This is a genomic window from Nonomuraea sp. bgisy101, from assembly GCF_057708945.1.
On the sequence record NZ_JBYITD010000001.1, the window covers coordinates 1 to 56,813 of the forward strand.

General features: G+C 71.7%; 48 protein-coding genes (1 of these 48 running past the window's edge). 22 read left to right on the top strand and 26 right to left on the bottom strand.

The window, feature by feature from the left end; genetic code table 11:
* Positions 1–1,145, bottom strand: a 1,145-nt coding sequence (locus AC3EO4_RS00005) for a hypothetical protein (RefSeq protein ID WP_431892691.1), incomplete at its 3' end; no start/stop codon positions are given.
* A gap of 1 nt (position 1,146) precedes the next feature.
* A complete protein-coding gene (locus tag AC3EO4_RS00010; RefSeq protein WP_431892693.1) occupies positions 1,147–1,971 on the bottom strand; it encodes a hypothetical protein in 825 nt (274 codons plus the stop codon).
* 129 nt (positions 1,972–2,100) lie between these two features.
* On the opposite strand from AC3EO4_RS00010, the gene AC3EO4_RS00015 reads away from it, so the two are divergent.
* Together AC3EO4_RS00015 and AC3EO4_RS00020 are read left to right on the top strand one after the other, a co-directional pair.
* Positions 2,101–3,306, top strand: coding sequence for an MFS transporter (locus AC3EO4_RS00015; protein WP_431892695.1), 1,206 nt, complete (start codon positions 2,101–2,103; stop codon positions 3,304–3,306).
* Positions 3,303–4,073 (top strand): PIG-L deacetylase family protein, encoded by a 771-nt coding sequence (locus AC3EO4_RS00020; RefSeq protein WP_379580052.1) that lies wholly within the window; start codon positions 3,303–3,305, stop codon positions 4,071–4,073. The genes AC3EO4_RS00015 and AC3EO4_RS00020 overlap by 4 nt, the downstream gene beginning before the upstream one ends.
* Here AC3EO4_RS00020 and AC3EO4_RS00025 read toward each other — a convergent pair.
* The gene (locus AC3EO4_RS00025) at positions 4,060–6,903 is read right to left on the bottom strand and encodes an AfsR/SARP family transcriptional regulator (protein WP_431892698.1); all 2,844 of its coding nucleotides are present in this window, start codon (positions 6,901–6,903) and stop codon (positions 4,060–4,062) included. The two genes, AC3EO4_RS00020 and AC3EO4_RS00025, sit on opposite strands and share 14 nt — an antisense overlap.
* A 147-nt stretch (positions 6,904–7,050) precedes the next feature.
* On the opposite strand from AC3EO4_RS00025, the gene AC3EO4_RS00030 reads away from it, so the two are divergent.
* From AC3EO4_RS00030 to AC3EO4_RS00055, 6 genes are all read left to right on the top strand, one after another.
* On the top strand, positions 7,051–8,097 hold the full coding sequence (locus tag AC3EO4_RS00030; RefSeq protein ID WP_379580048.1) for a class I SAM-dependent methyltransferase: 1,047 nt from the start codon (positions 7,051–7,053) through the stop codon (positions 8,095–8,097).
* A gap of 167 nt (positions 8,098–8,264) precedes the next feature.
* The gene (locus tag AC3EO4_RS00035) at positions 8,265–9,761 is read left to right on the top strand and encodes an AAA family ATPase (RefSeq protein WP_379580047.1); all 1,497 of its coding nucleotides are present in this window, start codon (positions 8,265–8,267) and stop codon (positions 9,759–9,761) included.
* A 181-nt stretch (positions 9,762–9,942) separates the two neighbouring features.
* The gene (locus AC3EO4_RS00040) at positions 9,943–10,299 is read left to right on the top strand and encodes a hypothetical protein (protein ID WP_431892702.1); all 357 of its coding nucleotides are present in this window, start codon (positions 9,943–9,945) and stop codon (positions 10,297–10,299) included.
* A 131-nt stretch (positions 10,300–10,430) separates the two neighbouring features.
* A complete protein-coding gene (locus AC3EO4_RS00045; protein WP_379580044.1) occupies positions 10,431–10,727 on the top strand; it encodes a hypothetical protein in 297 nt (98 codons plus the stop codon).
* A complete protein-coding gene (locus tag AC3EO4_RS00050) occupies positions 10,724–11,497 on the top strand; it encodes a rod shape-determining protein (RefSeq protein WP_379580043.1) in 774 nt (257 codons plus the stop codon). Before AC3EO4_RS00045 ends, AC3EO4_RS00050 begins: the two co-directional genes overlap by 4 nt.
* A 34-nt stretch (positions 11,498–11,531) precedes the next feature.
* Entirely contained in the window at positions 11,532–11,870 is a 339-nt protein-coding gene (locus AC3EO4_RS00055; RefSeq protein WP_379580041.1) for a TraR/DksA family transcriptional regulator, read from the top strand.
* A 121-nt stretch (positions 11,871–11,991) separates the two neighbouring features.
* Here AC3EO4_RS00055 and AC3EO4_RS00060 read toward each other — a convergent pair whose 3' ends face one another.
* From AC3EO4_RS00060 to AC3EO4_RS00070, 3 genes are all read right to left on the bottom strand, one after another.
* Complete coding sequence (locus tag AC3EO4_RS00060; RefSeq protein WP_379580039.1) at positions 11,992–12,495, bottom strand: hypothetical protein; 504 nt, start codon at positions 12,493–12,495, stop codon at positions 11,992–11,994.
* Complete coding sequence (locus AC3EO4_RS00065; RefSeq protein ID WP_431892707.1) at positions 12,492–14,198, bottom strand: PHP domain-containing protein; 1,707 nt, start codon at positions 14,196–14,198, stop codon at positions 12,492–12,494. Before AC3EO4_RS00065 ends, AC3EO4_RS00060 begins: the two co-directional genes overlap by 4 nt.
* Positions 14,199–14,378: 180 nt before the next feature.
* Positions 14,379–15,278, bottom strand: coding sequence for an aminoglycoside phosphotransferase family protein (locus AC3EO4_RS00070; RefSeq protein WP_431892710.1), 900 nt, complete (start codon positions 15,276–15,278; stop codon positions 14,379–14,381).
* 302 nt (positions 15,279–15,580) lie between these two features.
* Here AC3EO4_RS00070 and AC3EO4_RS00075 point away from each other — a divergent pair, with 302 nt between their 5' ends.
* Positions 15,581–15,718 carry a hypothetical protein gene (locus AC3EO4_RS00075; RefSeq protein ID WP_379580033.1) on the top strand — a complete coding sequence of 46 codons (138 nt, stop codon included), beginning with the start codon at positions 15,581–15,583 and terminating at the stop codon, positions 15,716–15,718.
* 63 nt (positions 15,719–15,781) lie between these two features.
* Here AC3EO4_RS00075 and AC3EO4_RS00080 read toward each other — a convergent pair whose 3' ends face one another.
* The 8 genes from AC3EO4_RS00080 to AC3EO4_RS00115 all read right to left on the bottom strand — a co-directional run bounded on the left by AC3EO4_RS00080 (position 15,782) and on the right by AC3EO4_RS00115 (position 23,072).
* Positions 15,782–16,141 (bottom strand): hypothetical protein, encoded by a 360-nt coding sequence (locus AC3EO4_RS00080; RefSeq protein ID WP_379580031.1) that lies wholly within the window; start codon positions 16,139–16,141, stop codon positions 15,782–15,784.
* Between the two features lie 170 nt (positions 16,142–16,311).
* Entirely contained in the window at positions 16,312–17,580 is a 1,269-nt protein-coding gene (egtE, locus tag AC3EO4_RS00085; RefSeq protein WP_431892714.1) for an ergothioneine biosynthesis PLP-dependent enzyme EgtE, read from the bottom strand.
* A 23-nt stretch (positions 17,581–17,603) separates the two neighbouring features.
* Positions 17,604–18,584, bottom strand: a complete 981-nt coding sequence (egtD, locus tag AC3EO4_RS00090; protein WP_431892717.1) for an L-histidine N(alpha)-methyltransferase — start codon at positions 18,582–18,584, stop codon at positions 17,604–17,606.
* Between the two features lie 19 nt (positions 18,585–18,603).
* Positions 18,604–19,323 carry an ergothioneine biosynthesis protein EgtC gene (gene egtC, locus AC3EO4_RS00095; RefSeq protein ID WP_431892719.1) on the bottom strand — a complete coding sequence of 240 codons (720 nt, stop codon included), beginning with the start codon at positions 19,321–19,323 and terminating at the stop codon, positions 18,604–18,606.
* 1 nt (position 19,324) lies between these two features.
* The gene (gene egtB, locus AC3EO4_RS00100) at positions 19,325–20,617 is read right to left on the bottom strand and encodes an ergothioneine biosynthesis protein EgtB (protein WP_379580024.1); all 1,293 of its coding nucleotides are present in this window, start codon (positions 20,615–20,617) and stop codon (positions 19,325–19,327) included.
* 2 nt (positions 20,618–20,619) lie between these two features.
* Positions 20,620–21,843, bottom strand: a complete 1,224-nt coding sequence (gene egtA / locus AC3EO4_RS00105) for an ergothioneine biosynthesis glutamate--cysteine ligase EgtA (RefSeq protein WP_379580022.1) — start codon at positions 21,841–21,843, stop codon at positions 20,620–20,622.
* 279 nt (positions 21,844–22,122) lie between these two features.
* Positions 22,123–22,362, bottom strand: a complete 240-nt coding sequence (locus AC3EO4_RS00110) for an anti-sigma factor family protein (protein ID WP_379580020.1) — start codon at positions 22,360–22,362, stop codon at positions 22,123–22,125.
* An 80-nt stretch (positions 22,363–22,442) separates the two neighbouring features.
* Positions 22,443–23,072 carry an RNA polymerase sigma factor gene (locus AC3EO4_RS00115; protein WP_379580018.1) on the bottom strand — a complete coding sequence of 210 codons (630 nt, stop codon included), beginning with the start codon at positions 23,070–23,072 and terminating at the stop codon, positions 22,443–22,445.
* Between the two features lie 290 nt (positions 23,073–23,362).
* On the opposite strand from AC3EO4_RS00115, the gene AC3EO4_RS00120 reads away from it, so the two are divergent.
* Positions 23,363–23,896, top strand: a complete 534-nt coding sequence (locus AC3EO4_RS00120) for an NUDIX domain-containing protein (protein WP_379580016.1) — start codon at positions 23,363–23,365, stop codon at positions 23,894–23,896.
* Between the two features lie 204 nt (positions 23,897–24,100).
* Here the strand turns inward: AC3EO4_RS00120 and AC3EO4_RS00125 are convergent, their stop codons facing one another.
* On the bottom strand, positions 24,101–24,832 hold the full coding sequence (locus AC3EO4_RS00125; RefSeq protein ID WP_379580014.1) for an SRPBCC family protein: 732 nt from the start codon (positions 24,830–24,832) through the stop codon (positions 24,101–24,103).
* 200 nt (positions 24,833–25,032) lie between these two features.
* Here AC3EO4_RS00125 and AC3EO4_RS00130 point away from each other — a divergent pair, with 200 nt between their 5' ends.
* The 3 genes from AC3EO4_RS00130 to AC3EO4_RS00140 all read left to right on the top strand — a co-directional run bounded on the left by AC3EO4_RS00130 (position 25,033) and on the right by AC3EO4_RS00140 (position 26,510).
* Positions 25,033–25,500, top strand: a complete 468-nt coding sequence (locus AC3EO4_RS00130; protein WP_431892724.1) for a hypothetical protein — start codon at positions 25,033–25,035, stop codon at positions 25,498–25,500.
* A gap of 544 nt (positions 25,501–26,044) precedes the next feature.
* The gene (locus AC3EO4_RS00135) at positions 26,045–26,293 is read left to right on the top strand and encodes a DUF6400 family protein (RefSeq protein WP_431892727.1); all 249 of its coding nucleotides are present in this window, start codon (positions 26,045–26,047) and stop codon (positions 26,291–26,293) included.
* Positions 26,280–26,510 (top strand): hypothetical protein, encoded by a 231-nt coding sequence (locus AC3EO4_RS00140; protein ID WP_379580011.1) that lies wholly within the window; start codon positions 26,280–26,282, stop codon positions 26,508–26,510. Before AC3EO4_RS00135 ends, AC3EO4_RS00140 begins: the two co-directional genes overlap by 14 nt.
* Before the next feature lie 432 nt (positions 26,511–26,942).
* On the opposite strand, the gene cydB is transcribed toward AC3EO4_RS00140, so the two are convergent.
* From cydB to AC3EO4_RS00155, 3 genes are all read right to left on the bottom strand, one after another.
* The gene (gene cydB / locus AC3EO4_RS00145) at positions 26,943–27,944 is read right to left on the bottom strand and encodes a cytochrome d ubiquinol oxidase subunit II (protein WP_431892730.1); all 1,002 of its coding nucleotides are present in this window, start codon (positions 27,942–27,944) and stop codon (positions 26,943–26,945) included.
* A 12-nt stretch (positions 27,945–27,956) separates the two neighbouring features.
* Complete coding sequence (locus AC3EO4_RS00150) at positions 27,957–29,336, bottom strand: cytochrome ubiquinol oxidase subunit I (protein ID WP_431892733.1); 1,380 nt, start codon at positions 29,334–29,336, stop codon at positions 27,957–27,959.
* A gap of 185 nt (positions 29,337–29,521) precedes the next feature.
* Entirely contained in the window at positions 29,522–29,788 is a 267-nt protein-coding gene (locus AC3EO4_RS00155; RefSeq protein ID WP_431892736.1) for a hypothetical protein, read from the bottom strand.
* A 208-nt stretch (positions 29,789–29,996) separates the two neighbouring features.
* Between AC3EO4_RS00155 and AC3EO4_RS00160 the strand changes: the two genes are divergently transcribed.
* Entirely contained in the window at positions 29,997–31,826 is a 1,830-nt protein-coding gene (locus tag AC3EO4_RS00160; protein WP_431892738.1) for a glycoside hydrolase family 15 protein, read from the top strand.
* Positions 31,827–31,866: 40 nt separating this feature from the next.
* On the opposite strand, the gene AC3EO4_RS00165 is transcribed toward AC3EO4_RS00160, so the two are convergent.
* The 5 genes from AC3EO4_RS00165 to AC3EO4_RS00185 all read right to left on the bottom strand — a co-directional run bounded on the left by AC3EO4_RS00165 (position 31,867) and on the right by AC3EO4_RS00185 (position 39,240).
* Positions 31,867–34,641, bottom strand: a complete 2,775-nt coding sequence (locus AC3EO4_RS00165) for a sugar-binding protein (protein WP_431892741.1) — start codon at positions 34,639–34,641, stop codon at positions 31,867–31,869.
* 104 nt (positions 34,642–34,745) lie between these two features.
* Positions 34,746–35,573 (bottom strand): carbohydrate ABC transporter permease, encoded by an 828-nt coding sequence (locus AC3EO4_RS00170; protein WP_431892743.1) that lies wholly within the window; start codon positions 35,571–35,573, stop codon positions 34,746–34,748.
* A complete protein-coding gene (locus tag AC3EO4_RS00175; protein ID WP_431892746.1) occupies positions 35,570–36,472 on the bottom strand; it encodes a carbohydrate ABC transporter permease in 903 nt (300 codons plus the stop codon). Before AC3EO4_RS00175 ends, AC3EO4_RS00170 begins: the two co-directional genes overlap by 4 nt.
* 46 nt (positions 36,473–36,518) lie before the next feature.
* Positions 36,519–37,907 (bottom strand): extracellular solute-binding protein, encoded by a 1,389-nt coding sequence (locus tag AC3EO4_RS00180; RefSeq protein WP_431892749.1) that lies wholly within the window; start codon positions 37,905–37,907, stop codon positions 36,519–36,521.
* Between the two features lie 4 nt (positions 37,908–37,911).
* Positions 37,912–39,240 (bottom strand): PfkB family carbohydrate kinase, encoded by a 1,329-nt coding sequence (locus tag AC3EO4_RS00185; RefSeq protein WP_379579994.1) that lies wholly within the window; start codon positions 39,238–39,240, stop codon positions 37,912–37,914.
* Between the two features lie 131 nt (positions 39,241–39,371).
* Here AC3EO4_RS00185 and AC3EO4_RS00190 point away from each other — a divergent pair, with 131 nt between their 5' ends.
* From AC3EO4_RS00190 to AC3EO4_RS00205, 4 genes are all read left to right on the top strand, one after another.
* Positions 39,372–40,130 (top strand): DeoR/GlpR family DNA-binding transcription regulator, encoded by a 759-nt coding sequence (locus tag AC3EO4_RS00190; protein ID WP_379579992.1) that lies wholly within the window; start codon positions 39,372–39,374, stop codon positions 40,128–40,130.
* Between the two features lie 52 nt (positions 40,131–40,182).
* Positions 40,183–41,535, top strand: a complete 1,353-nt coding sequence (locus AC3EO4_RS00195; protein WP_431892753.1) for a 6-phospho-beta-glucosidase — start codon at positions 40,183–40,185, stop codon at positions 41,533–41,535.
* 153 nt (positions 41,536–41,688) lie between these two features.
* Positions 41,689–41,883 carry a DUF5999 family protein gene (locus tag AC3EO4_RS00200; RefSeq protein WP_379579988.1) on the top strand — a complete coding sequence of 65 codons (195 nt, stop codon included), beginning with the start codon at positions 41,689–41,691 and terminating at the stop codon, positions 41,881–41,883.
* The gene (locus AC3EO4_RS00205) at positions 41,880–42,314 is read left to right on the top strand and encodes an ATP-binding protein (protein ID WP_379579986.1); all 435 of its coding nucleotides are present in this window, start codon (positions 41,880–41,882) and stop codon (positions 42,312–42,314) included. Before AC3EO4_RS00200 ends, AC3EO4_RS00205 begins: the two co-directional genes overlap by 4 nt.
* A gap of 178 nt (positions 42,315–42,492) precedes the next feature.
* Here the strand turns inward: AC3EO4_RS00205 and AC3EO4_RS00210 are convergent, their stop codons facing one another.
* Positions 42,493–44,718, bottom strand: a complete 2,226-nt coding sequence (locus tag AC3EO4_RS00210) for an ATP-binding protein (protein WP_431892756.1) — start codon at positions 44,716–44,718, stop codon at positions 42,493–42,495.
* Between the two features lie 342 nt (positions 44,719–45,060).
* On the opposite strand from AC3EO4_RS00210, the gene AC3EO4_RS00215 reads away from it, so the two are divergent.
* Positions 45,061–47,406, top strand: coding sequence for an ATP-binding protein (locus AC3EO4_RS00215; protein ID WP_379579982.1), 2,346 nt, complete (start codon positions 45,061–45,063; stop codon positions 47,404–47,406).
* On the top strand, positions 47,403–49,484 hold the full coding sequence (locus AC3EO4_RS00220) for an ATP-binding protein (protein ID WP_431892758.1): 2,082 nt from the start codon (positions 47,403–47,405) through the stop codon (positions 49,482–49,484). The genes AC3EO4_RS00215 and AC3EO4_RS00220 overlap by 4 nt, the downstream gene beginning before the upstream one ends.
* 23 nt (positions 49,485–49,507) lie before the next feature.
* Here the strand turns inward: AC3EO4_RS00220 and AC3EO4_RS00225 are convergent, their stop codons facing one another.
* Together AC3EO4_RS00225 and AC3EO4_RS00230 are read right to left on the bottom strand one after the other, a co-directional pair.
* A complete protein-coding gene (locus tag AC3EO4_RS00225; RefSeq protein WP_431892760.1) occupies positions 49,508–50,302 on the bottom strand; it encodes a glycerophosphodiester phosphodiesterase family protein in 795 nt (264 codons plus the stop codon).
* Between the two features lie 146 nt (positions 50,303–50,448).
* Entirely contained in the window at positions 50,449–52,263 is a 1,815-nt protein-coding gene (locus AC3EO4_RS00230; RefSeq protein WP_431892763.1) for a DUF5107 domain-containing protein, read from the bottom strand.
* Between the two features lie 205 nt (positions 52,264–52,468).
* Between AC3EO4_RS00230 and AC3EO4_RS00235 the strand changes: the two genes are divergently transcribed.
* Both AC3EO4_RS00235 and AC3EO4_RS00240 read left to right on the top strand, forming a co-directional pair.
* Positions 52,469–55,612 (top strand): discoidin domain-containing protein, encoded by a 3,144-nt coding sequence (locus AC3EO4_RS00235; RefSeq protein WP_431892765.1) that lies wholly within the window; start codon positions 52,469–52,471, stop codon positions 55,610–55,612.
* A gap of 7 nt (positions 55,613–55,619) precedes the next feature.
* Positions 55,620–56,813 carry the 5' portion of an ABC transporter substrate-binding protein gene (locus AC3EO4_RS00240; RefSeq protein WP_379579972.1) on the top strand. The gene runs 159 nt beyond the window's last position, so the window shows 1,194 of its 1,353 coding nt (coding positions 1–1,194); the start codon lies at positions 55,620–55,622; its stop codon lies beyond the right edge, outside the window.

Consider the following 56,813-nt stretch of genomic DNA (forward strand, 5'->3'; position numbering starts at 1 on the left):
GGGCCGGCGAAGGGAAGCAGGCGCAGGCGGACGGTGTCGTTGTTGGGAACGACGAGGGTGCCACCGCCCCGCCAGACGCGCGGCCAGCCCGCGCCCCTCGGCCAGGCCGCCGGGATGAGGTAGAGGCGGCCGGCCGACTCGGTGAGCAGGCGTAGCCCTCGGTAACGGTAGGCGAACTTGTCGCCCTTCCTGGCCGGCAGGATGGCCTCTGTCACCCCGGGGAAGCCCTGGTCGAGGTAGAGGCGTTCGGTGGTGTCCAGGATGATCTCGGCCCTGTACGGCAGGTCGTTGACGGTGTCGGCGGCTCGGCTCCTGCCGTACGTCGCCGCGTAGCTGCCGCTCGCCCAGAACAGGGCGGCGACGGCGACCGACAGGACGGCCACCGCGGCCGCCCGTTCGGCGACGCGTGGCCTGTTCGTGCGGCGCCAGGTGATCAGCCACCTTCCGTACGCGGTCACCAGCACGCCCACGGCGAGCGCGAGCGGTGTCGTGCCCGGTGCCTCGTCGTAGGCGAGCTCGACGACGACCAGGCCCGCGACGCCGCGTCCCAGGACGAGCAGCCCGGCCACGAGGAGCACGGCCCCGCTCCAGGTCAGCGCGGTGCCCTTCGTGCCAGGGTCGGTACGGCTGCGCCGGATCAGCCGGCCAAGCTCGACATGGCCCCAGATGCCCAGCAGCGTCGCAAGGAACAGGGCCACCAGCGGAAGCCACAGCGCCTCGGACCCGTACAGCAGGACGGCCTGGGTGGACAGGTCCAGCATGTCCAGGTCGATGCCGAACTGGACGAAGCGGCGGCGGCTCGCGACGTAGCCGAAGTAGAAGAGCAGGCCGACCGCGATGCTGGGCGGGACCGCGCCCAGGCCGACGACCTGGGCGAACGTGGTGATCCTGCGCTCCAGCGGGCTCGGCTCCTGCTCGCCGGGCACGGCCGGAGGTTCGGTGTCGCTCCCGGTGTCGCTCCCGGTGTCGCTCCCGGTGTCGCTCCCGGTGTCGCTCCCGGTGTCGGGTTCGGTGTCGGGTTCGGTGTCGCTCCCGGTGTCGGGCTCGGGGTCGGTGAGGGCGTCGCTTCCGGTACCGTGCCGGGCGCCGTTCCCGCTGTCAGGAGAGCGGGGGCCTGGATCGGAGGGCGCGGGCTTCACCGCCATCTCACTCCTCCACCGTCGGGTCGGCTGTCGGCTCGGCGGTCGGCTCCACGGTCGGCTCGGCCGTGGGGGATGGGGTGGCCTCGTCCGTGGGCGGCTGGGCCGTGGGCGACTCGTCGGGATTGCCGATCCGCGGTGGGCCCTCACACTCCTTCTCCGTGACGTGCCCAGGCCCGAAGGTCGGCGGGCAGTAGCGCACGCCGAACGTGGACGGCCAGGCGACGGTGACGGGGCGGTCGGCCGAGGGCGTCACGGATCCGGGAAGCCGGCTGCAGGCGGGGGAGTCCCTGCCAGTGCACCGCTGCTCCAGATGGAGTACCACGCGTGCGCGGACCATGACGCCGCCCTGGCCCGAGATCCTGAACGCGCACGCCTTCCCGCCCGCCAGCACCGACCCCTCGCAGGGGAAGGCCGCAGGGGCGGTCGCGCAGTCCCACTCGACGAAGTCGAAGACACCGGATGCCGCGGGCTGGAAGCTCACGCGCGTCACCTTGACCTCCCCTTGCCCGCCACCGGAGACGGACAGGCACAGCGCGCCGTCGTCGTTCTGGCCGTGAGGTGCGCTGAAGTCGCTGTCGAGCGTCGGGCCGGAGTTCAGCGTGTAACGCCGTCCACCTGACTCGGGCGTGACCACGTCATCGTCGCCGCTTCCCGGCCCCGACCCCGACCCCGACCCGGACGCCGTCGTCTCGACCACCTGCCCCGGGCCGTCACCCTGCGCTCCCGCCTGCGGCCCCGTCTGCGGCAACTCCGCGCTGGAACAGCCGCCGGCCAGCACCAGAGCGAAGGCCACCGCCCGCACCCGCCACCCACCACGCCCCGCTCGCATGCCGTGATCATGACCCAGACTGTCCGTCCGGGCAATGAGTACCCCTCTACTCAAAAGCGTGACAGCGCCGCGTTAGTGGGCTGCGAGGCCGTGCGCCGACGATCGGACTGCCACGGAGGGGAGAGCGTGATGGACGACGACATGGCCGGCACCGCGGTGCTGGACCGGACGGTCCGCGTGCGGGACCGGGGCCGGCGCGGGTGGCCTTCCGTCGCGGCACTGGCGATCGGCGCGTTCGCGATCGGCACCGACATGTTCGTCGTGGCCGGGATACTCAACGGGATCGCGCACGACCTCGGCGTCACCGCCGGCACCGCGGGGCTGACGGTGACGGCGTTCGCGCTGACGTATGCGACGGGCGCGGTGCTGCTCAGCGCCCTCCTGGGGGCGCGGCCGCTGCGACACGTGCTGCTCGGCTCAGCGGTGCTGTTCGGGACGTTCAGCGTGCTGTCGGCGGTGGCGCCGACGCTTCCGGCGCTGCTGGCCGCCCGGGTGCTGGGAGCGCTCGCCGCGTCGGTCTACGTGCCGGCCGCCGGGGCCGCGGCCGTCGCCGCCGTGCCGGAGAGCCACCGCGGTCGCGCGCTGGGCGTGATCGTGGGCGGCGCGTCAGCGGCCCTGACGCTTGGCGCTCCGCTGGGCGTGCTGCTGGCGTCGAGGCTCTCGTGGCGCGCGGCGTTCGCGCTGGTCGCCGCGCTCGCGGCGGCCACCGTCATCGGCCTGCTGCTCACCCGCGCAGGCTCGGGCCCGCCGCTGCGCGCGACGGTGCGGGAACGGCTGCGCCCGATGCGTTGCCCTGCCGTCGTCGCGGCACTCGGCGTGACCGTCCTGGTGATGACCGCCTCGTACAGCATGTACACCTACCTTCCGTCGCTGCTGGCCGCCGCGGCCGGGCCGCTCGGGCTCGGGCTCTTCATCGGGGCGTTCGGAATCGGGGGCATGGTGGGGACCTGGTGGGGCGGGACCGTGGCCGACCGGAGCGGTCCTCGCCGTGTGGTGGTCCCTGCGGTGGCCGGGCTGGCCGCCGGCTTCGCGGCGCTGCCCCACATCGCGACGACGGTGGCCGGGTCGCTGGCGGTCATGGTCGGGTGGGGGATCGCGGCCTGGGGGTTCGTTCCCGCGCAGCAGCACCGCCTGATCGGCCTGAGGGCGGGGCCTGCGCCGTTGCTGCTCGCCCTGAACAGCTCCGCGATCCACCTCGGATCGGCGGCGGGCGCGTCGTTCGGTGGCCTCGTGGTCGACGCCGCAGGGGCCGGCCGGCTGTGGATGATCGCCGTCGCCTGCTGCGGCGCGGGGCTGGCCGTACACGGAACCCTTGTCAGGGAGGTACGCCAATGATCACCTCCACGTCCGGTGTCGCCGGGCTGGGCTCCATCCTGGGGATCTGGGCCCATCCGGACGACGAGGCCTACCTGTCCGGCGGTTTGATGGCGCTGGCTCGCGACCGTGGATCGCGGGTGGTGTGCGTGACCGCCACCCGCGGCGAGTGCGGCACGGCCCACCCGGCGGAGTGTCCGCCGCAGCGGCTGGCCACGGCACGCACCGGCGAGCTGGCGCGCTGCCTGGAGATCCTCGGAGTCCACGAGCATCACTGGCTCGACTACCGGGACGGGCGCTGCGCGGAGGTCCGCGTGTCCGACGCGGTGGCGAGGCTGTGCGAGGCCATCGATCGGGTACGGCCTGACACCGTGCTCACCTTCGGCCCGGACGGCATCACCGGTCACCCGGACCATCAGGCGGTCTCGGCCTGGACCACCGCCGCGTTCGACCGCGCCGCGCCGCCAGGGGCGCGGCTGCTGTACGCCACATTCGAGGAACGGCGGGCGTCGCGCTGGAGCGCTCTCCACGAGAGCCTGGGCATCTTCCCTCCGGGACACCCGATCGTGACACCCGCTCACCGGCTGGCGGTCGACCTCGCCTTGGACGCGGAGACGGCGGCCCGCAAGGTCCTCGCCCTGGCGGCGCAGGAGACGCAGACGCGCGAGCTCATCGCCGGGATGGGCGTCGACCGTTTCACGGCATGGGTCGGCGACGAGTCGTTCGTCGAGCGGCCGCGGCGTCCGGGGGCCGCCGAGCGGCCCTCACCGCCTGTCACGGCCTGGTGAGGTTCCGCGCGATCGCCTGCCTGGCCACCTCGAGGACGGCGACGCGTCCCAGGACCGGCGCCGCCGGAGCCGCGGGAGTGCCGGAGCGGCGGCCGTCGACGGCGGGCGCGTCGGGAGCCTGGGCGGCCGCGGCGTCGATCAGCGCCGCCGGCTCGTCGTCGCCGAGCGCGCGCAGCAGATCGGCGAGGTTACGCAGGGTGACCCACAGGTGAGTCCAGTTGCCGCTGCGGGCGAAGTACTCGATGACGTCGCGATATCCGCCCAGCGCCTCATGGACGCGGCCGGCGCCGGCGCGCACCGACAGCAGCCCCACAGTCGCGACGCCGACGAGAAAGGTCGCGCCCGAGGTGCGGGCCAGGTCGATGGCACGCACGTAATGCCGTTCAGCCGGCTCGCCGTTGTCGGCGCGGCTCTCGATCTCCCCGGCGACGTAGGCACAGAACGAGATCATCGAAGGTGACACCGCCCCGGTCCTTCCCCGGTCGTTCAGCCTTCGCGCCGCGTCCAGATCGCCCGCGTAGGCCCTCGCCAGGGCGGCGATGCCGAGGTTCTCCCGCTGCGGCCCGGCGAGAACGGCCGCGGCGAGGGAATGCTCGACCACGTCGTCGTAGGCGCCACGCGCCAGATCGGTCACCGACAGCGCCGACAGGCAGTGCCACGACCCGGCGTCACCGGTCGCCTTCTCCAGCCCGGTACGGGCCAGCCGGTCGGCCTTGTGGAAGTCGCCGCGGTGGTAGGCGGCTTCCGCCGCGGTTCCGAGCACGGCGCTCGCGTGCGGGCAGGCGTCGAGTGCCGGGTCGTCGGCCAGTTCCTCCGCCCAGTCGCGGATCTCGATGAGGTCCCGGTAAGCGACCGCGTTGTACAGCGCGACGACCATCGCCGCGGCATCGTCCAGCGCCCCCTGGTTGCGGGCCAGCCGCCACGCGGCGCGTAGGTTCGGCAGCTCGCGGCGCAGGACGGCGTCGGCCTCGGGCTCCCGCTCGGTGGCCATGGCGTCGCCGATCCAGGTGCTGAGCTCGACGGCCCAGCGCAGCATGCGCTCGGCCGCGGTCCTGTCCTCGCCGGCCGCCGTGAGCCGGTCCAGCCCGAACGCTCTCAGCGTCTCCAGCATGCGGTACCGGGTGGCCCCCTCGAAGGAGGCCTCGATCATGGAGGCGTCGACGAGCCGGGCCAGGGCGCTTCCTGGATCACTCGCCAGGCCGAGGCCGTCGGCGAGCCGCTCGGCGGTGTCGAGGTCGACGCCGTCGGCGAACACCGACAGCTGCCGGAACAGGCGCCGCTCGTCCTCCGTGAGGAGCCGGTACGACCATTCGATGGTCGCGCGCAGCGTCCGGTGCCGGGCGTCCACGCTCGGCGTGCCGCCGCCGAGCAGGTCGAGCGAGCGGTCCAGGCGTCCGCGCAGATCAGCGAGGGAGAACGTGGACAGCCGGCCGGCGGCGAGCTCGATGGCCAGCGGCATCCCGTCGAGGCGCTTCACGATGTCGGCGACCGTACGCAGGGCCTCCGGCGTCGGTGGGGGACCGGGGCGCACCCGGCGGGCGCGGTCCAGGAAGAGCGCCACGGACGGTGCCAGGGAGGGGTCCTGATCGGGGTGCGGCAGCGGCAGCGGCGCCAGCCGTGAGACGTGTTCGGCCGCCAGGCCGAGAGGTTCGCGGCTGGTCGCCAGCATGGAGATGCCAGGACACGAGGAGAGGATCACGTCGACCGTGTCCCGGAAACCGTCGAGCAGGTGCTCGCAGTTGTCGATCACCAACAGGCCGGGGTGGTCGGCCAGCAGGGCGACGCAGGCGGACAGAACGTCGCCGTGGTCGACCTTCAGGTTCAGGGCCGCCGCCAGCGCGTGCGGGATGGCGGCGGGATCGGTGACCGGTGCGGCCAGCAGTACCGTCGCCGTGCCTTTCTGCCGCGCGACCTCCAGGGCGACCCTGGTCTTGCCGACGCCGCCGGGCCCGACGAGCGTGACCAGGCGCTCGGCCGCCAGCAGCCCGTGCAGGGCGGAGACCTGCGACTCGCGGCCGATCAGCCGCGTGGTCGGCCGGGCAGGCACCTCGGGCCGGCCGGCCGCCGGGCCTGCGGCGCCCCCGACGATGTCGCGTTCGAGCTCGCCCAGGGCGGCTGATGGGTCCAGGCCGGTCTCGTCGACCAGCCTGCGGCGGTACTCGCGCCCGATGCGCAGCGCCTCCGGCGCCTGCCCGGTCGCCGCCAGCGCCCGCATGAGCAGGAGCACCGCGGGCTCCCGCAGGGGGTCGGCGACTGATGACGCGGCGGCCAGGCCCAGGATCTCCTCCGCCTGCCCTGCGGCGACGGCGCCGGCGATCAGCGCGTCGGTCATCTCGCGGCGCAGTTGCGCGTACTCCTCGACCGCGGTGGCGATGGGCACGATGTCGGTGAGGTCGGCGAGAACCGGCCCTCGCCACAGCCCGTGCGCCTCGCGCAGCAGAGAGAACGCGCCGGCCGGGTCCCGCGACGCCGTCGCACGCGCCTCCGCGAGCGACGCCCGCGCCTGTGCCACGTCCAGCTCGTCGCGCTCGAGCGCGAGCCGATAGCCGTCCTGCCGCGTCTCGAGCCTGGCCGCCGCGGGTCCGAGGTGCCCGCGCAGCCGGGACACGTGGTTGTGCAGGGCCTGACGCCCCGATTCGGGCACCTCCGACGGCCACAGCGCGTCCACGAGGTGATCGACCGTCACGGTCCGGCCCTCGGCGAGCGCGAGCAGCGCCAGCACCGCACGCCGCTTCGGACCTGCCACGTCCACGGCCACGCCGTCGACAAGCAGCCGCAGCGGTCCGAGCACCTCCACCCTGACCGACGGCGGCAGGCGCCCGACTGTCATGGCACCCCCCGTGTCCAGCATGCCCCTGACGAGGAAGAACTCAGCCTGTTAGGACGACGATAGCCCGTGAGAGGGCCGTGAAAGGCGGCGCGCCGACCCTTTCTGTTGTGACCGGCACGAGCCGGTCCCGCAGGAAGGAGACCAGTGATGGACCACGAGAAGGTGAACGAGTTCCTGGGCCGGTTCGTGAGCGACCTGGCGGCGACGGACGCCGCGGGCTCGGTCGTGATCGGCCACCGGCTCGGCCTCTACCGCGCGCTGGCGAAGGGTCCCGCGACGCCCGGGCAGTTCGCCGAGCGCACCGGGTGCCACCCGCGCTACCTCACCGAGTGGCTGCGCGGACAGGCCGCCGGCGGGTACGTCACCTACGATCCGGAGACCGGCCGGTTCGCGCTGACCGAGGAGCAGGCGTTCTGCCTGGCCGATCCCAACGGCCCCAACGTGCCGGCGGCGTTCCTCATCGCCCTGGGCATGCTGCGCGCCGAACCGCGCATCACCGAGGCGTTCCGTACCGGCGCCGGTGTCGGCTGGCACGAGCACGACGAGGACGTGTTCGTCGGGTGCGACGCGTTCTTCCGGCCCGGCTACGCGGCCGAGCTGATCCCGAGCTGGATCCCGGCGCTGGACGGGGTCGAGGCCAAGCTCACCAGAGGGGCTCGGGTCGCCGATGTGGGCTGTGGTCTCGGCTCCTCGTCGACGCTCCTGGCCGAGGCGTATCCGCGTACCACGGTCCTGGGCTCCGACTACCACGGCGACTCGATCACGCTGGCACGCAAACGGGCCGCGGAGGCCGGGCTCACCGACCGGGTCAGCTTCGAGGTGTCCACCGCGCAGACCTTCACAGGCACGGACTATGACCTGGTGACGATGTTCGACTGCCTGCACGATCTGGGCGACCCGCTCGGGGCCGCCCGGCGGGTGCGGGAAGCGCTGGCCCCTGACGGCACGTGGCTGCTGGTGGAGCCGTTCGCCTCCGACAAGGTCGAGGAGAACTTCACCCCGTTGGGGCGGCTGTACTACAGCGCCTCCACGTTCCTCTGCGTTCCCAACGGCCTGTCCCAGCCGGGCGGCCACGCGCTGGGCGCGCAGGCCGGTGAGGCGGCGATCCGCGAGGTGATCACGGGCGCGGGCTTCACCCGGTTCCGGCGGGCCGCCCAGACTCCGTTCAACGTGGTCTACGAGATCCGGCCGTGAGACGGCGGGCGGCGGCCGTGGTCTCTCCACGACCGCCGCCTTGACCGCCTCCTCGCAGGCGAGCGGCACCCGCGCGACCCGGCCGTCGGCCGTACCGGTCCCGCATGGCCGAGCGGTGCAGACTAATCAGCAGGAATGTCCGCATGAGTTCTGCCACTGTGAGGTCCATGGATCTCAGCGACGCCAGGGGGCTGGCGCGGGCTCTCGAAGGGCTCTTGAAGGACGCGCATCGTGAGATTGACCAGGCGAGGGAGACACCCGAACTGGTGGCACGGGTCACCGGCCACCTCGGGTGCGAGCTCAAGAACATCGTCAACGTGGTCGCGGGTTTTCCCGCATGGGAACACGTCAACCTCCAGCGCGGCGTGGACGCCTACCTGGAGGCGCACGGCCCGGAGGCCGAGTGGTTCGGCATCGCAGGGCAGGGCCGCGAGCACGAGGACTTCGTCAACATGCTGGCCAGCGCGGCGCGCGGCTGGGAGCGCTTCGAGCCAGGCGCGGTCGACTACGCCACGGCGGCGGTGGGGCCCGACGAGAGCACCGAGGTCATCTCGCTCGGCCTGATCCTCGCCCGCTCGCCCGAAGGCGCGCCGGTGGTGATCGGGCTGCGGGGCCCGCAGGAGCACATGTCCCCGCAGTGCACCGTCGTGGTGCTGGCCACGGACCGGTCGACCGCCACGCGCACCCGCGACGAGATCGAGCGGCGCATGCGCGAGCACGACGTCTACCGGGGGCAGGTCCTGTCGTTCGAGTGGAGCGAGCACCGCGGCAACGACCTGGTGTCGTTCCTGCCCCGGCCTGACCTGTCCGCCGACCAGGTCATCCTGCCGGACGGCGTGCTGGCGACGATCGAGCGGCACATCGTCGACATCGGGGAGCACGCCGTACGGCTGCGCGAGCACGGCCAGCACCTCAAGCGCGGCCTGCTGCTGCACGGCCCGCCCGGCACAGGAAAGACCCACACCGTCCGCTACCTGATGGGCCGGATGCGCGACTGCACCGTGATCGTGATGACCGGCTCGGCGATCAGGTACGTCTCCCAGGCGGCGGGCCTGGCCAGGCGGCTGCAACCGGCGATCGTCATCCTGGAGGACGTCGACCTCGTCGCGCGCGACCGCTCCTACACCGACGACGGCAACCCCCTGCTGTTCGCGCTGCTCGACGCGATGGACGGGGTGGGAGCCGACGCCGACGTCACGTTCGTGCTCACGACCAACCGCGCCGACGTGCTGGAGCGGGCCCTGGCCGACCGCCCAGGACGGGTGGACCTGGCCGTGCGGATCCCCAAGCCCGACGCGGCCGGCCGGGCCGCGCTGCTCCGCCTGTACGCGCGCGACATGCGGCTGGAGGCCGACCTGGAGCCGATCGTGGCCAGGACCGAGGGCGCGACCGCGTCGTTCTTCAAGGAACTGCTGCGCCGGGCGGTGCTCACCGCCCTCCACGACACCGAGTCGGTCACCGCGCTCACCGGCGAGCACCTCGGCCGGGCTCTGGACGGGATGCTCGACGAGCGGGAGGCGCTGACCAGGGCGTTGCTCGGCTCCGGAGAGCGGGTCCACGAGACGGAGGACGACGACGACCTGGCGATGTTCCCCGGACCCGTCCCCGGCATCGCGCCCGGCGGCTACGCCGGTACCGTGTCCGTCAGATTCGACGAACACTGAAAGGTCGCCCGGCAGACCCCGTGGAGCGGCATCCTCTCCTTCCGCAAGGACCTGAGGGACGTGGCGTCCGCCAGGCCGAGCGCCGCCTGGCGGTACTGACGGCGTCGCGGAGCGCGCCCTTGATCGGGGTCCCGGCATCGTGCCCGTGCCCTTGTCGCGAAAGTGGGCTATGGTCGGCCTCATGGTGACCTGGGGCAATCGAGGCTCCGCTGCCTTGACGGCCGCGGTGGGCCTGCTCCTGCTCGCCCTGGCCATGGTCGCCTGCACCCCCACATGGGCCGGAGACGTTCACGGCCGGCAGTCATCCGCCACCGACGTGGTGACCCCCGGCTCCGAGGTCTCGACGCTGTCCACCCTGCCGCCGCCGTCGGTCAGGATCCCCGAACACCTGCACCGCCTGTGGCCGGCCGGCCACAGGAGCGAGGCCGCTCCCGAGACGCCTGATCTCGCCTGGCCGCCGGCAGGCTCAGCCGCCATCATCGGGCCCCAGCAACCCGGGCATCGCACCGCGGGCTCGCGCAGCCCGCCCCTGGTCTAGACGATCTCTCCTTTCCCCTTGCCCTGAGAGGCGGTCCCGGCGCCGAGGCGCGCCCGGACACAGGGGACTTCTCGGCCTGCCCGCCTGCCGCGGGCGACCGCTGGATTCCTCATACCAGGAGCGATGCCGTCATGGCTTCAGTGCACACGTTCATGCAGGACTACAGCCGCCACCTCGCCCAGCTCGACGAGCTGCGCGAGGTGCTGGAGGAGCGTCTGGTCGCGGCCCGCGCCGAGCTCGGCCGCGCCGCGACCGCGGGTCCGGCCGCGCGGCGGGTCGCCGCCGTCGAGGCCGCCCTCGATCGGATGGACCGCGGCGCGTACGGCACCTGCCGCCGCTGCGGCGCCCTCATCCCGTTCGCCCGCCTGCTGCGGGACCCGCAGCAACAGTGGTGCAGCGGCTGCGAGCGCACGGGGAAGGCGGCATGACCATCAACGGCCGGGCTTCATGGCTGGAGGGGCATGCCGCCGTCGACCTCGGCACGGCCCGGATCAGGGCCGTGGCCCTCGGCCACCCCGTGATCATCGACCAGCCCGCCAGCGTGACGTCGCAGGACGAGACCCGCTGGCCGGTCAGGCACGGCATGGTGGCGGACACCGCGACCTGCGCCCGCCTGGTGCGCAGGGCGCTGCGCCCCGTGATGGTGGACGCCGAGCGGCCCCTTCGCAGGGTGCTGCTCGGCGTCCCGGTGAGCGCCTCGCCCGCGGAACGAGCCGCGGCGGCCGAGGCGGTACACCGGGCGGCAGGCTGCCCGGTGGCGGTGGTCGAGGAGCCGCTGGCCGCCGCCGTCGGCTGTGGACTGGACGTCACCGACCCGCGCCCGCAGCTCCTCCTGGACATCGGCGCGGGCATCATCGAGGTCGTGGTCATCCGCGACGCCGCGGTGGCCGACGCGGTCGCCCTGCAGGTACCCGCACAGACGCAGCCCGTCCTGCCACTGCACGTCCAGGACCGGGTCACGGCGATGACAGCCGAACTGCTGGCCAGGCTGCCGTCGGAGCAGCGGGCGAGCGCGCGAGAGCGTGGCCTGCTGCTCACCGGCGGCGGAGCCTGCCGGCCGCGGCTGGCCGCGCGACTCTGCTCCCGGCTCGGCCTCACGGTGAGCTCCGCGCCCGAACCGGCGCACGCCACGGTCAGGGGCCTGGCCCGCCTCTGCCTCTCGCCGCTCGCGGCGCTGGTGGCCCTGCCGACGGCGTGAGCGCCGTCCCACTCGACTCGTAGAAGGAACACATATGACTCAGTACGACGACGTCCGGCTCAGCGACGTCCAGGTCCAGGCCATCCATGAGGACCTCCAGGGGCAGCTCATGTGGCGCGCGTCCAGGCTCGACGAGCTCAGGGCGCTGGCGGAGAGCGTCGAGAACGGTGACGGCTCCCTGCAAGGGGTGCTCGCCGACCTGGCCGCGACCGAGCGGAGCATCACCGAGATCCACCTGTGCCTGGAGCGGCTGTCCGACCGGTCCTACGGCCGGTGCGCCGGCTGCGGTGAGGCCATCCCGTTCGAGCGACTGAAGATCCGGCCGCTGACCCGGCACTGCATGCCCTGCCGCCGCCTGCACGAGGCCCGCTGAGGCGCGTGCCCTGCCGTCGCCCGCACGAGGTTCGTTGACCGGCCGCGCCTGTGCCCGTCCCGCCGAAGGCAGGGGCACAGGCGCCGCCCTCCGCTTCTTCCGAGCCGTCGTGAGACGGTCGTCAGTGGTCAGCGCAGCAGGGGGTCGGGTCCGGCACCTCGAAGGGGGCCACACGCCCCCCTGCCACCGGCACCGTGACCAGCGTCAGCAGGCCGTCCTGCCAGAGCGGGCGAACGAAGTCGCGGGTCTCGAGCTCCGTGCCCGGCTCGGGTGGCGGGCCGCCGAGCAGGGTCACACGCTGGATGGCACTCACCGCGGTCACCTCGCCGACGGTCAGGGTGCCGGTCAGCCTCTCCACGCCCGGGAAGAACACCGCCCTGCCGGACCGGCGGGCGGCGTGCTCGGCGGCTGCGTGCCCGGCCGCGTCCCGCAGCTCCGGCGCCGGGGCAGGAAGGCCGGTCGGCGACCGTCCGGCGGCGGCCAGGCTGATCGCCACGTGCGGGTACGGCTCCTGCACCAGGTGCGTGCAGGCGATCAGGCCGGGGAGACCGAGCGGCCGCACGATCTCGCGCAGCCAGTGCTCGGCGTCCCGGTCGGTGGCGTGCCCGAGGCTGAGCCCGATCAACTCGGCAGGACCCAGATCGGGTTGGCGTAGAACCACAGGTCCTGCCATGGGTCGGCGGCGCCGGCGACATCCAGCGCCGGTCCTGCAGGGTCGACGCCGGCGCCCATCAGACCGGGCGCGCTGCGCTTGCCGTCCGTGCCGCGGATCCGGAAGTAGAACGGCTCGCCGACCGGCCCGAAGGAGTAGGTGAAGGAGACGCGCCCGGTGGCGCCGCCGACCTCGAACGACTTGGCCACGCGGGCGGTCGGGGCGGTGAAGGTGTCGGGGTCGGTGACCGGCCCTGTCACCATGCCGGTGATCACGTCGACCCTGGCCAGCGTCGGCACGAACTGTGACCAGTTCGGCGTCGTGGCCAGGTCGATGTCGATGGTCACCTCCACGCTCGTGCCGCGCTTCACCCGCATGACGCCGCCCAGCGGGGTGCCGGAGCGCCTGCGCCGGTCCCCGGCCTGCCTGGCGCGGACGTCGAGCCCGCTGATCAGGCCGCCGTGGTCGACCCAGACCCGGCCGGCCCGCAGCCCGTCCATCACCGCGCGGTAGCTGAACGCGTTCGCCCCGACGTGGGTGCGGCTGTACTGGCCAGGCCAGTAGTCGCCGGCCTCGGTGAGGAGCGGCCCGTACACCGGGTCGTTGTGCTTGCCGTTGAGGTCGAAGGCGCCGCCAGGGCCGCGCTGGGAGGTGTCCAGGTAGTTGACGTGCGAGTCGGAGTTGGCGCTGATCCACCACGCCTTGCCCTCGGCGAGGAGGCTGTCCCAGAGCCCGCCCACGGTGGCGGTCATCCAGTCGAAGCCTCCCCAGGTGCGGTAGCTCTCCAGCGGGTAGCCGGGAAACGACGCGGCGGACGGGTTGTTGTCGTAGTAGCCGCGGGCCCGACCTGCGCTCGCCCGTGGCAGGCCGGCGGCCTGGTGGCCGGGGGCGCCCTCCATACCGATCGCCACGGTGGGGTCGGCGTCGCGCCAGCCGCGCACCTCGTGCGGCGAGTCGATCCCACGCCGCGCCGGGTGGTTGGCCAGGAAGAGCGCGCCGTCGATGCGGCGTTTGCGCACCTGCTCGCCGAGGAACCTGATGCCGGCGACGGCGAGCGCCTCGTTGGCCGGCGTCGAGTCGCCGGCGCCCCTGACGGAGCCGTCGTAGGCGTTCTCGAACTCCTTGAGCACCGCCACCTCGTCGCGCCCGGGGTGGACGAAGACGGTGGCGTGCTCGGCGGCCGGGATGTTCCACTCCAGGCCCTGGTAGATCAGCAGGTCCTTGAGCTGCTCGCGGGCGGCGACGATGTCCGGGTTGACCTTCTCCACCCCGATCTTCGCGTGCGCGGCGCTGCCGTGGTCGGTGACGACCATCCAGTCCAGCCCATAGGCCTGCGCGTGCCTGGCCTGGTCCACGACCCGGTACTGGCCGTCCGAGCTGTACTGGGTGTGGATGTGGTGGTCGCCGGCGAGCCACAGGAACCCGCCCTTCTCGCCGCGGTCCCTGCCGCCGTCGCCACTCGATGTCCGCGCGTGCGCCGGATCCGGGGCCGACAGGACCGTCGCCGCGGCGCCGGCGCCGAGCAGGCCGGTACGGCGGAGGAATCCGCGGCGGGAGGAGTCGGCAGGGGACAGCTCGCTGTCCGGGACGGAAAGGTCGAGTGCCGGGGGAACGTCCGTACCGGTTCCACCCTGATCGGGGCCATGGTGGTGGTGGTGGGGGTGGCCGTGGCCCATGTGTGCTCCCTTTGAGCGATAGCCCATGTGTTGCTCCGTCTGAGAGACGGAGACGCCCGGACCAATCTCACGGAGCATGAGGAACGGCACGTTTTCGGATCGCGACGCCGCCGCGAACAGGAGATTTCGGGCGTGCGCGGGGCCGACGCGGCCGGACGGCGTGCGGGGCGGCCGCCCGTGTCAGGTGAGGAGCCCGGCCAGGTGCTCGGTCGCCATGACCACCCACTCGGGGTCACCGTGGAGGCGGCCCCAGTGAGCGGCCGTCACGGCGCGGGCCTGCGTCCAGCGGCGAGCCCGCTCGCGGTCCACCTCCGCGGCGTCGGCGAAGAGGTCCAGGCGGCGCAGTACGGCGACCCGCAGGTCGTCGGCCGCGAGCAGGTCCTCGAAGCGGCCGCGCAGCAAGGTGATGGCATCGTAGGCGGGGTCGCCGACGTACCCCTTCGCGTCGATGGCCAGCCAGGGTTCGCGATCGGCCTGGAGCACGTTCGCGTAGTGCAGATCGCCGTGGACGAGGGTGTCGGGCTGGTCGCGGCCGAGGTCACGGACCGTCGCGATCGCGGCGTCCAGCACATGTGCCGGTAGGGGCCGCCCCAGCAGTTCGGCGTCCTTGCGCAGCTCCTCCTCCCATTCCCCGGCCCGCTCGCTCAACCGCGGCAGCCCGGGCGGTGCCGGTACGGCCAGCCGCCTGGCCAGCCGCCCGGCGGCGGTGACGGCCGCGTCGACGTCGTCGAGATCGGCCAGGGTTCGCCGTCCGGCCCGCTCCAGCAGCATGGCGAAGACCGCGTCGTCCCGCTCGTACAGCCGCACGGCGCCGCGCCCGCCCCATGCCGCGAACGCGGCGGGCTCGTGAACGTTGCCTGGATGCGGGAAGGAGATCTTCACGACGGCGGGCGTGCCGTCGCTCCGCCGCACGGGCAGGACGACCCCGACCTGCCCGTGCATGACGGGTCCGGCGAGTGTGCAGCCCCACCGGGCCAGCAGGCCTTCGGCCAGGTCGGCCAGGGACGCGATCCAGGCCTTGCCCGGCTCTCCTTCACGGTCGACGGTGTCACGCGCGAATCCCTCAGGTATCTCGATCATCCCGGTACCCTACGGCCGCCCAGGACCGTCGCCATCGGCGTTTTCGCGGCGGGACCGCCGCCAACAGCCTCGTTGCGCGCCCCTGCTGGTGGTCGGCCGAGGTCCCGGCGGGTCGCGTGCGCGGTCCCGGTGAGGGGCGGGCCGAACGGCGCGCCGGCTGATCGGCGGTGGACCGCTCTCCGCAAGTTCCTGGAGCGCCAAGACCTCCCGGAAGATGTGAAGGCCTCTCGTAAAGCGTTCTGACGTGCGAGAGTAAGCGCACTGTGATTGCTTCCCCTCCGCTTCCTGTTGACCTCGTCGCCATGCCCAACGGCGACGTCCTCGTGCTGCCCGCCGTCTGGCCGGTACGGCTGACGCCTGAGCAGAGGAAACAGCTGGGCGTGCTGCTCCTGGCCGGTGACGTGCCGGAAGACCGGACTCCGGCCGCCGGCGGGACGTGATCACGTCGCATCACCGCTCCGCGGCCACCGGACGCTCAGGGATGAAGATCACGTCGGTCGGCGTCAGCTCTTCCAGGCGTAGCATTCGACTTCGGCCCGGCGGAAGGTCAGCCCCTTCGAGACGGAGTCCTTGACACATGCGCGCTCGGCCGGGCCCAGCCTCAGCTCGCCGCACACGGTCACGCCGGAGTAGGTGCGGCAGTCCAGTGCGGGGTCGGCCTTCCCGACGCGGTACTGCTTCCTGACCTGTGAGCGGCACTGGGCCCGGGCGCTCGGCGTGTCCGCGTACCGGCACTGACCGATCAGGATCTGGTACTGCTGCTCGCTCACCTCGTGCCGTTGGTCCGTCCCGCCTCGGGCGGAGCCTGAGAACAGTCCGAGAGCGGCCACCATCCCGAGCCCGGCGACGACGATTTTCTTCATGGTTCCCCCTACATGCGAGGTACCGCCAAGAGTCACCGCCAAACATGACTCAGAGGAGGTTTGGCTCGCCTTCGACGGGCCAGGGCGACCCGCGTGACGCTGTGACGGCCGGGGCGGCTCCTCGGCTCGCCCGCACCGGCCCTTCGTTGGCCGCGGCTGGTCCGCCGAGGTCATCTCTGTGGCCTGATTCGTGAGCGCGCGGGCTGTTCGGCGTGAGACGGTTCTCGGCGCTCACCGGCGAGGACGCGGGCCAGGGCGTGCAGGGTCTCCGGGGGAGTGCCAGGCGGCGGGGAGACCCGCAGCACGGGTTCGCGCAGGTCCAGCGGCGCCCTGCCGGTCGGCACGACGCTGACCAGAAGGGACGCCGCGGCGGCCCTGGCAGCGGCGTTCTCGGCCGTGTCGCCCGGCGGGGGCGTGAGCGTGACCAGGGCGGACGGCTCGTCGGGCGGTTCGGCCACGCGCCAGCCCCCGGCCCCGTCGAGCAGGTCGCGGGCCGTGCGGCCCAGGTCGGCCAGGTGCTCGTGGACCCCTGACGGGCCGAGCGCGTGGTGCTCGAGGACGGCCACACCGAGGCCGACCCTGGCCGCGATCGCCCCCTCCGAACTCTCGTATCGGGCGGCGCCGGGCAGCGGCACCGGCAGGGTGTGCTCACCGCCCGATGGCGACGGTTCGTTCCAGACGTGCCCGCCGAGGGTGGGCGCCGCGGCGTCCATGGCGGTCGTGGGGCCGGGCACGATCAGGAAGCCGACGCCGCGCGGCCCCGCCAGCCACTTGCGGGAGGTGCCCACGTACGCGCTCGCGCCCGCGCCGCGTACCTCCACGTGCCCGAGCGACTGGCAGACGTCCAGCACGAGCGGGACCTGCGCCGCGCGGCACAGCGTCCCGATCTCGCTCGCCGGCTGCACGACGCCGCGATGGGAGCCGATATGAGAGACGACCACCAGGTCCAGGCCCGCCACCAGACCGGCTCGCAGGCCGTCCAGGTCGAGGCGCGCGTCGCCGTCCACGGGCAGTTCGACGAGACTCCAGCCGCGCAGGACCGCGAGGTGGCGCAGCAGCATCAGTGTGCCGCCGTACTCGGTGCGCGCGTGGCCGACCCGGCTGCCCTGCGCGAGGCGCCACCCGCCCAGCAGCGCCGCCATCGCCGCCGTCCCGCTCTCCAGGAACGCCACGTCCCCGGGGCCGGCGCCGACCAGCGCGGCCAGGGCCGCCTTCGGCGTGGTGAGGTCCGGGACGGCCGCGTAGCCGCCGCGCTCCCGTTCCAGCCGCAGGTGCGCCATGACCGCGTCGAGCACCCGGTCACTGGGCACGTTGCAGCCGGCCGCGTCGAGATACCCGGGCGGGACCACGCTCCGCGCACCCCGCCACGCCCCGGCGGCCCGTGCCGCCGGCCCGGTGTGCCGCTCGGCCTGCCCGGTGTGCCGCTCCGCTCGCTCCATGCGCGAGGAACCGGCTCCGGCGCTCACGCCTCGGCCAGGACCAGCGTGAAGTCCCCCGCGGGATCGGTGTAGCGGCGGCGCACCTCGAACCCCGCGGCGGCGAGCTCCTCCCGCAACCCCTCCGGCCGGAACTTGGCGCTGATCTCGGTGCGCATCTCCTCTCCCTGAGCGAAGTCCACGGCCAGCCCGAGCCCGCCGATCCGTACGCGCATGTCCCGGTTCGCCCGCAGCCGCATCTCGATCCAGTCGTGGCGCGCGTCGTACAGCGCCACGTGCCCGAACGCCTCCGGCTCGAAGTCCGCGCCGAGCTCCCGGTTGATCACCCGCAGCACGTTCCTGTTGAAGGCGGCCGTCACCCCCGCCGCGTCGTCGTAGGCCGCCACCAGCCGCCCGGTGTCCTTCACCAGGTCCGCTCCGAGCAGGAACGTGTCGCCTGGCCGGAGCGTGGCCCGCAGCTCCTTCATGAACACCTCGCGGGCGACCGGCTCGAGGTTCCCGATCGTGCCGCCGAGGAAGGCCACCATCCGCCGCCCGGCGCGCGGCAGCAACGCCAGATGCCGCTCGAAGTCGGCGCACACCGGCGTGACGGCCAGCCCGGGGAAGCGCTCGGCGAGTCGCCGTGCGGCCGATTCGAGGGTGACCGCGTCGACGTCCACCGGCGTGTAGGTGCGCAGCGTGCCCGCCGCGGCGAGCGCCTCCAGCAGCAGGACGGTCTTCTCGCTGGTGCCCGAGCCCAGCTCGACCAGCGTGTCCGCACCGGAAGCCGCAGCCAGTTCGGCGGCACGCGCCCGCAGGATGGCCAGCTCGCGCCGGGTCGGGTAGTACTCCGGCAGACGGGTGATGCGGGAGAACAGCTCGCTGCCTGCGGCGTCGTAGAACCACTTGGGCGGCAGCCACTTGGGCGACGACGTCAGCCCGGTCCTGACGTCGTGTTCGAGCGACTGGCGCAGGTAGTCGCGGTCGAGATGGTTGATCACATGCACGGTCGGCAGGCTGACGAACACGGGGCCTCCTGAGGTGAGATCACAACGGCTGGACGCGTACGTCGTCGCGGGTGGCCGTCAGCAGGCTGCGCTCGGGAACGGCCTGCCATCCGGGCCGGTCGTCGAGCGGTTCGCTGGCCACGAGCACGCCGTCGTGGAGTCGGTGGTAGAAGAGCGTGTCGCCCCAGACGGTCGCGGCGATCGACGCGCCGTCGCAGGCGAGCAGGTTCAGGCGGGCGACGGGGTCCTTCTCCCCGGCGCGGACGACGACCTCGGCCATGGCCTCGCCCAGACCGAATCCTGCGCGCCCGCGCAGGAACACGGCGGCGGCCACCCAGGCGGCGTCGCACGCGCTCTCCGCCCGGTCGGGCAGATCGTCGGCGAGATCGCGCAGCGCGTCCCTGATGACGCGCCCGTTGTGGCTGAGCAGCCACCCGCGGTCGGTGAACGGCGCCGTGGCGCTCTCCTCGATCGGCATGCCCACGGTGGCCGAGCGCACGGCCGCCAGCAGGCAGGTCGAGCGGGCGACCTGCGCGAGCGCGGGCAGGTTGGCGTCGGTCCAGATGGGCACGGCACGGCGGTACCGCACGGGCTCGGCACGCCCGGGGGCGTACCAGCCCATGCCGTACCCGTCGGCGTTGACCAGGCCTGCGCGCTGGCGCCGTGGTGCGTACGACTGCTTGAGCAGGCCGTAGTCGGGTTCGTGGATGAGCCAGGTGAGCGGGCGGGCGGCGCCCAGCCACGCGGCGTGTCTGCACACCTCAGACCAGCTCCGAACGGGCGCAGCGGAAGCCGGTGAAGATCTGCCTGCGGATCGGGTAGTCCCAGTTCCTGAACGTGGTCCGCACCGCCGCAGGGTCGGCCGCCCACGAGCCGCCGCGCAGCACCCGATACTGCTCGCCGAAGAACACCTCGCTGTACTCCTTGTACGGGAAGCTACGGAAGCCGTCGTAAGGCTGGAACCAGGAGCCGGTCCACTCCCACACGTCTCCCACCATCTGCTCGGCCCCGTACGCGCTGGCCCCGGCCGGGTAGGCGCCCAGCGGGGCGGGGTGGGAGGCGCGGTGGCCCAGGTTGGCCCGCTCAGCGGCCGGGGCCTCCTCGCCCCACGGGTACCGGCGCGCCGTGCCGGTCCCCGGGTCCCAGCCGCAGGCCTTCTCCCATTCGGCCTCGGTGGGCAGCCGCTTGCCCGCCCAGCGCGCGTAGGCGTCGGCCTCGTACCAGGACACGTGCTGGACCGGCTCGTCCATCGGGACGGGTTCGGTACGGCCGAAGCGGGTGCGCCACCAGGCGTCGCCGTCCCTGACCCAGAACAGGGGGGCGAAGGCGCCGCTCCGCTGCTTCCACTGCCGGCCCTCCGCGGACCACCAGCGGGCGTCGTCGTAGCCGCCGTCCTCGATGAACGCCGCGTAGGCCCGGTTGCCGACGGGGAGCCGGTCGATCCAGTACGCGGGCAGGTCCACCCGGTGGGCGGGCCGTTCGTTGTCATACGCCCAGGGCAGGGTGCCGGTGCCCATGAGGAAGGGGCCGGCGGGCACGAACACCTCTTCGGGGCCCTCGCTCCGGCCCGGCGGCAGGTCGCCGTCGCGCACCAGGCCGACCTGCCCGGACAGCTGCAGCGTGGCGAGCATGGTCTCGTCGTGCTGGTGCTCGTGCTGGATCACCAGGCCGAACACGAAGCCGTCGCGGTGCAGCGGGTCGGGACCGTCCAGCTCGATCGTGTCGAGGACGTCGAGCACGCGCCCGCGCACGCCCTCGATGTAGCGGCGGGCCTCGGCCGGGCCCAGGATGGGCAGGCTCGGGCGGTCCTTGCGCGGAGTCTTGAACGCGTCGTAGATGTCGTCGATCTCGGGGCGCAGCGGGTCGATGCCGGCCGCCTCGCGCAGCACCCAGAGCTCCTCGTAGTTGCCCACGTGCGCCAGGTCCCACACCAGCGGAGACATCAGCGGCGAGTGCTGGCGGACCAGCAGGTCGTCGTCCGCCTCCGTGTAGGCGAGCGAGCGGTCGCGCACCGCGATGAGCTCGGCCGCGATACGTTCCTTGAAGTCGTTCATCCTCATCCCTCGTCGTTCAGCCAGGTCGGAACGCGCCCTTTCGACATCGGAGCCATCAGGTCGGCCGCGGGGGAGCGGCCGGTCGTCACATGTCGGTCGGCGAACGCGGCCACCTCGGCGACCAGGCCGTTCGTCACGCCGAGGCGAGGCAGCGCCTCCAACGCGGCGCGGAAGCACGCCTCGGCGGCCCGGTGAAGGCGCGGGTCGGCCAGCCCGCACCGCGCCGCCACCTCCCACAGCTGCCGGCACAGGAGCGGCTCCATGGCGGCCAGCGCCGCGTCGGCCGCCCGGTCGTCGGTGACGAGGGCGTGGGTCACGGCCACGCAGACCGGCCAGGTCGCCGGATGCTGGGCGTCGAGGTAGCGGATCTCGAGCCAGCCCCTGGGGCGCACCGGGGGGAAGAGCGTCGTGGCGTGATAGAGAAGATCCTCGGCTGTGGGCCGCCGCTCGCCGTCGGCGTCGAGCCAGTCGCGGAACGTCGAGCCGTCGCGGATCGGGCGATAGCGTTCCTCGTCCTCCCGCACCAGCATGAGCCGGGCGTCCAGCAGGTACTCGGCCCAGTCCGCGGCAGGATCGCCCGAGGTGGGCACGAGCGAGGTCCTGGTGCGGTCGAGGTGGTCCCATACGGCCTGGCGGCCCGACATCCAGCCGCACGGCCTGCCGCCGCTCAGCGGCGAGTTGGCGAAGGCGGCCATCAGCACGGGCCCGAACGCGTGCGCCCGTTCCCAGCGGGTCGCCGGCCGCGCGCCCAGGTCCAGGTTGACCTGGATCGACGCGGTCGAGCACATCATCAGCGGCCCGTACGGCACGCCGAGGAACTCGGCCATCGCCTCGTAGCGGGGCAGGCGCAGCTGGCGGAAGGCCGGCCGTACCGGGTCGAGGCCGACCCCAGCCAGCGCCAGCCCCGCCGCGCGGAGGGCCTCGCGCACGGCGGTTACGTCGGCGGACAGGAGAGCGATCGCGTCACGCAGCGGGCCGGGCGGGCCGGACAGCTCGAGCTGGCCGCCCGGCTCGAACGTCACGCGGCTGCCGCCCGGCAGCGCGGGCAGCGCACGCTCGACGCGGGCCAGCGGCACGTGGCCGGCCGTCGCCGCACGGTCGAAAACCAGGAACTCCAGCTCGACGCCCACGCGGTCCGCCGCGGCGGGACGGAAGCAGCGGCGCGCGAACTCCGCCACCTCCGAGGCCTCCCGCAGCGGCGTGCCCTCGGCGGTCAGCCCCGTCATCGTGTCCCCTTCGCACGGCGCATAGGTCTACAGACCCGCGAACCGCGCGAGCGTTACAGACGGATTCGGGTGTGGCGGAGTTCGGTGCGGCGGTCGGCCGTGAGGCGACCCGGTTCGGGGTGTGGCGGAGTTCGGTGCGGCGGTCGGCCGTGAGGCGACCCGGTTCGGGGTGCGGCGGAGTTCGGTGCGGCGGTCGGCCGTGAGGCGACCCGGTTCGGGGTGCGGCGGAGTTCGGTGCGGCGGTCGGCCGTGAGGCCACCCGAGGGGGAGGGGTCTCGCCTACGACCGCTGCCGCTCGCGGAAGGAGGACATGAGCCGGTCGCGCACGTCGGCCTGCAGCTTCTCCGGAGGCGGGTCGCCGAGGACGCCGATGGTCGCCCGGAACTGCTCGACGTAGCGCTCGCATCCCTCGCAGCGGGCCAGATGCGCCCGCATGCCGTCGCGCGCCGACCGGTCGAGGGCGTCCTCAAGGTAGGCGGTGATGACTTCCACCAGTTCGTCGCAGGTGAACCGCTTCACGACGTGACCGCCCCTTACCGCATGGAGATGAACCGTTTCACTTATTGTGGCTCCTCCACGGCAGGAAAGAGCACGCGAAATTATTCTGGCTGCTTCACGAACTCGAAATAGTCCGCCAGCCGGTCGCGCACCGTGGCACGGGCGCGATGCAGCAGGACCCGCTGGTTGGCCGCCGAGATCTCCAGGATCTCGCACACCTCGTCGGAGGTGCACCCCTCGACGTCGCGCAGGGTGATCACGATCCGCTGCCGAGGAGGCAGCCTGGTCAGGGCCTCGGCGATCAGCTCGCGCACCTCCGAGGCCAGCGCCTCGCCCTCGGGCGTCGGCCACGCCGCCGGGACCTCCTTCCAGCCGCCCGGTGGCACGGGGCCCAGGCCCGCGGACCCGCCGTCCTGCTCGAAGGCGCTCCACGGCAGCGTACGGCTCTCGCGCACGCCCCGCTTCTTCGCGGTGTTGACCAGGATCCGGTACACCCACGTCTTGACCGAGGAACGACCCTCGAAGCAGTCGATCCCGCCGATCACCGCCAGCCACGTGTCCTGGACGACCTCCTCCGCCGAGTGGTCGGTGGACACATAGGACCTGGCCACCCGGAGCAAGCCCCCTGACCAGGTGTCCAGCAGCACCGCGAACATCGCCTCATCGCCCGCGCGCAGGGCCGTGACGACGACGTCATCCGGGGGCAGCCCTCCGCCCGCGAAAGACCCCACGATCGCTTCCCCCCCGGTCGAACGCTGGGACATCCATCACCTGGGGCCGAGCCGAAGCCCGGCGTCGCCCGCGGCAGGACGACACAGCCCAGGCTAATCTCTCCCACCGACGTTCTTCCCTCCCGGGCGGGTGCGAGCACCTTGTGCGTATTCTCGGAGTGGGAGGCGTCCGCCTCGGTGCGTGGTCTGTGGGAGGCGTCCGCCTCGGCGCGTGGGCTCGGAGTGGGAGGCGTCCGCCTCGGTGCGTGGTCTCGGAGAGCAGGTCCCGGCGAATCGGTGAGGAGCATCCCATGCGACGGTCGGAAAGGCTGCTCTACGCGGCCAACGGGGTCGATCTTCGCGTCGTGGACGTCGCGCTGACCGACGGCGGGCATGTCGAGCGACCCTTCGTCCGCATGCCTCGCGCCGCTGGAGCGGTGGTCCTCCATGGCGGGCGCGTCCTGCTCCTGTGGCGGCACCATCTCGTCACCGACACGTGGGGTTGGGAGATCCCGCTCGGCGAGATCGGCGAGGGCGAGGAGCCAGAGGCGGCCGCGGCCCGTCACGTGGAGGAACAGACCGGCTGGCGGCCTGGGCCGCTGCTGCCGTTGATGCGGGTCCGTCCCGCCGAGGACGTCGCCGACTGCGACCACCTGATCTTCGTCGCCCACCAGGCGTCCTCCGGCACCGCGCCGGCCGGTGGCCAGGAGGACGGGCGGGCCGAGTGGTTGCCGATGCTGGGCGTCCGGCAACTGATCGAGGAGCAGGCCATCACCTCGGCGACCACGTCGGCCGCCCTGCTGCACTTCCTGACCGACCTCCTGCAGGCCCGCGCGTCACATTAGGCAAGCCGCCGCCCGTGCCCGCTCCCCAGGCTGCCTCGCCTGGCCGGCTTCCCCAGGTCGCCTCGCGTGGTTGCCTCGCGTGGCCGGCACGCCTGGCCGGCTGCCTGCGGGCGTCCTGCCGCGCTCGTGGGCAGGTCCGGCCGCACTGCCTGCCACCACCTGGTGGACGCCGCCCCGACCGTCGCCGCTGATCGGGTCGGCGCGTCAGCCGAAGCGCTCGGCCGCCCAGGCGTCCCACGCGGCCTGCTCGTCGTGATCGGCGAAGTTCTGGTGGCCGAGCACGAGGGCGTCTCCGCGGGCGGTACCGGAGTGGATGAAACGGTACAGACCCTCGTCCGTCCGGACGCCCAGGTTGACGGGCAGGTTCGCGTAGTAGACGACCCCGGAGGAGCCGTCCGGGAGCCGGACGCCGTCGCCCTCGCCGACGTCGGGCGTGACGCCCAGCGACTCCGTGACGATCTTCCAGACGGTGTCAGGGCCGCCCGCTCCCGGCCGGACGACCGTGGCGACCGACGGGGTACGGCCGGCGAAGTACGTGAGGTACTGCTTGAGGGTCTCCAGGTAGATGGGCCAGCCGGCCTTCATCGCCTCGAACTCGGTCTCCCAGTCGTCGCCGAGCATGCCGCTCTGCACGAGCCGCAGCACGGTCGTGCCGCCGCCGCGTCCCTCGATCAGATACTCGAGCGCCATGAACCGCCCGTCGGGGGCCTCCTCTCCGCGGGTGGCGAGGCGTGCGCCCGGCTCGTAGGCGGTGATCGTGGACCGCTCGGTGTGGCCCATCATCGTGAGACCTGCGGGAGCGCCGACGGACGTGCCGAGCTCGGTGCGTCCCATGAACCACGAGTCGACGCCCGGCCCGGTCGCGATCGCGTCCCAGACCTGCTCAGGAGTGGCGTCGAGTTCGATCTCCTGGCTCAGTTCGAACGGGTGAGTCATCGGGCTTCCCTCGTACTCGGATGGACGGCGACGTCGGATGGCCGCTCCCTCACGCCGGCCAGTGTCTCGATGCTCTCACCGAAACCACCCCGTAGCTCCCGGAACGCGTCAACGCGGTCGAACCCAGCGACTTGCGGCCCTGTCAAGGCTTGTGTCGTGGCGGATCCCCGCCGATCATCAGAGGCAAACGGGAGGAACCCATGGTTCGCAGCAAGCCGGCGCAGTGCGTCGTCGTGGCTCTGGCCGCGACCACCCTCACCGCGTTACCCGCCGACGCCGCCACCGGATACACCCCCGAAGGGATCTGCGGCAACGGTTTCGGCCGGGTCGACGACGGCACTCGGGCCGTGGTCGACGGCCACGGCATCGTCTTCGGCCATGTCTACCTGCTGTACAGCGCGCGGACCGGGGAGAACTGCGCCGTCACCATCAAGACCAAGTACGTCGGAGAGCCCACCTGGACCGGCGTGAGCCTGGCCCGCCGGGGTCTCGACAAGCGGCAGGACGCCAACTATTTCACGCACTACGCCGGCCCCGTGAAGGCGTACGCGAAGGGCAGGTGCGTCGCCTACCAGGGGGTGGTCACCGGACTGAGAGCCGGCGACCGTTTCGTCAGCAGCACGCCGCGGGCCCTCGGCGAGCGTACGGCCTGGGGCAACTGCGGCTGACACCCCACCGGCCAGGGAAACCTCCAGCGTGCCTCTCGTGAAAGGGGCGTGCCGTTCCTTTCACGAGAGCGACCCGGGAGGCTGGGAGCCCGAGCAGACGTGGAAGACCTCCCCTGGCCTGACTTGGGGGACGGATTCATCCCCGATGTGCTCACCTCGGTCGGCATGACCCGCGTCCTCCGGTCGGCCGGATCGCGTCCTCCGGTCGAGGGTGAGGAGATCATCGTGGCGGTCTTCATCCGCCCGGCCGAGGACGCGCCGTCCACCGCCCTGTGGGTGCGCGCGAGCGAGACCGGGCGCGGAGGTGGTCACCCGCGCCCAGACTTTCGTGACATAAGTCATGAATTGACCACAAAAAGGGACATAAGGTATACAAAAGGGCAAGACTCCTCCTCAAGGAAGGGGTCTCGTCCCAGCGCGCCTTCGAGTGATCGCAAAGACCCCCCTCTCGGCCCTCGCCCTGAGCCCCTTCGCGGGCCCCCCAGGAGGCGCCTCCCACGATCATGCAGATGTCGCGCCCGTCATCCCACCGGAAAGCCGCGCCATGAGCCACCACAGCAACAGCGCACACGCCGTCTTCGAGTTCGACCTCACCACGGACGAGACTCGCCGGCGGGCCGCCGTCATGGCGGCGCTCGGAGCGAACTGGGATCCCCCGGCGGTGATGCGAGGTGAGGAGGCGGCCTACGACCTCCTCTACTCGGGCCTCGACGAGCGGCAGCAGGAGGCCTACGACATGCTCGTGGCGGCCGGGGTGCTCCCGCGAAGGGGGCAGGGCCATGCTGCCGATTGATCCGCACGCCGATCTGGGGCGCAGGGCATGGGTGTCGTGCCCCGGCTGCTTCGACAACAGGGAGTGCGGGGAGTGCAGCGGCGGCCGGAACTGCGGGGCGCACTGGCGCTACCTGCTCGGCACCACCGGAAGCAGGCTGCACCTCCAGTGCCCCGGATGCACCCACGTGTGGGACCACGAGACCCGCTTCGGCGCGGGCGGGACCACGCCATTCTGACGAACCTTCGTCCGCGGACCCGGTAGAGGCCTCGGCCCCGCCCCCCGCCCCCCGCCCCCCGCTTCCCCTGGCGCCCCGCGCCTCGCCTGACGCCGTCCTTCGCCTCGCCTCACCGGCCGCGGACACTGGCCCGTGCGCGCACCATCCGCGCACGCGCCGTCCGCGTGCACGCGCTGTCCGCGCGCGCACCATCCGCGCGCGCACCATCCGCGCGCGCACCATCCGCGCGCGCACCATCCGCGTGCACGCGCTGTCCGTGCACGCGGCGTCCGCGTGGGGCCGTCCGTGCACGCGCTGTCCGTGCACGCGCTGTCAGCGTGGGGTCGTCCGCGTGGGGGCGTCCGCGCGGGCCGCCTGCACGAGGTCGTCTGCGTGGGGTCGTCTGCGTGGGGCGTCCGCGTGGGCTATCCGTGCGGAATCGTTCGCTCGGGATCAGTGGTGGGCAGGGATGTCTCCGACGCCGATCCTGCGGCGGAAGACCCAGTAGGTCCAGCTCTGGTAGAGCAACACCAGCGGCAAGAAGATCACCGCGACCCAGGTCATGATGCCGAGCGTCTTCGGCGTCGCGGCCGCGTTCTCGACGGTCAGGCTGTAGGCCGGGTTGACGGTCGACGGCAGGACGTTGGGGTAGAGGACCGCGAACAGGCTGATCACGGTCACGCCGATGGCGACCGCCGACAGAAGGAACGCCCAGCCCTGGCGGCCCTTGGCGACGGCGCCGAGGGCGGCCGCGAAGGACAGGACGGCGACGGCGGACAGGATCACCGTGCCGAGCGTGCCGCCCTGGATCTGCGTCCAGGTCAGGAAGGCCACCGCGAGCACGGCCGCCGCCACGCCCGTCCTCAGCGCCAGCACGGCCGCGCGGCCGCTGATCTCCCCCGTGGTCTTCAACGCCAGGAAGACCGCGCCGTGCGTGGCGCACAGCGCCAGCGTCGTCAGCCCGCCGAGCAGCGCGTAGGGGTTGAGCAGGTCCCAGAACGCGCCGACGTACTCGTGCCGGGCGTCGAGCTTCACGCCCCGCACGATGTTCGCGAACGCGATCCCCCACAGCAGGGCGGGAGCGAACGAGCCGGCCACGATGCATGCGTCCCAGCGCCGCCGCCACGTCATGGAGTCTCGCTTGGCGCGGTACTCGAAGGCCACCCCGCGCACGATCAGCGCCAGCAGTATCAGCAGCAGGGGCAGGTAGAACCCGCTGAACAGCGAGGCGTACCACTCGGGGAAGGCGGCGAACGTGGCGCCTCCCGCGGTGATCAGCCACACCTCGTTGCCGTCCCAGACCGGGCCGATCGTGTTGATCATCACCCGGCGTTCGGTCTCGTTCCTGGCCATGACGGGCAGCAGCATGCCCACGCCGAAGTCGAACCCCTCCAGGACGAAATAGCCGACCCACAGGACGGTGATCGCCACGAACCAGATGTCGGTGAGCTCCACTGCGCGATCCTCCTAGTAGGCGAACGACATCTCGCCACCGTCGCGCGGCTCCGCCTGGTCGGCGGGCGGCGGGGCCACTCGGGCGTACTTGATCATGAGGCCGACCTCCACCAGGGCCAGCACGCCGTACAGGACGGTGAAGACGATCAGCGAGGTGAGCACGGTGCCCGCGCCGACGGTGGGGGAGACGCCGTCGACGGTCTTCATCTGGCTGAAGACGATCCACGGCTGCCGGGCCATCTCGGTGAAGATCCACCCGAAGCTGTGCGCCAGGAAGGGCAGCACCACCGACCAGACCGCGGCCTTCCAGAGCAGGCTCTTGCCGCGGACCTGTCGCCCGCGGGTCATCCAGAGCAGGACGAGTGCGACCAGGGCGGCCAGCATGCCGAAGCCGATCATCAGCCGGAAACCCCAGTAGGCGATCGGGATGTAGGGGCGGTAGTCGCCGGGGCCGAACCTCTTCTGGTACTCCGCCTGGAGGTCGTTGATGCCCTGGACCTTTCCGTCGAACGAGCCGGTGGCCAACTGCGACAGCAGGCCGGGGATCTCCAACTGGAAGATCGGCTCCGTGCCGTCGAGCGTCCCGATGGTGAACAGGGAGAACGGCGCGGGCTGCCGGGTCTCGTAGAGCGCCTCGGCGGCGGCCATCTTCATCGGCTGGGTCTGGGTCATCGTCTTGCCGAGGAGGTCGCCGGAGACGGTAACGCCGAGCGCGCCCACCAGCACCGCGATCACGCCGAGCCGGAGGGAGGGGCGGAAGACGTCGAGATCCCTCCCCCTGGCCAGATGCCAGGAGGAGACCGCCATCAGGATCACCCCTCCGGCCAGCCAGCAGCCGAAGATCGTGTGCGGGAAGGTGGCCAGCAGGACCTTGTTGGTCAGCACGGCCCCGAAGTCGACCAGCTCCGCCCGCCCGTTGATCTTGAAGCCCACCGGCCACTGCATGAACGAGTTGGCGGCCAGGATGAAGTAGGCGGACAGCATCGTGCCGATCGCGACGATCCAGATGCAGGCGAGATGCACCCGCTTCGGCAGCCGGCCCCACCCGAAGATCCACAGGCCCAGGAACGTCGACTCCAGGAAGAAGGCGAGCAGCGCCTCCAGCGCGAGTGGGGCGCCGAAGATGTCGCCGACGAACCTGGAGTAGGAACTCCAGTTCATCCCGAACTGGAACTCCTGAACGAGCCCCGTCACCACGCCCATGGCGAAGTTGATCAGGAAGAGCGTGCCGAAGAACTTGGTGGCGCGAAGGTAGGCGGGGTTGCCGGTGCGTACCCAGGCCGTGTTCAGGATCGCCACCAACAGTGACATCCCTATCGTGACGGGCACGAACAGGAAGTGGTACACCGTCGTAACCCCGAACTGCCAGCGTGCGAGATCCAAGGCGTCCATGGCGATGACTCTAAGTGTCCGATCATGCGCGTCTTGTCATGACGCGCCGGGTGATCGCGGACCGCGCGGCCACCCTCTGCTTCGGCTGACTGACGCCCCCGGCATCCGGCCGTCCTCGGGGCGAGTTCCCTCCAGGCTACGCCTCCTTCGCCCGGCCGGCAGGGACGCCCCCTGGGCACGGCCGATCAGCGCCGCGGTGTGGAATCGTCCGGGCAGAACTCCGCCTGCAGCACGTCGGTGAAGATGCCGATGGGGTCCTTCCAGCCGTCGCCGGCCCCGTCGCCGTTGATGTTGGTCGCGACCATGCGCCGGCCGTCACGGGGGCCGTAGGCGTACGACCACGATCCATGGATGGCGCCGCCCATGCCCCAGACCGTCGTGCCGCATGGCAGCTTCACCGAGGAGACGCCGAGGCCGTAGGTGGTGTCGGGGATCCAGTTCCTGTTCTCCACCGGGATCGCGCACCTCGGGCTGATCGGGTGAGTGCCCGAACCGGCGCCTCAAGGCCCTTCGGTGCGAGCCCGGAACGTCGCGCAACGCGGCAAGGCGGACGAATCCACGTGAAACCCCTGCCGAGTCTTTGACACGGGCAGACCCAGGTGGGCATCACGCTTACCTAGGCTTTGGCCGTCGGACGAGTCGCAACAGCGGGAGGCTGAAGTGACCACAGAAGACTTCGGGACGGCCCCGCACGCCCGGTACCTGCCCATTTCGGACCATGGTCTGATCGGAGACCTGCGCACGACGGCGCTGGTGGGCACGAACGGCACGATCGACTGGTACTGCTGTCCGAGGTTCGACGCTCCGAGCGTGTTCGCTTCGCTGCTGGACTCCGACAAGGGCGGGTCGTTCGAACTGGCCGCCAATGTGCCCGCGAGGACCAAACAGTTCTACTTTCCCGACACCAACGTACTGATCACCCGCTTCTACTCCGAGGACGGACTGGGTGAGATCCAGGACTTCATGCCCGTCGCCGACGAATCGCTCGAGCCCGATCGCCACCGGCTGATCCGCCGGGTGTCCTGCGTCCGGGGATCGCTTCCGTTCCGGGTGCGGGTGGCGCCGCGGTTCGACTACGGCGCCCAGCCGCACACGGTACGCCTGGTGAACGGCCAGGCGGTCTTCGAGTCGGCGTCCCTCTCCCTCGCGTTGACCGCCACCGTGCCGCTGGAGGTCGACGGCATGGACGTGTGGGCGGAGTTCAAGGTCGAGGAGGGTGACTGCGTCGTCTTCGCTCTCGACAGGGTCGGCGAGGGGATCGCACCCCGGTCGTGCGTGAGCACCGAGGCCGAGGAGCAGTTCACCGCCACCGTGGCCTTCTGGCGGCGATGGCTGTCCGCGTCGCGGTACCGCGGCCGGTGGCGCGAGATGGTGCACCGTTCGGCGCTGGTCCTGAAGCTCCTCACCTACGCCCCGAGCGGCGGCATCGTCGCCGCGCCGACGACCAGCCTGCCGGAGGTGGTCGGTGGCGAGCGCAACTGGGACTACCGCTATGTGTGGGTCCGCGACGCCGCGTTCTGCGTGTACGCGCTGCTCAGGCTCGGCTTCACCGAGGAGGCCGACGCGTTCATTCGGTTCCTGACCAGGAGCGCCGCCACGGGCGCGCCTGGAGAGTCGGGACCCCTGCAGGTCATGTACGGCATCGACGGGCGCTGCCAGCTGCCCGAACGTCAGCTCGACCACCTCGAGGGCTTCGAGGGCTCCTGCCCCGTACGCGTCGGGAACGCCGCCGTCGGGCAACTGCAGCTCGACATCTACGGGGCCCTCATCGACGCCATCTACCTCTACGACCACTGGGGCAAGCCCATCTCCAGCGGCAGCTGGGACTATGTCGGCACCCTCGTGGACTGGGTCTGCGACAACTGGGACCAGCCCGACGAGGGCATCTGGGAGACCCGCGGCGGGCGCAAGAACTTCCTCTACTCGCGGCTCATGTGCTGGGTGGCCATCGAACGGGCCATGCGCATGGCCACCCGTCGCGGGCTGCCCGCCGACATGGCGCGCTGGCAGCACACACGCGACACGATCTACCGGCAGATCATGACGCGCGGCTGGTCGCCCAGGCTGGAGGCGTTCGTCCAGGACCTCGACGGCGAGGTCCTGGACGCCTCGGTGCTGATGATGCCGCTGGCCAAGTTCATCTCGCCCACCGACCCCAAGTGGCTGTCCACGCTCACGGCGCTCGGCAACCACCTGGTGTCGGACTCGCTGGTCTACCGCTACGACCCGGAGGCGAGCCCGGACGGGCTGCAGGGCGCGGAGGGCACCTTCTCGATCTGCTCCTTCTGGTACGTCGAGGCGCTCGCCCGCGCCGGCCGGGTCGACGAGGCCAGGCTGGCCTTCGAGAAGATGCTCACCTACGCCAACCACGTCGGGCTCTTCGCCGAGGAGATCGGCGTCGCGGGTGAACAGCGCGGCAACTTCCCGCAGGCGTTCACCCACCTCGCGTTGATCAGCGCGGCGTTCAACCTCGACCGCGCCCTCGGCTAGCCGGCCGTACCGGCCCTGGCAGGTCAGGGACCCGGATCCGTCACCGCACGCGGGTCCTGGAGGCCGCCGTGCCTCCTGTTCGCGCCTGCCATCCGGCGACCACCACAGGGTGGGCGCCCGTGGCACGGCTCAGCGGCACGCGCACCGTCGTGGTACCCCCGCCGGAGACGGTGACGACGCGGCTGCCCGCTGTCCCCTGGGCGTCACGGACGAACAGGTGCGCCCTGCCGGCGGAGCCGGCGCGCAGCGTCACCTTCACGGCGTCCCGCGCGCCCGCGGCGAAGGTGACCGAGCCGCTCTCGGACGGCTTGGCCGCAGGACCGCCCGCGAGCGGCAGGCCGAGGAGGACCGCCTGCTCCAGCGACTGCGGCGAGTCCAGGCTGGACAGGCCGGTGTCGGGGATCACCGGGTCGGGCGGGGTGGTCGGCCGCTCGGCCGGAGGAAGGTAGCCCGGCAGCGTCGCGATGCCCCATCGATACGGGTCGCCCTGGACGCCGCCCCACGTCGACCAGCCGATCCTGGTCTGGCCGGTCCTGTCCTGGGTGTCGGAGTCATACACCAGGACGTTCAGCCCGAGGTGCGCGGGATCGACCGCGCCCGGCAGGACCTCCATCGGCACGGCCATCTCCACGGCGTACTCCCCGGTGGAGACCTTCGAGGCCACCCTCATCCCGGGGGCGGTCTCCGCGCCCGGTCCCTGATGGTTGTCGGCGTCCCGCTCGAAGCACGGCGGACCCTCCGCCGTCACCGGCAGCACCGCGGTCTTGAACGTCGTGGCGGTGTTCTCCGACGTGCCGCGCGGGTCGAGGGTCACCTCGACGGCGTCGGTGCGCCAGTGCCGCTTGCAGTCGGAGGCCGGCAGGCGGGTGCCGATCACGTCGTCCTTCACCTGGACCAGCAGGAACAGCGTGTCGTCACGCCAGGCGACCTTGGCCGTGCCCGAGCAGTCCGCCGCCGACGAGCACGCCGAGCCCTCCCAGAGGCGAGAGACGTCGAGGGAGGGGCCGGTGTACTCGCCCTCGCCCGCGACGCCGTCGACGACGGGCGCCGACGTGGCCCGCGGGATGGACGTCGCCGGGACGAGTTCGAGCGCGGGCCTGCTCAGGCTGGATCCGTCCTGGCCGGTGGTCGTGATGGTGTAGAAGTAGTCGCCGCCGTCGTTGGAGGTCTTCAGCGAGGTGTCGGTGTTGGTGACGGTGAACGGCACCGTCGTCGAGGCCCCGGCCCTCAGGCCGCTGTAGGGCGCTTCGGCGCGGTCGGCGGTGAAGCCCGCGGGCAGGTCCAGCCGTACGGATCCGGACTGGGTGGTGTCGCTCACGTTCGTGACCACGACGCCCACCTGGCGGGAGCCGCCGGACGGGAGGGTGAGCACGGGGGTGACCAGGCCGCGAAGCTGCGGCGCGTCGAGTTCCGCGGCCCACTTCTCGTACTGCTCGACCTGGGGAAGCAGCCGCTGCCCCCCGCGTACGGCCGGGCTCACCTCGACCTGCCGGTCGGTGTAGCCGCGGCCCCGTTCGGTGGTGAGCGCCGCCGCGAGGCGCGCCCGCTCGCCTGGTGCCGCGCCCTGGGGCGGCGTCACCGTGAACGTCGCCGATCCCGTGCGCCCGGGGGCGAGCCTGCCGAGCTCGCCGGACCCGCTGACCTGCCAGCCTTCGGGGACGCGCAGCACCACGGCCGAGCGGCCGAGCGGCTCACGGGAAGGAGCGGCCGCGGTGACCTTGACGGTGAACGCCGTGCCTGGGCGGACGTCGAACGTGCTGGGACGCAGGTCGAGCATGGTGCCGAGCGGGACGGCACCCGCCGTCCTGACCAGCGCGCCGTCGAAGACCGCCGTCGGCGCCGCCGCGGCCGCGGTGCCGGGCCCGGGGAACGGCACGCGCGAGTCCACCAGGGTGAAGAAGTCGCAGCCGAGCTGGGCGGGGTCGGACGGCACGTCGGGGAAGACGGCCCAGCCCTGGGAGGCGTACACGCGCTGGGCGTCGCGCTCGATGGCGGCCCATGTCCTGCCCTGGCTCGGCGAGACGCGGCCGCTCCACACGCCGAACACGTTCTGCGCCGGGTTGGCGGGGCGGAACGTCGAGGCGCAGTCGGGGCCGTTCTGGGAGGTGCCGCGCGCCCTGCCGAGGAACAGGCGAGCGGGCGCGAAGGGGCGCAGCCCCTCGCGGGTGATCTGCTCGGGAAAGGCCAGGGGATCGGCCGCGGCGTAGAACGCCTCGGCGGCCAGCCGCGCCGCCTGCTGGTGGTTCCCGTGGTTGCCGGGGGACGGGGCCGGATCCATGGTCAGCAGGATCTCGGGCCGGGTCTGGCGGACGACCCGCACGACCTTCTCCAGCGTGTCCTCGCCCCAGATCCGGTGCGTCAGCGGGGCGCTCACCGTGTAGTAGAAGTCGACCTCGTCGAGGTTGAACACCTCGCGCACGCCGGCCTTGGCGACCGCCGCGCGCTCCTCGGCCTCTCTCAGCAGGCCGAGGGCGGGGCCCTCCTCCGGCCCGACGGCGTTGCCGCCGCCCTCACCCCTGGTGACCGTGAGGACGCCGGTGCGCAGGTCGTGGTCCTCGCTCCACTGCCCGAGCGTCGACAGCGTGAAGGCCTCGTCGTCGGGATGGGCGCCCACGAACAGCGCGTCGAGATCGGCGGGCGGGCCGGAGGAGGCCGCGAAGGAGGCGGGCGGGCCGGAGGAGCCCGCGAAGGAGGCGGGCGGGCCGGAGGAGCCCGAAAGGGTGGCGGAGGCGGCCGGGCCGGGCGGAGGAACGACCCCTGTCGGCGCGGGGGCGGAGGGCGCGAGGACGAGTACGGCCGCGGCGGCGAGCGACACCAGGCGTCCAGGAGGACCCGACGCAGGCGAGCCCGACAGAAGCGAACGCGGCAGAAGCGAACCCGGCACAGGCGAACCCGACAGAAGCATGGAACCTCCGGGAGTTATTCGCGCACCGCCCCTTGGAGCAGCCCGCGGATGAAGTGACGCTGGAGGAACAAGTAGAAGATCACGACCGGGGTCGCGACGATGACCGACCCGGCCGCGAGCAGGGTGAAGCCGGAGGTGTACTGGCCCTGGAAGAAGGCCAGCCCCAGCGGCGCGGTCCGCAGCGACTCGCTGGTCACCATGATCAGCGGGATGAGGAACTCGTTCCACGTCCACATGAAGACCAGGACGGTCAGGGTGACGACCGCGGGACGGGCGGGGGGCACCAGCACCTGCCACAGGATGCGCCACGTCGAGGCGCCGTCGATGCGGGCGGCCTCGACGATCGCGCGGCTGCTGGTGCGGAAGTAGGCCCGCATCCAGAAGGTGCCGAACGCCACCGACAGCGCGACCTGCGGCAGCGCGACCGACCAGAACGTGTCGATCAGGCCGAGGGAACGCAGATCGAAGTAGAGGGGGACCGCGATCGCCTCGCTCGGCATCATGATCCCGAGCAGGAACAGGTAGAACAGCACTCCCTGGCCGCGGAAGCGCATGGTGCCGAACGCGTAGCCGCTCATGATCGACAGCACGACGCTGACCACCACGACGAACGACGACACCGCCAGGCTGGTTCGCAGGTACGTGCCGAACCGCCCGACCTCCCAGGCCTCGGCGAAGTTGCCGACGTGCAGCCCCGCGATGCTGAGCCCCTGCCCCGCCGAGCCTGCGGCGTCGTCGGGGCCGAGCGCGGCCGACAGGATCGTCAGGACGGGGAACAGCGCGAACGCGGCGAACACCGACAGGATGACGTAGTTGGCGAGCCGCTCACCACGAGAGATCACGAGAAACCCCTGTCGGCGAAGCGGTTGATCACGAACGAGATCGCGAAGATGACGACGGTGAGGGTGACGCCGATCGCCGCCGCCGAGCCGACCTGCCCGAGCTCGAAGGCCCGATGGTAGACCTCGTACGACGGAACCGACGTCGAGTCGCCCGGCCCGCCCCGCGTGGTGACGTACACCAGGTCGAACGTCCGCAACGCGGCGATCACGGTCAGCGTCAGCGCGACCGCGATCTCCCCTCGCACCGAGGGCAGGGTGACCGAGAAGAACTCTCTGAGCGCGCCCGCCCCGTCGAGCCGGGCCGCCTCGTACAGCTCCGCGGGGACGCGGCTCATGCCCGCCAGCAGCAGCACGGTCACCAGACCGGTCTCGAACCAGGTGCCGACCACGCCGACCGCCGGCAGCGCGAACGTGTAGTCGCCCAGCCACCCCCTGGTGAGCGAGTCGAGCCCGAGCGCGCCGAGCAGGCCGTTGAGCGTGCCGTCGGGGGAGTACACGCGCCGCCAGGCGACGGCCACCACGACCATCGCGACGACCTGAGGCAGGAACACCACCGTCCGGAAGAATCCGAGCCCGCGCACCTTGGCGTGGTTGAGTATCGCGGCCAGCGTCAGCCCGATGACCAGCGGCGCCAGGGCGTAGAACACGACGAGGACCAGGGCGTGGGCGAAGGCGGCCCTCAGCCTCTCGTCCGCGACGATCGCGGCGTAGTTGGCCGCGCCTGCCCACCGGCCGAGGCTCAGCCCGTCCCAGTCGTACAGCGAGAGCTGCACCGCGCGGCCGATGGGGTAGAGCAGGAACGCCGCGTAGACGGCGAACGCCGGCAACAGGTAGAGGTAGGCGACGCGGCGGGGCTCGCCTGGCGGGCGGCCCGCTCGGGCCCTCCCTGATGGGGTCACCTCTGCCTCCGCCCGCGTCCCGCGCGCCTGGGCCGTGCGCCCGTGCTCACTCGTTGCTTTCGACGAAGGTCTTGTAGTCCTTCTCCAGCGTGGCCAGGAACTCCTGCGGCGTCGACTTCTTCGCCAGCAGGTCCTGTACCGCCGCGCCGAGCGTGTCGGCGAAGGTCGGGGTGGCGTAGTCGAGGTAGGGAACCAGGCCGTCCTTCTTGGTGACGGTGCCGAAGGCGGTGAACATGTCCTGTTGCGAGCCTGCCTTCACGCTCTGCCGGTCGGTGTCGGCGATCGGCAGGAGGCCGTTGGCGGTGAGGACCTTCATGGCGTCGGCGTCGGTGATGAAGTCGATGTAGGCCGCCGCGGCGTCGGGGTTGGGGCTCTTGGCCGTGATGGCGAACGGCAGGCCCGTGCCGCCGGTCGCGAGGGGTGTGGCGCCTGGCGGGAGGAGGAAGCGCAGGTCCTCGTGCATGACCTTCTCCAGGTCGGCGATCAGCCACGTGCCTCCGATCAGGAAGACACCTTCGCCCTTGCCGAACGCCTGCCAGGCCGCGTCGTACCCCTGCCCGTTGAAGCCCTGGTTGAAGTAGCCCTTGTCCACCCAGTCGACGAGCTGCTGGGCGGCCTTGGCGTTGTCCGGCGTGGTCCACGAGGCGCCCTTGCGGCCGAATCCCAGCGTGGTGATCTGGTCGGCGGGGACGTGCCGTCCCTGTACGGTGCCGAACACGTGGACGCCCGGCCACTTGTCGAGGTTGCCCAGCTGGATCGGCACCTCACCGGCGGCCTTGGCCTTGGCCAGCGCGGCCTCGAACTCCTCCCAGGTCGTCGGCGGACGCAGGCCGAGCTTGGTCAGCTTGGCGGCGTTGTAGAGGATGCCGACGACCTCGCCGACCTGGGGCAGGCCGTACACGTTGCCCTCGCCGAAGATCTTGCCGTCGGCGCTGTAGCTCACGTACTGCAGGACCGACTGCGGATAGCGCTCCCTCCACCCGTACGCGTCGGCGTAGGCGTTCAGCGGGCGGAGATAGCCGGCCTTCACGTAGGCGCCCATCTGGGGCCGGCCGTTGTTGGCCTGCACCACGTCCGGCGGCTCGTTGCCACTCAGCGCGAGGCGCAGGGTGGTGTTGAGGTCGTCGAAGGAACGGGACACCCGCTTGAGCTCGATGTTGGGGTACTTCGCCTCGAACGCGGCGTTGAGCTGCTTCATCTGGGCGGCCTGGCCGCCGCGTACCTCCTGGTCCCAGATGGTGAGGGTCACGTCGCCGAGGGCGGCGGCGTCGGTTCTCACCGCCGAGCCGCTCGGCTGCGCGGAGGATCCCGCGGGCGGAGCCGACGACCCCGGCGCGCACGCGGCGGCGAGGGCCACGACACCGGCGGCGAGGACGGCGCGCACCCTGGCGCCGCGCGGGTTGCGCTTCTGGAGCTCGCTCGTCGAGGCGATCATGGTGTTACTCCTTCTGGGCAGGCACGCGAGGGGTCTCCGGGTCCTCGGGTTCGCCGTTCCCGCCCGGCGGGGCGGCGGCCTCGGACGCGGCGCGTGGCTCGTGCTTCCCTGGCTCTTCGTGCCCCCCGTACGGCTCGGTGGAGCGGGCCGGCGCGGCCTGTGTCTCCCCGGCGGAACGGGTGGTGGCGGCCGGGGACTCCGGGGCGGCCGTCGAAGCCATGCCCAGGTCGGCGTGCCGGGCGATGGTCGCGGCGGCCCGCCGTACCGCGCCGACGGGAGAGGTGGGCACCAGCCTGTCGAGGAAGGCGTACCTGCGCGCCAGCGAGTCGGCGTAGGCGCCGCTGTGACCGGCCGCCGCCCGCACGTCGTGCCACCAGTCGGCGATGTCCCCCCACCCGGGCGCGGCCAGCGATCCGCCGAACTGCTGCACGGCCAGCGCCGCGCAGACCCCCGCGAACGCGAGCCTGTCGGCCAGCGGCCAGTGGCACAGCGTGCCGAGCACGATGCCCGCGCCGAAGACGTCCCCCGCGCCGGTCGGATCGAGCGCGGTGACCCGCGGCGCGGGAACGTAGGCCTCCTCGCCGGTGATGGAGTCGATGGCCATGGCGCCGTTGGCCCCGTCGGTGACCACGGCGAGGGGAACCCGGTCGGCCAGCTCGTACAGTGCGTCGCGCGGGGTGTCGGCGCCGGTGTAGGCCATCGCCTCGACCGCGTTGGGCATGAACGCGTGGCAGGCGGAGAGCTGGTCCAGCAGGGCCGGCGACCAGTTGCCCGAGGGGTCCCAGCCCACGTCGGCGAAGATGAGCGCCCCGTTGCGGTGCGCCAGCTCGGCCCACGAGCACTTGTCGGGCACGCCGAGCGGCTCCTCGGCCGACAGCGCCACGATGACGGCCCTGGAGCGCAGCGGGGAGCCGATCATCTCCGACGCCGACATGGGGGCAGGGTGGCCGTGGGTGACCATGCTGCGGTCACGGTCGACGGCCATGGAGACCGTCACCGGTGAGTGCCAGTGCTCGAAGCGTCGTGACCTGGACAGGTCTACCGATTCCTGCTCCGCGAGGATGCGCCAGCAGAAGTCGCCGTAGTCGTCGTCGCCGAACGCGGCGGCCAGCGAGGTGCGCAGGCCCAGCCGGCTGGTCGCGATGGCGAGGTTGGCGATGCCGCCGGGGCACGATCCCATGCCCTCGGCCCACATCTCGGTGCCCGCTGCGGGCATCGCGGGCAGTCCGGTGAAGACGATGTCGAGGAACACGGTGCCCGCTAAGAAGACGTCGAACTGCGGCCCCTCCGGGGTTCGCTGATCGGCGAGAGGGTCGTACGCCTGGACAGACACGGGAAGAGTCCTCCTCGACAGACCGAGTTGTGCGCAATCTTGCACGTTTAATCGCGCATATCAAGTGCTTTGCGCGAATCTTTGACGCATCATGCTCGCTTCTGCACAGAAATGACTGATAGGATCCCAGCGTGCTCCAGCACCTCAGGCATGCGGAGATCATGCGGCGTGTCCGCCTCTCGGGGGCCACCAGTGTTCGCGACCTCGCCAGCCAGCTCGGTGTGAGCCCATCCACCATTCGCCGGGACCTTGAGGTGCTCGACCGCGACGGCACGCTGAAACGCGTGCGCGGGGGCGCGCTCGCCGACATGGACACCGACGACGGCCTGACCTTCGCCGAGGTGGCGGCGCTCGACGAGCAGGACAAGGAGGCCGTGGCCGCCCGCGCCGCCCGGATCGTGCGCGACGGCGACGTGGTCCTGCTCGACATCGGCACCACGACGATGCGCCTGGCCCGCCACCTTCGAGGCCGCCGCATCACCGTGGTCACCTCCAGCCTCGCCGTCCTCGACGTGCTCCGCGCCGACCCCGAGGTCGAGCTCCTGCTGCTCGGCGGCATGGTCCGCCGTACCTACCACTCGCTGGTCGGGGTCCTGACCGAGGAGGCGCTGAGCCAGGTGGTCGCCGACCGCGTGTTCCTGGGCGCGAGCGGCGTGCGGCCGGACGGCCAGCTCGTGGACACCACGCTGGCCGAGGTGCCGGTGAAGCGCGCCATGATCGCGGCGGCGGGCCAGGTGGTGCTGCTGGTCGACCGGCACAAGTTCCCCGGCACCGGAGCCCTGCGCGTGTGCGGCCCCGACGACATCGACGTGATCGTCACGAACGAGGGCGCCGACGAGAGGACCCTGCGCAACTGCGCCGCCGCGGGCGCGGAGGTGCTGCTCGCGTGATCGCCCGGATCCCGGCAGGTCCGATGAGTCATGTGGCAGGTGAGGAGTCGCGATGAAACTGGCCGTTCTCGGCGGCGGAGGCTTCAGGGTCCCGCTCGTGTACGGCGCGCTGCTGCGTGACACGGCCAAGCCCCGTGTCGAGGAGGTGGTGCTGTACGACGTGTCGGCGGAGCGGCTGGCGGCCGTGCGGCACGTCCTGGACGGGCTCGCCGCCGAGCACGACCACCCGCCGCTGGTGCGGACCACCACCGACCTGGACACCGCGCTGCGCGAGGCGGCCTTCGTCTTCTCCGCGATCCGCGTCGGCGGGCTGGCGGGCCGTACGGCGGACGAGCGGGTCGCGCTGGAGCTGGGCCTGCTCGGCCAGGAGACGACCGGGCCGGGTGGCGTCGCCTTCGGGTTGCGCACCGTCCCGGTGGCCGTGCGCATGGCCGAGCGGGTGGCCGCGCTCGCGCCCTACGCCTGGGTCATCAACTTCACCAACCCGGCAGGCATGATCACCGAGGCCATGCGGGCCGTGCTCGGCGACCGGGTGGTCGGCATCTGCGATTCGCCGATCGGGTTGGTCCGGCGGGCCGCCGCCGCCCTCGGGCTCGACCCGGCGCGCGTGTCACCGGACTACGTGGGGCTCAACCACCTCGGCTGGCTGCGCGGGCTCGTCCATGAGGGCCGCGACATGCTGCCGGGTCTGCTCGCCGACGACGCCGCGTTGCGGCAGGTGGAGGAGGCGCGGATCTTCGGCGGCGACTGGGTGCGGACCCTGGGCGCGCTGCCCAACGAGTACCTGTACTACTACTACTTCACCCGCGAATCCGTCGCGGCGCTCGACGGCGCCGGGCACACGCGCGGTGAGTCCCTGGTCACGCAGCAGGACCGGTTCTACGCGGCGGTGCGGGAGCGGCCCGAGCACGCACTCACCGCATGGGTCAGGGCACGCAGGGAGCGTGACGCGACGTACATGGCCGAGACCCGCGACATCGCCGCCGCCGGCGAGCGGGACGCCGCCGACCTGGAGGCCGGAGGGTACGAAGGCATCGCGCTCGCCCTCATGGCCGCCCTCTCGCGCGGTGAGTCCTCCACCATGATCCTCAATGTCCGCAACGGCAGCGCGGTACCAGGACTGCCCGAGGAGGCGGTCGTCGAGATCCCCTGCGTCGTGGACGGGGCGGGGATCAGGCCTCTCGCCACCCGCCCGCTCCCCGGCCGGTTCCTGGGTCTCATGCAGCAGGTCAAGGCGGTCGAGCAGACGGCCATCGAGGCCGCCATGACGGGTTCGTCCCGCCTGGCGGTCGAGGCGTTCGCCCTGCATCCCCTCGTCGACTCGGTCGGCACGGCGCGTCGGCTGCTCGACGGCTACCGCGCCCGCATCCCCGAGCTGGCCGCCGTTCTGCCGGGCACCCCGTAGCCCCCGGCACGCACTACGTAGGTACCTAGCTCTACCTAATAGGTACTCATACGGGGGTTTATCCCGTCTCGCTTGTGCCGCCCCTCGGGGCAGGCTGACTGCTTAGACATGAGCTCAGCCGAACCACGGTCATGGGCAGAAGGGTAACGAGCCATGTGTCAGCACCAACCACCGTGTCCGCCGGCGGACGCTCCGCATCACGATTCGGCCCGTCTGGTGGCCTTTCACCCGGAACAGGGGTGGGGGCTGCTGTGCAACGGTGTCGTCATCTTCGATGACTCCGGTGAACTGCTGCCGGACGGCCGGAGCGTCTTCACCGGACCTGAGCGTGTGGGGAACGCGGCATGAAACTCCTGGCCCCCAACCGGCTCCTGGCCTTCGCCGACGGCCTGCTCGCCCGCGCGGTACCGGGCGGCGGCGACCGGACGGCGTCCTGGGTGCTCTCGTCCGCCCCCTCCGCCCTGCCGAGCGCGCGGCGGATGACCCGCACCCGTCTGGTGCAGTGGGGACTGCAGGACCAGGCCGATGTCGCGGACCTGCTGGTCAGCGAGCTGGTGAACAGCGCCCTGCGCCACAGCAGCGACAGGATCAGGCTCACGCTCAGCGCCGAGGACGGGCTGTTGCGCTGCGAGGTGGAGCACGCGGAGCCGGTGTGGCCCCGGCGTCGCGGAGGGCGCGAACACCTCCTGCTCGCCGATCTGGCCTGCTGCTGGGGCACCGCCCATACCTGTGAGGGGAAGGTCGTCTGGTTCGAGCTTCCCGCGCCCGGACTCGTCTAAGTCCGGGACCCGTCCCGCCCGGGCCCACCAGGCCCGGGCTCATTCGAAGGAAACCGTCACCGTGCGAAAGATCCGGATCCGTAAGACGAGGACGCCGACCGGCCGCCCCGCCCCGGACCTGCGGACGCCGTCGGGGCGGCAGCTTCCCTATTGACGGCTTCCCTCCTGGCGGCCTCCCTCAGGCGGGAGGCTCATCGTCGGCCATCCTGGCCTGCTCGCCGATCCATACCGCGACCTGGGCGCGCGAGTGGTAGCCGAGCTTGCTCAGGATGTGCTCGATATGCCCCTCGGCGGTCCGCTGCGAGATCACCAGGGTGGCGGCGATCTCCTTGTTGGTCATGCCCTGGGCGACCAGATGCGCGATCTCCGTCTCCCGTGGTGTCAGCGGCGCCGCCTTGGGCTCGGCCGGCTGCTCGTCGAGCTGCTTGTCGTCGCGGAGGGCGTAGGAGAGCGCCTCGTCGTAGGAGAGCTCGGTGCCCTGCTTGAACGCGGTGTCGAAGGCCGCGTCGCCGAGCGCCTGGCGAGTGTGCCGCACGCATTCGTCGTGATAGTGCGAAAGATGTCCGAATCCCGACAGCGGTGCTCCGATCGCCTGCCACAGCGTCTCCAGGATGCCCAGCAGCCGGCCGGCGCGCCGGTACTGCTTCTCGGTGGTGGCGATCCAGGCCAGCACCTCCAGGTTGATCCCGACCCCCAGCGGGTCGTCGAGCTCGCGATTGAAGGTCAGGCTTCTGGTCTCGAGCTCGGTCGCGCGCGCGAGGTCGCCCTGCCGCCAGACGGCCACGCCGACCGCCATCATCATGTACGCCTTGTGCCAGCCCTCCCCGTGGGCATCCGACAGGGCGAGGCAGTCGTCGCCCAGCGAGATGGCCAGCGGAGAGTCGCCGCTGAAGGAGTAGGCCATGGACAGCCGGATGAGGGTCAGCGCCGTGCCCACGGGGTCGCCGATGGCGCGGTGCCGGGTCAGAGCCTCCTTGTAGAGGGTGATGGCCGACTCGGCGTCGCCCTCGCACATGGCGATCATCCCGGAGTAGAGCGTGACGTAGGCGATGACCGGTTCCAGCCCCAGCCGCTCTCCGATGGACCGGCTCTCCTCGAGCATCGTCGTGGCGGAGGCGATGTCGCCCTGGATGATGGCGAGCCAGCTGGCGGACCACAGCGCCCTGGCACGGGCCTCGCTCGGTCCTGTGTCGGCGGCGAGCCCGCGGTCCAGCCAGCGGCGGCCCTCACCCACGTATCCACCGATCCAGTGGTAGAGCAGGTCGGCGGCCATGTCGAGGCCTCCGGTGACGTCCGAGGGATCGGCGAAGCTGTGCTCGAGAGCCGTGTGCAGGTTGCCGTGCTCGAGTCGCAGCCTGGCGAACCAGGCCATCTGCGACGGCCCGAACAAGTCCTCTCGCGCCTGCGCCGCCAGCGCGCGGTAGTAGTCGCGGTGCCGCCGTTGCAGCTCGGCCGACCGGCCTGTGGCGAGGAGTCTCTCCATGCCGTACTGACGGATGATCTCCAGCAACCGGTAGCGAACCTGCGGCCCGTGTTCCTCCCGGATCAGGATGGACTTGTCCACCAGGGCGCTGACCAGGTCGATGATCTCCTCGCGGGCGATGCCGTCGCCCGAGCAGACGGCCTCGGCCGCCTCCAGATCCAGGCCGCCGGCGAAGACCGACACGCGGGCCCACAGCAACTGCTCCTTCTCGGAGCAGAGGGCGTGGCTCCAGTCGATCAGCGCGCGGAGCGTCTGGTGACGCGGAAGTACGGCCCGCGAGCCGGCGGTCAGCAGCCGGAACCGGTCGTCCAGGCGCTCGTGCAACTGCTGGACGGACAGCGCGCGCAACCTGACGGCGGCCAGCTCGATGCCGAGCGGCAGGCCGTCCAGCCGCCGGCAGATCCGGACGACGACGTCCCTGTTGTCCTCGGTGACGGCGAACGAGGGAAGGACGGCCCTGGCCCGTTCGGTGAACAGGCACACGGCGTCGCACTTGGCGAGCGACTCGATCGGCACCCGCGCGCTGTCGCGGTCGGGCAACGGGAGGGTGGGCACGGTCAGCGTCTGCTCGCCCGCGAAGCCGAGCGCCTCGCGGCTGGTGGCCAGGATGCGCAGCTCGGGGGCGGCGCGCAGCAACGCCTCGGCCAGGACGGCGCACTCGTGCACCAGATGCTCGCAGTTGTCGAGGATCACCAGGGCCTGCTTGTCCCGCAGGTACTCGGTGAGCACCTCCAAGGGCGAGCCGCGGCCGTGGTCGCGGATTCCCAGCGCCTCGACCACGACCTGGGCGAGCATGTCCGAGCTCTCCACCGCCGCCAGCTCGACGAACCACACCCCGCCGCGGAAGTCTCTGGCCACGTCGAGCGCGACCCTGAGGGCCAGCCGCGTCTTGCCGACGCCGCCGACGCCGGTCAGGGTCACCGCACGAGAGAGGGGCAGGCATCGTTTGACCTCCGCCACTTCGTGCCGGCGGCCTACGAAACTGGTCACCTCTGCCGGCAGCCTCGCCGTCCTCTGCCGTCTGGAGCCGCTCGTCAGCGCTGTCATCGATCGCCTTGCCTGCCTGGTCCCCGATGGAGCGGAGCCGAGCCGTCATCGTTCAGGTTTGCGCGAGTCCCCACACGCATCCAACCTCAGCATCCTTGTGACAATTCCTTACAAAACGGTAAAACCCATCAGAAACCACCCGGGCGTACTGTGGGTGTCATCGGCTCAGCCCCGGCGGCAGGGGGTGCCGGGAGGGGCTGCGCGGGTGGAGCAGTCATGGAGGTGGCGGCGAAGAGAGCGCAGATCTGTGGGCTGTCGGCCGAGCTGACCAGCTTCGTAGGCCGTCGGCGTGAGATAGCCGAGGTCAAGCGGATGCTGGCAGGTTCCAGGCTGGTGACCCTCGTCGGCGTGGGCGGTGTCGGCAAGACCCGCCTCGCCCAGCGGGTCGCGGCCGACGTGCGGCGCGCGTTCCGCGACGGCGTGTGCCTGGTCCAGCTCGCTGGGCTGGAGCGCCCTGACCTGCTCGTCCAGACGGTGATCGAGGCCCTGGAGATCGCGGACCTCTCCACCAGGCCCCCGCTCCAGGTGCTCACCGAGCACATGCGCGGCAAGCAGATGCTGGTGGTCCTCGACAACTGCGAGCACCTGCTGCAGGACTGCGCCATCGTGGCGGAGGCGCTGGTGCGCTCCGCCCCCGACCTGCGGATCCTCGCGACGAGCAGGCAGGCGCTCGGTGTCGCGGGCGAGCAGACGACGGTGGTGCCGCCGCTGCCGCTGCCGGACGGCGACCTGTCGCGGCTGTCCAGGGAGGCGTCGGAGGAGTCCGACGCCGTGCGGCTGTTCACCGAGCGGGCCATGGCCGTGCTGCCGGGTTTCCAGGTCACCGACGACAACAGGGAGGCCGTGGTCCGGATCTGCCGCAGCCTGGACGGCATTCCACTGGCGATCGAGCTGGCGGCCGTCCGGCTGCGCGCGATCTCCGTTCACCAGCTGCTGACCCGGCTGGAGGACCGGTTCCGGCTGCTCACGGGGGGATCACGGGTGGTGCTGCCCCGCCAGCGGACGCTGCGGGCCCTGATCGATTGGAGCTACACCCTGTGCACCGAGCACGAGCAGCTCCTCTGGGCGCGCGTGTCGGTGTTCTCCGGCAGCCTCGACCTCGAGGCGGTCGAGCACGTGTGCTCCGGCGACGGCATCGCCGCCGAGGAGACCGTCGACCTGGTGATCGGCCTCGTCGACAAGTCCATCCTCATCAGGGAGGAGCATCGCTCGGGGGTGCGATACCGGCTGCTGGAGACCATCCGCCAGTACGGCAGAGAGCGGCTGCGCGAGGCGGGCCAGGAGGAGAAGCTGAGGCGCCGGCATCGCGACTGGTATCTGGACCTGGTGCTGCGCATGCAGAAGGGCTGGTTCGGGCCGGAGCAGGTGGCCTGGTACGCGCGCCTGCGCACCGAGCACGGCAATCTCAGAACCGCCCTCGGCTTCTGTCTCGAGGTGCAGGGAGAGGCGGAACCTGGCCTGATCATCGCCTCGGCGCTGCGGTACTACTGGATCGCGTCCGACTCGCCGCACGAGGGCAGGAGCTGGTTCAACCGCCTGCTCGCAGGAGACGGCGAGCCGACGCCCGTGCGCGCCGTGGCCCTCTGTGTCAAGGCGCGGCTCGCCGTCCTGCAGAGCGACTTCACGATGGCCGCGACCCTGCTCGAGGAATGCGTGGAACTGGCCCGCCGGCTCGGCGACCCGGCGATCACCGGGGCCGCCCTGTACGTCGCCGGCTTCGCGGCCCTGCTCCAGCAGGACCTTCCCAGGTCGCGGGCCCTCCTCGGCGAGGCGCTGGAGCACAGCCGCACGGCGGGCGACCAGATCGGCGTGGTCAACTCGATGATCTATCTCGCCGCCACGCTCTCGGCCCTCGGCGAGTCCGCCCAGGCGGTGGAGACGTTCGAGGAGTGCCTGACGATCTGCGAGCCGCGCCGCGAGAACTGGTTCCGGTCGTACGCGCTGTGGACGTACGGGATCGAGGTGTGGAAGCAGGGCGACACCCAGCGGGCGCTCGAGATGGAACGCGAGGCCGTACGGCTCAAGGAGCCCTTCGACGACCACTTGGGCAACGCCCTGTGCATCGAGGTCCTGGCCTGGATGAGCTGCGGCGACGGCGACGGCGAGCGCGCGGCCACGCTTCTCGGCGCGCTGCGGGAGATCTGGCGCTCCTTCGGCGGCCCCCTGTTCGGCTACCTCGCCGGACATCATGAGGCCTGCGAGCAGTCTGCCAGGCAGAAGCTGGGCGACAGGGGGTTCGAGGCGGCCTTCCGCAAGGGCATGGAGCTCACCCCCGCCCAGGCTCTGGAGTACGCCATGCGGGAGGCCACGCCCGAGCCCGAGTCGTCGCCGAGATCTTCGCCGCTGACCCGCAGGGAGATGGAGATCGCCCGCCTGGTCGCCGAGGGCATGAGCAACAAGGCGATCGCGGCCGCGCTGGTGATCGCGCAGCGGACCGCCGAGGGACACGTCGAGCACATCCTCGGCAAGCTCGGGTTCAGCTCGCGCGTCCAGATCGCCGCCTGGGTCAGCCGGCAGGAGGAGCCGGGGAACGGCCAGAGCCTTTCCGGAGGTGCGCCGTGAGCAGGACCGAGCGAGGCCCCGCCGTAAGGACCGATCCGCCGGTGGAGGTGTCCAGGTTCGTCGGGCGTCGGCACGAGGTGTCGGAGGCCAGGCGGATGCTGTCCCGAACGCGGCTGCTGACCCTGACGGGAACGGGTGGTGTCGGCAAGACGCGGCTGGCGGCGAAGGTCGCCGAGACGGTCGCGCGCGCGTACAAGGGCAGGGTGGAGGTGGTCGAGCTGGCCACCCTGGAGGCCGGTGATCTGCTGGCGCCGACCGTCGCGGCGGCGCTGGGCCTGCGGGACGCGGGAAGCGACCCCATGACCGTGCTGGTGGACTACCTGTCGGACAAGCGGATGCTGCTCGTGCTGGACAACTGCGAGCACCTGCTCGACGACTGCGCCCGCCTCGTGGACCGGCTGCTGCGGGGCGCTCCCCGGCTGCGGATCCTCACGACCAGCCGGCAGATCCTGGGGGTGAGCGGCGAGCAGGTGCTGGCGGTCCCGTCGCTGTCCGTGCCGGACCAATGCCACCCGCCACGCGACATCGCCAGGCACGATTCGGTGCGGCTGTTCGTGGAACGCGCGGCGAGCGTGTGGCCCGGCTTCTCCCTCGACAGAGGCAACGCCGCGAGCGTGGCGCGGCTGGCCCAGCGCCTGGAGGGGATTCCCCTGGCGATCGAGCTGGCCGCGGTGCGGCTGCGCACGGTGCCGTTGGAGCAGCTCACCCGCGAGCTTGAGGAGCAGTTCGACGTGCAGGCCGATGAGAGCCCCGCCGCGCTGCCACGCCACAGGACCCTGCGCGCGACCATGGACTGGAGCTTCGATCTCTGCTCGCCCGCCGAGCAGCGGCTGTGGGCTCGGCTGTCGCTGTTCCCTGGCGGGATCGACCTCGACACCGCCGAGGCCGTGTGCGCGGGCGACGAGATCGACCACGGCGACGTCATCGACCTGCTGTCCGGGCTGGTGGACAAGTCGGTCCTGGTGGGCGAGCAGGCCGAGGCAGGCGTCAGGTACCGCATGCTGGAGAGCATCCGCGCGTACGGGTGCGAACGGCTCGGCTCCGCGGAGGCGACGGCACTACGCGGACGGTACGTCGACCACTTCAAGGACGTCGTCGAGGGGCACAGGATCGACCGGCTCGTACCGGATCAGCTCGAGCGCTACCGGTTCCTGCGGCAGGAGTTGCCCAACGTGCGGGCGGCGCTCGAGATGTGCCTGGCCGAGCCTGGCACCGCCGGCAAGGGGCTGGAGACCGCAACCGCGATGTGGTTGTACTGGCTCCTCGCCGGCTCGCTCACCGAGGGCAGGTACTGGCTGGAGCGCGGCCTGGACCTGGTGCCGGGAGCGGACGGCGCCCGGGCGATGGCGCTCTGGGTGGTCAGCATGCTCGCCCTCCGCCAGGGCGACCTGGCCGTGGCGATGCCGAAGCTGGAGGAGTGCCACACCATGGCGCGGCGACCGGGGAACGAGGGTGTCCTGCCGTTCGCCATCAGGACCGCAGGTGTCGCCGCGTTCTCCACGGGCGACCCCCAACGCGGCCTCGCGCTCCTGGAGGAGTCGCTCGCCCTCCACCGCGCCGCCGGCGACGTCGACAGCGTGGCCTTCAACCTCTACTACGCGGCTGCCTACGGCTCCATGCAGGACCCCGCGCGAGCGGTCGGGTTCGGCGAGGAACTGCTGGCGCTGTGCGAGAGCCATGACGCGCCGATGTCCCGCGGTCATGCCCAGCTCTCGCTCGGCATCGCCGTGTGGAACCTGGGCGACTGCCGCCGAGCCGAGGAACTGGTGAGCGAGGCCGCCGAGTTCACCATGGAGATCAACGACCGCTGGTGCCTCACGCAGTGCATGGAGGTGCTGGCGTGGACGGCCTGCGACCGAGGGGACCACGAGAGGGCCGCATGGATGCTGGGAGCCGCCCACGCGTTGTGGCAGGCGGTGGAGGCCTCGCCCACCCGGCTGTGGTACCACGCGAGGTGGCATCAGCGCTGCGCGGAGAAGTCCCGCGAGGCGCTGGGAGATCGGGCGTTCACAGCGGCCTTCCGCGCCGGGGCGAAGTACGGCCTGGAACGCCGGATGTTCTCCACGGTCGGCGCATGACGGTTCCGCCCGGCAGGCCCGGGTCAGGCGCACTTGCCTGCGAGCCAGGCCCGGTAGTCCTTGGTGTAGTTGGTCATCACGCTCTTGGGAGACCGGTTCAGCACCGCCTGCCATCGGGCCGTGTTGCCGCTCCAGGCCGGTGGCGGCTCGTTCCATCCGACGCTGTCGGTCCACTGGGCCTGCGATCCCTTGAGGAGCCCCGGGTGTCTCCTGGCGAGCTCTCCCTGGATCCAGGAGTCCGTCGAGTAGACCATGATCCGCTGTGTGGCCTGCCGCTCGAGGATGGGGTCCGAGATCTCCTTCCACGCCTTCGCCGCGTGGCTGGAGCCGAGCACGCTCCTCGTCTCGGGTTTGACCTCCACCAGGGCGACCAGGCCCTTGGAACGCACGTAGTCCAGCCACTCGCGCAGCGTGTACACCCGCTCGCCGCTGTAGGGGCCGCGGAGGATGCGACGGTCCTGCAGGTTGTCGCTCCCGTAGGCCCACCAGATGTCGGTGATGTTCTGCCTGGGCCCGGTCAGCCCGTTGGTGGAGGTGTTGTGCCACATCACCGCCTTGGTGCCTTCCTTGGTGAGCTGGACGTCGCCCTCGACGCCCCCGGCGCCCCAGGACTTCTGGTCGTCGACGCCACGGCGGTTGTTGGGCTGGCGGACCTGGTCCTTCGCCATGTCGCTCGGGTCCTGCGGGTAGCCGCCGTGTCCGAAGACCAGCGGGCACGCCGGCGCGCCGGAGGCGGCGGTGGCCGGCGCGAGGCCGGCGAGCGAGCCTGCCGCGAAGGCGACGGCCGTCAACGTGACCCTGGTCCTGCGTGTCGTCATCGTGCGCCACCCCGGGGAGATTGCCGAACGGAAACGGATGATCTACCGGGGTGGAGCCTAGCCTGCGCAGCCGCGGGGGATGGCGGCCTCGCCGGGTCCGGCATCGGGGCCGGGGTCGGGGACGGGGCAGCGGGCTCGCGCAGTGCTCATCCGCGCGGCCGGCTCATGCGGAAGTCGTAGGCCGCGGGGAGCTCGGAGTCCCTGCCGTGATAGGCGAACCACAGGTCGTCCAGGGCGTCCTCGCCCTCTCGCAGATCGGGTACGACCAGGCCCTCCTCCAGGATCCGGCCGGTTCTGGCACGCTCGCCCGCGGCCAGGGCGGCCTGGGCCTCCAGCAGACGGGTGCGGCCGTGCGCGCGGTCATCCGGATCGAGGCCGTCGACGAGCGCCAGAGCGTCGGCGGGGCGGCCGGCGGCGATCAGGGCGGAGAGGGTCTCGACGGTGAGCGGGCGTACGGCGGGCGCCAGCGTGTGCGCCTCCAGGAGCAGGACGGCCGCGGCCGCGTCGTCGCCGCCGATCCGGTGGGACTCGGCGAGCGCACGCAGGACCAGCGGATGGCGCCGTTCGGCCAGCGCCCTGCCCCAGGCGGCCTGGGCGCCGGACCTGTCGCCCGTGGCCCACAGGTTGAGTCCCAGGTGGTAGAGGCCGTGCCAGTCCGCCGCCCCGCGCAGCAGGCTCAGCCAGCGGGGCCCGACCACGCACACCGCCTCGCCCGGCAGCCCGCCCTCTTCCAGCAGGGCCAGCCAGGGCGTCTGTTCCTCCCCGAGCGTGTCGTCGGGGAACGGGGTGGCCGACGATTCCGGCAGCCCTCCGGCCCTGCGCTCCAGCGCCCCCCATCCGGATCCGCGGTGGACCGCCTCGGCGACGGGGCGGTCGGTCCACGCGCCGGCCGCGTGCTCAGAAAGGGAGGGATGGGCCAGGGCGAGCGTTCCCGCCGCCGCTTCGACCGCCGCGCGGGCCCGGTCGTAGGGGGCGTCGGGGTGGGGGAGGGCCAGCGGGCTGTAGGTCTCCGTCCAGGTCCAAGTGGTGCCGCCAGGGAGGGGGAGATGCTGCAGCTGGGTACGCGCCAGGCCTGCCTGGATCTCCAGGTAGGGGGCGCCGGGTCCGGACAGCCACTGCTGCCAGCGGGCGCCGCCGGGGGAGGTGCCCCAGCCGAACAGCTTGCGGCCCTTCAGACGGGAGGTGGAGGTGTGCAGCAGGCCGTGGCCCTCGGCGTCGACGGCGGCTATCCAGGGGGTGTCCGAGGTGATGTGGAAGAAGTAGTCGGCGGCCTCGGACCAGGTGGCGGGGTAGCTGGAGTCCGGCTCGCCCGGATAGGCGACGGTGGTCAGGCGCTGGGCGTAGCCGAAGTGATCGGCCTGGGCGGCGGGGGCGAGGACGCGGGTGCCCGGCGTCTGCGGGACGGCGATGTTGGACCACCAGTAGACGGGTACGGTCTCCGGGCGCGGGTTGCGGACGGCGACGGACACGACCAGGGCGGGAGAGCCGGGCGGGAGGCTGGCGTCGATCTGGACCACCAGGCCCCGCAGCCGCTCGTACTCGTACAGCCGCAGCACGGGGTACGGCGCGTCCACCCAGGCCGCGTGCAGCGGATCGCAGGTCAACGCCCAGTGGCCGGTCGTGCCGAGGTTCCACTCCACGCCGCCGGCGAACCACGCGTCGCGCAGGGCGAGGTTGGCCGGCTGGATCACCGGGTTGCGGTGCAGCAGCTCCCGGCCGGTGGCGAGGTCGACCAGCGACCACAGCCGGCCGCCGAGCCCCGGCAGGAACACCGCCCGCAGCCGCTCGTTCTCCAGCGTGACCGCAGGCACCTCCCGCTCGACGGAGTCGCGCCCGTAGGAGTCGCGCCTGCCGTAGGGGAGCATCGAGGGCGGGTGCCCGAAGTCGGCGATCGGCACGGCCGGGGGCCGCAGGATCGGGAGCGGGCTGACCGGCCCGGCGTCGGCGATGGTGAGCTTCATCCGGTGGTGACCCCTTCGCGCGGAACGTTTTAAGGAGATCCGGTGCGAACGCTAGGGACCTCCCGGCGCGTCTGTCAATGAGGCGACCGGTGCGTATAACAGTCCGAATACAAGTCATTGACGACAGCTCTGTGCACATCTACCGTCCAGTCCAGCAATTTGAAACGTTTTAGTGCATGCTCGGGGATCTCGTGAGGAGCCGTCCATGGCAATCAGATCCGCCCCGCTCGCCGCGTTATCCGTCCTGATCCTCTCCATGCTCGTGGCCGTGCCCGCCCATGCGGCGGCCCCCCTCTCCGCCTGGGTGCAGAGCGCGGCCGACCGCGCGTTCTCCTCCAGCACCCGCCCGTCCGGCGCCCCCGCGTCGATCGCGTTGCGGGCCGCCCGCGGCGAGACCGAGGCCGCCCAGATCCTGGTCAGGTCGACCACCCCGGTGACCGGCGTCCAGGTCACCGCCGGCGCGCTGAGCAGCCAGTCGGGCGCGGTGATCCCCGCGTCGGCGATCACCGTCAGACGCGAGTACAACCACCCGCACATCTCCAAGATCGGCGTCCACCAGAACCCGCCCGACGGCGGCACCGCCTACTACGACGCGCTGGTGGAGAACACCCCGCAGTCCCTGGCCGCCGACCTCACCCTGCCCTACCACTACAGCGTCCGCGTCCCCGCGGCCCAGGCCCCCGGCACCTACACCGGGACCGCCACCGTCAGGAGCGACGCAGGCGACGTCGCGGTGAACGTCGCGGTCACCGTCTACGACGTCACGATCCCACCCGCCGACCGGTCCACCTTCAAGATGAACAACTGGTTCACCTCCGCGGGCTGGGACTACAACGGCACGATCAGGTCCATCCCCGCCCAGTACGGCGTGCAGATGTTCGACGCGAACTGGTGGCGGGTCATCGAGAACATCGCGGCCAACCACGCCAGGCACCGCAACAACGTGATCTTCGCCGACTTCCAGGCCCTGCTCATCCCCGACACGACCGTGGACGCCGCGGGCAACTACACCTTCGGCTGGGGGACCTTCGACAGGTTCGTCCAGACCTTCGTCGACGCCGGGGCGATGCAGTACATCTACACCCCCCACCTGCTGGAGGGCCTGCCGAACGACGTCGTCAAGCTGGACATGATCAAGAAGGTGAACGGCGTCGTCCAGCGAGTCCTGGCCGACCCCGACACCGCCGAGACCAACGCCTACCTCACCCGCCTCTTCCCCGCGCTCAAGGCCCACCTGGACGCCAAGGGCTGGACGAACCTCTTCTACATGAGCGCGCTGGACGAGCCGTCCACCGCCAACCAGGTCAACGCGGCCCGCTGGCTCTACGCCAAGTACCGCCAGTACTTCCCCAACCCGCTGACCAACGAGGCGCACCTGGCCGTGCTGCCCGCGATGGAGGGCGACCTCACTACGGCGACGCCGTACACCGGCCTCTACGACGGGAACGTCGGCTACTACCAGCGCCGCCGTCTGAGCGGTGCGGATCTGTGGCTCTACAACTGCATCGTCCCGCAGGACAAGCGGATGAACCGATTCATCTCCTACCATCTGGCCTCCACCCGGCTCACTCCGTGGCTCACCTGGAAGATCGGCGGGACCGGCTACCTGCACTGGGGCTGGAACTTCTGGTGGGACTTCAGCGACCTCAACCGGCCGTCCGACACCTTCGACGACTGGCAGACCGGCGACAACTGGCTGGTCCGGCCGAACAAGGCCGCCTACGACATCTACGACAGCGTGCGCAGCGAGGCCCAGCTGGACGGCCTGGAGGACGTGGAGCTGCTCAACCTGCTGGCGCGGACCAAGCCGGTCACCGCACGGGCCATCGCCAACACGCTCATCACCGACTCGGTCTCCTACGAGCAGAGCGGCCTTGAGGTCGACAACCGTCACCGGCAGATCCTCGACGCGCTCGTCACCCCCGGGCCCGACCTGAGCTTCCCCTACGCCGACGACTTCGCCGCGGGCGAGACCAGCTGGCGGCACAGCGCGGGCACCTGGTCGGTCAGCGGCGGCGAGTACGTCCAGTCCGACTCCTCCGCCAACTGGGGCGTCACGGCCGCGCTCGAGGGCCGGGCCTACCGCGACGTGGTGGCCGGTGTCGACCTGCGCATCACCGGGGTGAACGCGAGCGGCGGCAACACCAACTGGGCCGGGCTCATGGTGCGCAACCTCAACGCCACCGACATGGACACCGGCTACCTGGTCGCGCTGCGCGACAACGGCCAGGTCTTCGTCTACCGCAGCGGCGTGGCGCTCGGTTCCGCCTCCGTGCCCGGCTACGTCTCCGGCCAGTGGACCAGGCTGCGGGTGGCCGCGCGCGGCGGCACCATCACGGTGTACGCGGGGGCCAGGAAGGTCCTCACCGTCACCGACGACGCCTACCCGGTGGGCGGCCTGGCCCTGGTGACCGGCGGCGCGAGCGCCCGCTTCGACAACGTGCGGATCAACCCGGAGACCAACCCGGCCGAGGGCCGCACCGTGACCGCGTCCAGCTCCTACGAGGGCGACGGCTGGTCCGCCCCCGCCGCCGTGGACGGCACCCGCACCGGCGTCGGCTGGAGCAGCTCAGCGGCGAACATGGGCACCAACCACACCGAGTGGATCCAGGTCGACCTCGGCGGCTCCAGGCCGCTGAGCAGAATCGACCTCCACCCCCGCGCCGACGGCTCGAACACCGGCCTCGGCTTCCCCGTGGACTTCACGGTCCAGGTCTCGGCGGACGGCTCGTCCTGGACGACGGTCGCGACCAGGGCGGGCTTCCCCCGGCCCGGCGCGGGCGCGCAGACGTTCCCGTTCCCCACCACCGGCGTCCGGTACATCAAGGTGACAGGCACGAACCTCAGCACCGACCAGCTCGGGCACTACCACATGCAGCTGGCCGAGATCGAGGCCGTCGGTGGCAACCTGGCCGCCGGACGGCCGGTGACCGCGTCCAGTTCGGTGGAGTACCTCAACGAGGGCTGGCTGCGGGCCGACCTCACCGACGGCTCGCGCTCGGCGCTCTGGCACTCGATGGGCTGGAGCAGCCTGCCCGGTGCGGCGAGCCGTACCGAATGGGCGGCCGTCGACCTCGGCGGCCCGAGCCTGGCCTCCCGCGTGGACCTCTACGCCAGGTCGGACGGCGAGAACACGGGCAACGGCTTCCCCGTGGACTTCACGATCCAGGTCTCGGCCGACGGCTCCTCCTGGACGACGGTCGCCGCCAGGACCGGATATCCGCGGCCCGGTGCGACGGCGCAGAGCTTCTCCTTCGCGCCCATCACGGCGCGGCACGTCCGGGTCGTCGGCACCGCCCACCGCAACGACCCGTACCACATGCAGCTCGCCGAGCTGGAAGTTCACTAGGAGAAGCATGAAAAGGACATGTATGGCGGTCCTCGCGTTAGCCCTGACCGCCTGCGGCGCTCCGGCAGCCCCCGCCGAGGACGAATTCTCGCTCCCCACCGCAGCCGCGTACTTCACCACCGCCTGCCCCGAGGCCGGGACCAAACCCGCCGCGGACAAGGAGCTCACCTACTGGTCGATGTGGACCAAGGACGAGCCGCAGGGCAAGGTCCTGCGCCACGCCGCCGACTGCTTCACCAAGAAGACCGGCGTCAAGGTCACCATCCAGTGGCTGGGCCGCGCCTACCTGCGGCAGAACCTGCTGCCCGCGCTCAACACCGGCACCGTCCCCGACCTGTTCGACCAGGATCTCACCAACATCAGGGCCGCGATCGTCTCGGCCCGCGGCACCCGGCCCATGGACGACGTGCTGGACATGAAGACCGGCGACGGCACGGTGCGCGACGTGCTGCCCGCCGCCTACCGGGACACCCCGGCGATCAAGGACGACGCGGGGAAGCTGTTCGCGGTGCCGTACATCGTCATGGGCAACGCCTGGTGGTACGACAAGAAGAAGGTTCCCGGGTTCAAGGCGCCGCGGACCATGGACGAGCTGTACGCGCTGCTCGGAGACAGGTCCGTCGCGCTCGACGGGGACATCGGCTACTACGCCGCCTGGTACTTCGACCAGCTCGCCGCCCGGTACGTCGGCCCCGGCGGGCTGGCGAAGGCGGCGCAGGACCCGACCGGGCAGCTGTGGAAGAGCGAGCCTGGCTTCCTCAAGGCGGCCGAGCACACCGCCAGGATCGCGACGCACCTGGTCGACGGCTGGGACGCCGGCAAGTTCCCGCAGATCCAGCAGCGCTGGGCCGACGGTGACGCCGCCTACCTGTTCATGGGCAGCTGGGGCCCGACGGAGACCCGCGAGTACCTCGCCAAGCAGGGCGGCGGCCAGAGCATCGACTACGGCTCCTTCCAGTTCCCCCTGCCGGACGGCGCCGCCCACGACGTCATCGAGGTGCAGCAGATCGCGTTCGGCGTCACGGCCAAGGCGAAACACCCCGAGGCGGCCAAGGCGTTCATCGCCTACTTCCTCACCCGCGACCTGCTCGCCGGCATGCCCGCGGTCGCCGACAGCCTCACCCCGCGCAGCGACCTGCCGGTCCCGTCCGACCTGGCCGATCTCAAGGCGGCCCTGGAGGACCCGGCGAAGAAGCACACC

Bases quoted from the DNA above. Each gene is read 5' to 3' on its own strand.
- AC3EO4_RS00010 (WP_431892693.1), bottom strand. From the start codon at position 1,971: ATGCGAGCGGGGCGTGGTGGGTGGCGGGTGCGGGCGGTGGCCTTCGCT.
- AC3EO4_RS00015 (WP_431892695.1), top strand. From the start codon at position 2,101: ATGGACGACGACATGGCCGGCACCGCGGTGCTGGACCGGACGGTCCGC.
- AC3EO4_RS00020 (WP_379580052.1), top strand. From the start codon at position 3,303: ATGATCACCTCCACGTCCGGTGTCGCCGGGCTGGGCTCCATCCTGGGG.
- AC3EO4_RS00025 (WP_431892698.1), bottom strand. From the start codon at position 6,903: ATGACAGTCGGGCGCCTGCCGCCGTCGGTCAGGGTGGAGGTGCTCGGA.
- AC3EO4_RS00030 (WP_379580048.1), top strand. From the start codon at position 7,051: ATGGACCACGAGAAGGTGAACGAGTTCCTGGGCCGGTTCGTGAGCGAC.
- AC3EO4_RS00035 (WP_379580047.1), top strand. From the start codon at position 8,265: ATGGATCTCAGCGACGCCAGGGGGCTGGCGCGGGCTCTCGAAGGGCTC.
- AC3EO4_RS00040 (WP_431892702.1), top strand. From the start codon at position 9,943: ATGGTGACCTGGGGCAATCGAGGCTCCGCTGCCTTGACGGCCGCGGTG.
- AC3EO4_RS00045 (WP_379580044.1), top strand. From the start codon at position 10,431: ATGGCTTCAGTGCACACGTTCATGCAGGACTACAGCCGCCACCTCGCC.
- AC3EO4_RS00050 (WP_379580043.1), top strand. From the start codon at position 10,724: ATGACCATCAACGGCCGGGCTTCATGGCTGGAGGGGCATGCCGCCGTC.
- AC3EO4_RS00055 (WP_379580041.1), top strand. From the start codon at position 11,532: ATGACTCAGTACGACGACGTCCGGCTCAGCGACGTCCAGGTCCAGGCC.
- AC3EO4_RS00065 (WP_431892707.1), bottom strand. From the start codon at position 14,198: ATGGGCCACGGCCACCCCCACCACCACCACCATGGCCCCGATCAGGGT.
- AC3EO4_RS00070 (WP_431892710.1), bottom strand. From the start codon at position 15,278: ATGATCGAGATACCTGAGGGATTCGCGCGTGACACCGTCGACCGTGAA.
- AC3EO4_RS00075 (WP_379580033.1), top strand. From the start codon at position 15,581: ATGCCCAACGGCGACGTCCTCGTGCTGCCCGCCGTCTGGCCGGTACGG.
- AC3EO4_RS00080 (WP_379580031.1), bottom strand. From the start codon at position 16,141: ATGAAGAAAATCGTCGTCGCCGGGCTCGGGATGGTGGCCGCTCTCGGA.
- egtE (WP_431892714.1), bottom strand. From the start codon at position 17,580: ATGGAGCGAGCGGAGCGGCACACCGGGCAGGCCGAGCGGCACACCGGG.
- egtB (WP_379580024.1), bottom strand. From the start codon at position 20,617: ATGAACGACTTCAAGGAACGTATCGCGGCCGAGCTCATCGCGGTGCGC.
- egtA (WP_379580022.1), bottom strand. From the start codon at position 21,843: ATGACGGGGCTGACCGCCGAGGGCACGCCGCTGCGGGAGGCCTCGGAG.
- AC3EO4_RS00120 (WP_379580016.1), top strand. From the start codon at position 23,363: ATGCGACGGTCGGAAAGGCTGCTCTACGCGGCCAACGGGGTCGATCTT.
- AC3EO4_RS00125 (WP_379580014.1), bottom strand. From the start codon at position 24,832: ATGACTCACCCGTTCGAACTGAGCCAGGAGATCGAACTCGACGCCACT.
- AC3EO4_RS00130 (WP_431892724.1), top strand. From the start codon at position 25,033: ATGGTTCGCAGCAAGCCGGCGCAGTGCGTCGTCGTGGCTCTGGCCGCG.
- AC3EO4_RS00135 (WP_431892727.1), top strand. From the start codon at position 26,045: ATGAGCCACCACAGCAACAGCGCACACGCCGTCTTCGAGTTCGACCTC.
- AC3EO4_RS00140 (WP_379580011.1), top strand. From the start codon at position 26,280: ATGCTGCCGATTGATCCGCACGCCGATCTGGGGCGCAGGGCATGGGTG.
- AC3EO4_RS00150 (WP_431892733.1), bottom strand. From the start codon at position 29,336: ATGGACGCCTTGGATCTCGCACGCTGGCAGTTCGGGGTTACGACGGTG.
- AC3EO4_RS00180 (WP_431892749.1), bottom strand. From the start codon at position 37,907: ATGATCGCCTCGACGAGCGAGCTCCAGAAGCGCAACCCGCGCGGCGCC.
- AC3EO4_RS00195 (WP_431892753.1), top strand. From the start codon at position 40,183: ATGAAACTGGCCGTTCTCGGCGGCGGAGGCTTCAGGGTCCCGCTCGTG.
- AC3EO4_RS00200 (WP_379579988.1), top strand. From the start codon at position 41,689: ATGTGTCAGCACCAACCACCGTGTCCGCCGGCGGACGCTCCGCATCAC.
- AC3EO4_RS00205 (WP_379579986.1), top strand. From the start codon at position 41,880: ATGAAACTCCTGGCCCCCAACCGGCTCCTGGCCTTCGCCGACGGCCTG.
- AC3EO4_RS00215 (WP_379579982.1), top strand. From the start codon at position 45,061: ATGGAGGTGGCGGCGAAGAGAGCGCAGATCTGTGGGCTGTCGGCCGAG.
- AC3EO4_RS00225 (WP_431892760.1), bottom strand. From the start codon at position 50,302: ATGACGACACGCAGGACCAGGGTCACGTTGACGGCCGTCGCCTTCGCG.
- AC3EO4_RS00230 (WP_431892763.1), bottom strand. From the start codon at position 52,263: ATGAAGCTCACCATCGCCGACGCCGGGCCGGTCAGCCCGCTCCCGATC.
- AC3EO4_RS00235 (WP_431892765.1), top strand. From the start codon at position 52,469: ATGGCAATCAGATCCGCCCCGCTCGCCGCGTTATCCGTCCTGATCCTC.